We start from the raw sequence: 57671 nt of genomic DNA, 5'->3' as shown, positions 1-57671 counted from the left end.
GTCAGGTGACAAGCCATTTTCAAAGGCAGCCGCATAAACAATCGTTTTGAAGACCGATCCAGGCTGCCGCCGCGCAACCGTCGCCCGGTTGTAGACAGACTTGGCGTAAGACCGTCCGCCGACCATGGCACTCACGGCTCCATCCGGCGTCATGGCAACGAAAGCACCCTGATTTACGGCCATTTTCACGCCTTCGGCTTTTAGCCGAGTCTCGATCGCGCGTTCCGCATTGCCCTGCATGCCAAGGTCCAGCGTCGTGGTGATTATCAGGTCTTTGTCCGTCCTGCCGATATAGGCCTGCACCTCGCTGACCACCCAGTCCGCAAAATATCGTACATTGCGAAAATCCTGGCTGGCATTGACAAGAACCGCCGGTTTGGCACGAAGTTTTTTCGCCTCTGCAGGGGTGAGATAGTCTTCATCCACCATGCGGGCGAGAACAATGCTGGCCCGATCCTGCGCCCGTTCAAGGTTGCGGGTCGGGGCGTAATAGCTTGGCGCCTTTAAAAGACCCGCGAGCATTGCCGCCTCAGCCGTGGTCAGTTCCGTTGCCGGGTGGGAGAAATACTTTCGGGAGGCCGCATCGATGCCATAGGTACCGGACCCGAAATACATGCGGTTAAGATAGAGCGCGAGAATTTCATCTTTCGTATATTCTGCCTCAAGCCAGAAGGCGAGCAAGGTTTCGCGGATTTTCCGCCCTATTGTCCGCTCCGGTGTCAGAAACAGGTTTTTTGCGAGCTGCTGCGTTATCGTGCTGCCGCCTTGGACAACACGCCCAGCTTCATAATTGCGCCAGGCCGCGCGGATAAGGCTGATCGGGTTCAGGCCGAAATGATTGTAGAAATGGCTGTCCTCGGTCGCAAGGACGGCTTGCTTTATGTTTTCCGGGATTGCTCCGATGGGGAGCATATCGCCATAAAGATCGCCATAGGTCGAATAACGGATACCATCGCGGGTTTGCAGCACCATGGAGGGACGTTTCTCGATCTCGCCGATGCCAGAAATGTCGGGCAGGGTATAGGCAAAATAGCCGATAAAAATCCCGCCAATCAAAAGGCCCCAGAGAACAGCCGCCCCGCCCCAATTAACAATCGGGCCCCAGAGGCCGCTGGATTTCTGCGCACCTTTACGCGGGCGGCGTGCCGCCGACTTTTTTGGACTCCGCTTCGATGTCGCTTTTGCGCTTTTCTTGTTTCGCGCGGGCTTCGGGCGCTGCGGATAAGCTTTTGAGCCCGGCCCTGCGGCCGGCTTTCGTCTACCTGATCCTTTGGATGCCTTCTTCATAATCGAACTCAATCGTTACTTTGCATTATTCAAAATGCTGACCAAAGGGTGCTTTATCACTCACATATAAGGCAAAATTGCGATTTTAAACCGTATTTGTCGTCATCAGGTATCCAGAAAGCTGACTTTCAGGGCATTATCCTGGATAAAGTTGCGTCGTGGCTCCACCACATCACCCATCAGGGTGGAGAAGACTTCATCCGCCTCATCCCCGTGATTGATCCGTACCTGTAACAGGGTCCGCGCCTCGTGATCCAGGGTGGTTTCCCAAAGCTGTTCCGGGTTCATCTCGCCCAGTCCTTTATAGCGTTGGATAGCCAACCCGCGTTTGCCAAGATTGGTGACGGACTCCATTAATTCAAGCGGTGAATAGATCACCTGTCGCTTATCCTTGTGAATAAATACTGACGGCTGAGCGTATATTGTCTGAAGCTCATCCTTCATAAGGTCAAGTTGCCGTGCCTCGGCCGAATGGATGATATTGCTGTCCACAAGCTGGACTTCTGTCACGCCACGGACTTCCCGACTGAATTTAAGGCTGAAATCTGGCAAAACCTCGCCAATCCAGCCGCGCTCTGTCTCTGAAGAAATCCCATCCAGCCTTTCGGCGACGAATTTGGCCGCTTCCGGCCCACGGACAGGATCACTCAACACTTCGTCACTCAGTGCCCCGGCAATGGCAACCTGCTCAACTACAGCACGGTTCTGGAGTCTGGCAATGGCATCAATGAGGTTGCGGGCCTGACGGGCGCGGGCAACCAAAGCACTCAGGTCCTCCCCGCTGCGTTGTTCGCCGGAGGCAAGCTCCAGCACGACCTCTTCCATACCCTGATCAATCAGGTAATCATCCATCGCCTGCTGATCTTTGAGGTACACCGAGGATTTACCCTTGGAAACCTTGTAAAGCGGCGGCTGTGCGATATAGAGATAGCCTTTCTCGACCAGTTCCGGCATTTGCCGGTAAAAGAAGGTGAGCAGAAGTGTGCGGATATGAGATCCGTCCACGTCGGCGTCGGTCATGATGATAATCTTGTGATAACGCGCCTTCTCGATATTGAATTCTTCGGGCCCGATACCGGTGCCAAGCGCGGTAATCATGGTGCCGATTTCATTCGAGGAGAGCATGCGGTCAAACCGCGCCCGCTCGACATTGAGGATTTTACCGCGAAGTGGCAGTACGGCCTGATTATGGCGATCCCGCCCCTGTTTGGCAGATCCGCCAGCACTGTCACCCTCGACGAGGAAAAGTTCTGAAATCGCCGGGTCTTTCGACTGGCAATCGGCCAGTTTTCCGGGCAGGCTGGAAATATCCAGCGCGCCCTTGCGGCGGGTGAGCTCGCGCGCCTTACGGGCGGCCTCACGGGCGGCAGCGGCCTCGAAGACCTTGGTGATTACGACCTTGGCTTCGTTCGGATGCTCCTCGAACCATTGGCTGAGCGCCTCGAATACCGAGCTTTCCACGATCGGGCGCACTTCACTGGAAACCAGCTTGTCCTTGGTCTGGGAGGAGAATTTCGGGTCCGGAACCTTGACGGAGACGACACAGGTCAGCCCTTCGCGGGCGTCATCGCCGGTAACGACGATCTTTTCCTTCTTGGCAGTTCCGCTCGCGGTTGCATATTGGTTGATGCAGCGGGTTAGCGCCGCGCGGAAGCCGGCAAGATGGGTTCCACCGTCGCGCTGTGGGATATTGTTCGTGAAGCAGAGCACATTTTCATGATAGCTGTCGTTCCATTCGAGCGACGCCTCAACCGTCACGCCTTCCTTTTCAGCTGTAAGATCAATGGTTTCCGTGATCAGAGGGCTTTTTGACCGGTCAAGATATTTCACAAAAGCGGAAATTCCGCCTTCATAATGCAGGTCCACCGTGACCGGCTCGGCAGAGCGCAGATCATTAATCTGGATATATACGCCAGAATTGAGAAAGGCGAGCTCGCGCAGACGGTGTTCCAGCGTCGCAAAATCAAACTTGATATTGGTGAAGGTTTCGGGCGACGGGGTGAACGTGATTTCTGTCCCGCTCTTGCCCACGGCATCCCCGATGATTTCAAGGGCGCCAACGGGTTCACCATGCTCAAAACTGAGGCGATGCTCCTTGTCATTGCGCCAAATCGTCATATCAAGCCGGGTGGACAGAGCGTTCACAACGGAAACGCCAACGCCATGCAGGCCGCCGGAAACCTTGTAGGAATTCTGGTCAAACTTACCGCCGGCATGAAGCTGGGTCATGATCACCTCGGCGGCGGAGACTCCTTCCTCATGCATGTCAACGGGAATACCACGCCCGTTGTCGCGCACCGTAACCGACCCCTCAGGGTTGAGCGAAACATAAATCAGGTCGCAATGACCGGCCAGCGACTCATCGATGGCGTTGTCCACAACCTCATAGACCATGTGATGCAGACCCGAGCCATCATCAGTATCGCCGATATACATGCCCGGACGCTTGCGCACCGCATCAAGACCCTTCAGGACCTTGATCGACTCCGCGCCATATTCCTCAGCTTCCATGGGACCTTCTGTCTTACTCATTACGTCGTCTTTCCTTCTAGCTAACAGCCGTCCGGCAAATGGTGCCATTGTCGACTGTTAAAAACTGCGCCCGGTTTCCAAGTTCGGAAAACAGGGCGTAATCGGTGCCTGTCATCCAGGCCTGGGTCTTCATCTCCTCAATCTCGTCAAACAGCGCTGCGCGCCGTTTCTGGTCGAGATGCGCCGTTATCTCATCAAGCAGCAGGACCGGTGCCTGACCCTGCATTCCGGCTTGAAGGCGCGCATCCCCAAGGATGATCGAAATCAGCAGCGCCTTCTGCTCTCCTGTTGAGCACTGGCCCGCAGGCATGCCCTTGTCCTTGTGCAGCACGCCCAGATCGCTCCGGTGCGGGCCGAGGCTGGTACTACCCGCCATGGCATCCTGGCGCCGTGACGCCTCCAACTTGCTGCGGTATTTATCTTCAACCGCCAGCGCACTCATTTCCTCGAGCCAACCTTCCAACAGGCCCTCGACACTCACCTCGGCCTTTGGAAAGGCACCGGCACCGGTGCCTTGCGCTGCCGTTGCCATGGAGCTGTTCAACCGCGCCGCCGTTTCCCGTCGCGCCGCTGCGATGGCTGTACCGGTTTCCGCCAGAGATCGCTCCAGTGATGCCAGCCAATGTCTGTCATAACGACCTTCCTTCAGGAGCCGATTGCGATCCCGCATGACCTTCTCGAAGGCTGTCATCCGCTTGCCGTGGGCCGGGTCGAAGCCAAATGTGAGTCGGTCGAGAAACCGCCGTCTGCCGCTGGCCCCTTCCTGAAACAGGCGGTCCATCTGCGGGGTCAGCCAACTGACTTTTACATAGTCTGAGAGGGCCGTCGATCCGCTCATATTCTGTCCGTCTATTTTAACCGATCGACGCTCCGCCGTCTCTTTATTTTCGGCCTCCCCTACGGGAGAGATTACGCCGGTGCCGAGGGTGCTCGTTCCCACATTCGACGCCACATCTGCGGCCACCGCCCAGCCACCTCTGCCGCCTATATTCGCGGCCTCTGTCAGTTTCGCCCGGCGCAGTCCCCGCCCCGGCGTGAGGAAGGAGATTGCCTCCAGAAGATTGGTTTTTCCGCTGCCATTGGCACCCGTCAGAACGACGGGGCGACTATCTGCTTCAACCTTCAAATACGTATAATTGCGAAAATCTGTCAAAATCAGGCGCGTAATTGCATAGGCGGACACAAATGGCTCCTCTATGGCGACACCCATTGTCCAAACCTGGTGAGCCACGGCACTGTAACGATGGCCAAGTTATACCCGCATCGGCATCAGGACATAGAGCGCCCCTTCGTCGGCGCTGTCCCGAACGATTGTCGGCGATCCCGCGTCGGCAAACAGGAAGCGGGCATTCTCGCCGTCAATCTGGCCGGTGATATCCAGCAGATATTTCGAGTTGAAGCCGATTTCCATTTCATCCGACCCGTAGGAAGCCGCGACTTCTTCTGTCGCACTGCCCGCATCTGCGCCGGTTGCGGAGAGGGTGATCAAATCATTACTCAAAGAGAGCTTGATAGCGCGGGTTTTCTCGGTCGCGACCGTGGAGACGCGATCAACGGCCTGCGCGAAGGACTTGCCATCCAGCTCAAGCACTTTGTCGTTGCCTTCCGGGATTACCCGCTCATAGTCCGGGAAAGTCCCGTCGATCAGTTTTGACGTCAGGATCGTATCACCGAAGGAAAAGCAGATTTTCGTATCCGAAAGGGAAATCGAGACCGGTTCGTCCCGCTCGTCAATCAGGCGGAGAACCTCGCTCACGGCTTTGCGCGGAACAATCACACCCGGCATACTTTCCGCATCGGAAGGGATCGGGGTTTCGACGCGGGCGAGCCGATGACCGTCTGTCGCCACCGCGCGCAGCATAGGCACGCCATCCGTCTCCGCTGCATGCAGATAGATACCGTTCAGGTAATAGCGGGTCTCTTCTGTTGAGATCGCGAAGCGCGTCTTGTCGATCAGCCGTTTCAGGATATTCGCGGCCAGCACAAAATTATGCGGAAGCTGATTGGTTTCCATGACCGGGAAGTCATCCTGCGGCAGGCAGGCCAGCGCGAATTTCGACTGGCCACAGCGCACATAGATCCGTTCTTCCGCCGCGTTGTGGTCAAGCTCTACCTGACTGCCTTCGGGCAGCTTGCGGATGATGTCATAGAGAAGGTGGGCTGGTACGGTTGTTGCCCCATCTGTTCCGATATTGGCAGCGACTTTTTCATTGATTGCAATATCAAGATCGGTTGCCGTCAGGCCAAGAAATCCGTCCCGCGCATCTATCAGTATATTAGCGAGGATCGGGATTGTGTTGCGGCGCTCGACGACGCTTTGCACATGGCTCAAGGACGTCAGCAAAGCGGTACGTTCTATTGTCAGTTTCATTGGCTCAATCAGGCTTCAAATAGGTTACTCAAAAAGGGCTGTCATTATGCCCGATAAAGGCCGGTTACATCAATATAATTCTCCCCGGGACCAGCAATTCCGTTCGACCTTAAGAATTTGATTCATAACCTTGAATCGAATTTCAAGCCGATATGGGAGAACAGCCGCCACTATAGCAGAGAGAGCCCTGGAAACCTAGGCTTTTCGCCCCATCCGCCGGAGCGAAAAGCAGTTCGAAATTACCTGTAATATCAGGAGGTTGCATGGTTCCGCCGCCGCCGGGTGAACTGATAGGTTGCCACAAGGCCAATTGCTGCCGCGGGGAGGCTGGCCAGCGGGAGCAACCAGGCAACCACAATCATGACGGAACTGTCCGCCTGTTCCGTCAGGCCTGCGGCGTTGGCAAGAATACCGGCATAGGCCGCCCCGAGGGCGAAACCCAGTCTCTGAAGCGTCGGAATGGCGCTGGCAACCCGTTCATGTTCGTCCGTCGGCGCGACGCGGATGGCACGGCGGAGGATAAACGTCCATGCCATCCCGAACCCTCCGCCCTGCATTGCCGCGAAGACAGCAATCAGCCAGACCGGGCCATAGGGCAGGCTATAGGCATAGCCCGGAAGGCTGGCGGTAATGATCAGCATACCGATGACGATCAGCCGGGTATCGTATTTCTCTGCAAACCCCGACGCCAGGAAGGCGACAACCGACCAGCCAATGGACATACAGGCCATGACATAACCGCCGACGATGGGAGGCTCATGATGAAGCTCGGTGATTAGATAGGGGCCATAGACGGTTATGGCAATCGTCGTCGTGGAGAAGGACAGGACGAGGATCAGTGCGGCCCCAAGCGGCGTAAATAGATTAAGCGGCTTGTAAGGCATCAAGCGATTGGACGCTTTCTTGCCATCGAGAAAAAGGAAGATCATTAGCGCAATGACACCGAGGGCGACGAAGAGGCTGGTCTGAAGCACGGAAACCTCGATCCCGCCATAGGCAATCAGGAACACACCGAGAGACAGCCAGAAAAGCCGCCAAAGGGGAAAGCGGATAATGGTTTCCTCTGTTGCGGGCTTTTTGTTCTTGCGCAGCGTAAATTGTATCCACACCGCCATGAGAAGGGCCTGCACGGCAAAAAACCAGAAACCGCCCTGCCAGGTGCCATATTCGACAAAGAGCCCGCCTACAAGCGGCCCGATAAAGGCGGAGACGCCCCATAATGTGCTGATCGCGCCGAGGGCGCGGGCCGTCAATCGGCGGGGAAACAATATGCTGACAGCAACAAAGGCCATGGCCATAAGCCCGCCACCGCCCAAGCCTTGAAACAAACGACCGACCAAGACCACCCACATTTGAGGCGCGAGTGCACTTATGGCGCAACCAAGCGCGAAAAGAAGCGCCGCCAGCGTCATCGGCCCGCGCAAACCGTATTGCAGGGCCATCAGGCCACTGGCTGCCCCGGCAACGATGGAACCGATGCCATACAGTGCAACCGTCCAGGAGATCAACTCCGCCCCGCCAATCTCGGCGACGATCTGTGGCACCATGGTGGCGACCAACAGGCTGTCGGCAGCATGAAGCCAAATGCCAAGGCTTACGAGGGCCAGTGCAAGGCCATATTGACGGTTCAGGACTTCTCGCCAGCGAACTGTGTCTGTATTTTCCGCCTGGGTCATGTCGAGCAGCTCACGTTGTTCATTTTTCTATTTTATTAAGTAAAAACTTTATATATTATTCTGGCAATGAAAAAAACACCTCAAGATCAAATTTTATATCTTTTGAAGAGCCGCGGGGATCTGACCGCCGGCGATATCGGCGTAATTCTTGACATAACGAAGCCGGGCGCGCAGCAGAATCTCGCCAAGGCGGCGCGAGAGGGTTTAATCTCCTTCGACGATAGGGCCAAAGGGCGCGGTCGTCCCCGCCGCTATTGGCATCTGACAGAAAAAGGTCATGCCCGTTTTCCCGACCGTCATTCCGATCTGTCGGTGGAGCTGTTGAAATCGACGGAGACACTCTTCGGTACGGCGGGCCTTGAAAAGCTGATCCAGCATCGGGAAGCGGAAACGCTCACAAAATATTGCCAAAAACTGGATAAAGAGGCGAGCCTTGAAGGAAAGGTTGCCGCCCTTGCGGCGCTTCGAAATGGAGAAGGCTATATGGCGGACTGGCAAGGGATAGATGATGGGGAATACATACTTATAGAAAATCACTGCCCGATCTGCGCGGCGGCAGCCCTCTGCCAAGGGCTTTGCCGCTCGGAGCTTGAGATTTTCCAAAAAGCCTTTGGTGGAGACGCAACAGTCGAGAGAACAGATCATATTCTCTCGGGGGCACGGCGCTGCGCCTATCGCATTAAAGCGAGATAAGTGCTCTCACCCGCTTTTATTCAAGCATTCGCATTAACAGATCGATATCTTCCGACAGGGCGATATCCTCCTGTCGCAACTCGTCGATTTTCTTCAGAGCATGCATTACGGTCGTATGATCACGGCCGCCGAATTTCCGGCCGATTTCCGGTAAGGAACGAGAGGTCAGATGCTTGGCAAGATACATCGCCACCTGACGCGGTCGGGCGACGGCGCGGGCGCGGCGGGCGGAATGCATATCCGACATGCGGATGTTGAAATGTTCCGCCACTTTCTTCTGGATTTCCTCGATCGTGATCCGCCGATCGTTGGCGCGCAGGAGATCACGTAGCACTTCCTGTGTGCTTTCCAGTGTCACAGCGCGCCCAACAAGGTCGGAATAGGCGAGCACGCGATTGAGCGCGCCTTCCAGCTCCCGCACATTCGATGTGATGCGGTGGGCGAGGAATTCCAGGATACGCGGATCGATATCAATTTTCCCCTGCTCGACCTTCGATTGCAGAATGCCAAGGCGGAGCTCATAATCAGTTGGATGAATATCAGCCACCAGTCCCCAGCCGAGTCGGGAACGCATCCGTTCCTCCATTTCCTCAAGGTCAGTGGGTGATCGGTCGCCGGAAATGATAATTTGATGGTTCTGATCGACCAGCGCGTTGAAAGTATGGAAAAACTCTTCCTGCGTGCTGTCTTTCCCGGAGATGAACTGCACATCGTCAATCATCAGCACATCAACGGAGCGGAATTGATCCTTGAAGTTCATCGTGTCCTTGAAACGCAGCGCCCGGATAAAGCGATACATGAATTTTTCCGCAGAAAGATAGAGAACTTTCTTCTCCGGGCTGTTCGCGGCAATGCCGTGACCGATGGCGTGCATTAAATGGGTTTTACCAAGTCCGACCCCGCCATAGAGATAGAGCGGATTGAACGGCACAGAATCTTTTGCCTCCGCCACACGGCGGGCGGCGGCGTGGGCCAACTCGTTTGATTTGCCGACAACGAAATTCTCAAAAGTGAAGCGCGGATCCAAAGGCGCCATCAGGGATGGGTCCGGGCTGGTCGTCTCCGCATAAAGCGGCTTTTTCCCTTTGAACGGCTCGCTCATATCGGCAAGACCAAAGGTTGGCTTGTGGGAGGAGGTGTTTTTCTTGTCTAGCGGTTTGACCCGGATATCGACGGTGGTGATTGAATTATCTTCCGTGTTCCATAGTTGGCGGATCCGGTTGGCATAGTTGTTAAGGACCCAGTCGCGTAAAAAGCGCGTTGGCAGCGTCATCGACGCCTTGCTGCCGTCAATTTTTTCCAATTCGATATTCTTCAGCCATGAGTTAAAGGTCGCTTCGCCATATTCGCTGCGAAGCTTTCCTCTAATCTGTTCCCACTGCGTATTTCTTGTCATTCCAGAAGCCTCAAATTCCGTCTGCGCTGTCATCAGCTCTGTTTCCAGTCGAGTCCGGCAACCTTCCAGCCGCCAACAGTCCCCCGATGGCCGCTTTGGTCCGGTCCCCCTTCGAATCCCTCCAAGACGTTATACGCCTGAGTATACCCGGCATGTGTCGCGGCTTCAGCGGCCGCGATAGAGCGAACGCCCGAACGGCAGAGAAAAATCATGGGGGCGTCCTTGTTCGGCTGAATCGCAGAAATCTCGTCAATGAAGTTCATGTTCTTCGCCATATCGGGAAACATAACCCAGGAGACAGGCTGAACCGTTTTGCCAACGGATGAAAGATCAGGTAACCCTACATAGGCCCATTCTGCCGTTGTTCTGACATCTATCAGGACCGCATTCGGGTCGCTTGCCAGTATTTCCCACGTTTCCTGAACTGTCTTGTCACCGGCATAAGTTGCGTTGGTGCCGGGTGTTCCCCCATTAGTCATCCACAAATTTCCTTCGTTCCATTGTGCTGAAGACTGCCCGAAGATGTCCGGACATCAGCTAAAAAGACTTCCCGGCGGTTCCCCCTAAGGAGCCGCTTTCAAACTGGTACGCAACGCAGAACTTTACAACTAACACGCAACTAGATACAGCACTTCCCAAGTGGCATTTAGCCCCTTTCTCACTTCGACAATCTATGTGATTTAAGGATTGGGAGTGCTCTTATAAGATCGGCAAGACTAAACTTATCCACACCCCCTACGCAAGGGATGGCTGGCATGAAATTCGATATTTATTTTGCAAATTGACTGAACAAATTCTTGACCTACAAGATGTTGTTAACGGTTCCACAGCAGCGAGGTTAACTGGTAAAAACCCGCGCGAAATCGTAATCAGTGGCACGCCTATAAAGCGCAATGACGCATAAAAAAAGCCGCGATCCATTTCCGGACCGCGGCTTGATTCTTGGATGATTCTCGTCTTAAGCGGAGAGCGCTTTTACTTTCGCGTTCAGACGTGAAATCTTGCGGGAGGCTGTGTTCTTTTTATACACACCCTTAACGACACCGCGAGTAAGTTCAGACTGGGCGGCGCGCAGCGCCTCGTTGGCTTTCGCCTGATCCCCTTCCGTAACAGCCAGCTCGACCTTTTTCACATAGGTGCGGATGCGGCTGCGGCGGGCCCGGTTACGTTCGGTCCGGACGTCTGTCTGTCGGATGCGTTTCAATGCAGATTTATGATGCGCCATGACAATCCTGTCTTTTAGCTTCGAAATTCGGAAGCCGGGTTATAACCAGCGGGAAATACGGCGTCAACAGAAGAATGGGGATAATGGGCGGGAATTCGTAAAATTCCGCTCATATTGAGGTTGTCGCCGTGAAATCCGGGAGAAAAGCACCTTGATTTAGCGGTTCTTGAACTCAGGGGTGCGTTTTTCGGCGAAGGCAGACATTCCCTCTTTCTGGTCTTCTGTTGAAAATGTTGAATGGAAGAGCCGCCGTTCGAACATGATTCCTTCGCGCAGTGTCGTCTCATAGGCCTTGTTGACGCTTTCCTTGCACATCATGACGATGGGCTGCGAGAGATCAGCGATTTCACCGGCGACCTTGATCGCCTCATCCATCAGATCGTTGAGCGGAACAATGCGGCTGACCAGCCCAGAGCTTTCTGCTTCTTCCGCGCCCATCATCCGGCCGGTCAGACACATTTCCATGGCCTTCGCCTTGCCGACGGCACGGGTCAAACGCTGGGTGCCGCCAAGACCGGGAATGGTTCCGAGCTTGATTTCGGGTTGGCCGAATTGCGCATTGTCGGCGGCGAGGATAAAATCGCACATCATCGCCAGTTCACATCCGCCGCCAAGAGCGTAGCCTGCCACCGCTGCGATCACGGGTTTGCGGAAGGTGGACAGGCGCTCGGAATTCTGGCTCAGGAAGTCGCTCTTATAGACATCCATATAAGTTTTGGGCTGCATTTCGAGAATATCCGCACCTGCGGCGAACGCCTTATCCGAACCGGTGAGGACGACGGCGCCGATATTCTCATCGGCCTCGAACTTATCAAGGGCGTCGGCCAGTTCTTCGAACAGCTCGGCGCAAAGGGCGTTGAGCGCTTTCGGCCGGTCAAGGCGGATGATGCCGACGGCGCCTTTTGTATCGGTGACAATATTATTGTAGGCCATGGGAATTTCCTGTTTTTGTTGCGTTGCGTAATTGGCGCCCATTATCTTCATGGAAAATTCTTTGTCCAGCCTAGCGCTGACATTTCGGGCAATAGAATGTGGAGCGGCCGGATTGCGTGATTCTGTTGATGGTGCCAATGCATTCCTCGGTCGGGCAGGGAGTGCCTTCCTTGTCATAGGCGAGGAATCGATGCTGGAAATAGCCAAGCTCCCCGTCCGTATGGCTGTAATTGCGTAAAGTCGATCCGCCGGATTGAATCGCTTCCTCCAGCACGGCGCGAATGGCGGCGGCAAGTTTGTCCGCGCGCTGGCCTTTGACGTTCATGGCTTGGCGCGTGGGCGATATCCCGCTCCGGTGGAGCGCTTCGCAGGCATATATATTGCCGACCCCGGCCACGACCCTTTGGTCAAGCAGCGCAATCTTTATCGGTGTCTTGCGTCCCTTAAGCCGTTCGGCCAGCACCGGACCGCTGAATTCATTGCCAAGCGGTTCCGGCCCGATGCCGGCGAGTTGCGGATGTGTGTCCAGCATGTCCGTTTTTGTTAGCAGCATAAAGCCGAACCGGCGCGGATCGTGATAGCGCACGCGAAGCCCTCGCTCGGTTTCGAAAATCACATGATCATGCTTGTCGAAGGGGCTGGCAGGGTCAGGTTCTAGCTCAATACGAAAGCTGCCCGACATGCCAAGGTGTCCGATCATCACCTCCCCGCCCTCCAGTGTCATCAGGATATATTTGGCGCGGCGACGGATCGCTTCGATCTTCCGGCCCGTAAGCGTCTTTGCAAAGCCGTCGGCAAAGGGGAAGCGCAGGTTTGCACGCCGCAGCGTGACGGAGGTGAACTGATCGCCAATCAGGGCCTGCTCCAGGCCGCGGCAGACGGTTTCGACTTCGGGTAATTCGGGCATGGCGGGACAGTAGCCTTATTTTATGCCTTGCGCTATGCTCTTATTTCGACCAAACAAGGCGATCAACTCATCCAGCAAACGGAAAGTGCGATGGCAGTTTCGGACAATTCATCGGACAGCACCCATTTCGGGTTTCGTGAGGTCCCGGCGGACGACAAGGCCGGGCTTGTGCGCGGCGTTTTTGACAGCGTTGCCGGGAATTACGACCTGATGAATGACCTGATGAGCGGCGGGGTTCATCGCTTATGGAAATCGGCGATGATTGACTGGCTGATGCCGCGGAAAGGGCAGCATCTTCTGGACGTGGCGGGCGGCACTGGCGATATCGCCTTTCGCTTTCTTGACGCGGTGGAGGGTGATGGTCGGGTCACGGTGCTGGACATCAATCACGCGATGCTGAGCGTTGGGCAGGACCGTGCCATCGATCAGGGGCGTCTCAAGGGGCTCGACTGGACGAATGGTGATGCGCAGTCCCTCCCCCTTCCTGATAAATCGGTCGATGCCTATACGATTGCCTTCGGTATTCGCAATGTAACGGATATCCCGAAAGCACTCCGGGAGGCGTATCGCGTGCTGAAACCGGGCGGGCGGTTTCTCTGTCTGGAGTTCAGCAAGGTGGAGGCACCGGTCCTGAAGGAATTTTACGATTTCTATTCTTTCAAGTTGTTGCCAGAGATCGGCGGCATTGTGGCGAAGGACAAACCGTCATACCAATATCTGGTAGAAAGTATCCGACAGTTTCCGGATGCTGATCGTTTCGCCGATATGCTGAGGGAAGCGGGCTTCGGTCAGGTCAAATATCGCCGCCTTTCCGGTGGTATCGCGGCATTGCACTCTGGCTGGCGGCTTTAGGAGCGACATTCAGTGATCCGGATTATCAATAATTCCCTGCGGTTACTCTTCGTTGCCCGGACGCTGGCGCGCCATGACGCCCTCTTTTTCCTCGATAATTTTGAACGTCTGCCGATTTATCTTGTGTTGCTCCGCAAGATCATGCCGCTGTTTGCCGTCGGTGCAAAGCGCAACAAGGGTCTGCGGGATGGGGAGCGCCTCGCGGGTGCGTTGCAGGAGCTCGGTCCAAGCTTTATCAAGCTGGGTCAGGCTCTGTCCGTGCGGGCGGACCTTATCGGCGAAGACATGGTTATGGATCTCGCTAATCTGCGGGATCGTTTGCCGCCCTTCTCATTCGAGAAAGCGCGTGAAACCATAGAATACGAACTTCAGACGCCGCTTGACGAATTATTCGCGGAGTTTAACCCTGAGCCTGTCGCCGCCGCTTCCATCGCGCAGGTGCATTTCGCAAAGGTGCGCGAGACGGTCCCTGCCCCGACGGAAGAAGACTCCACGGCGACCGAAGAGGTTCTTCGTGATGTGGCAGTTAAGATCCTGCGCCCCAATATCGAGGATGCGTTCGAGCGGGATTTACGTCTTTTTTATGGGTTGGCTGAGTTGGTGGAGCGGTATCAGCCGAATATGCGCCGCCTACGATTGACCAAGATCGTTGACATTATGGCCGATTCCGTCGAACTGGAGATGGATTTACGGCTGGAAGCGGCGGCGGCCTCCGAAATGGCGGAGAATTTCGCCGAAGACCCTGAATTCGATGTGCCCGAGATTGACTGGCAGCGTACCGCCCAGCGGGTGATGACCCAGAGCCGTATTGTCGGGATCAGTATTTCAAAAAAAGACGAACTGATCGCTGCCGGGCATGACCTTAATGCGCTTGCAGATAATGTCATTCGTGTTTTCCTGCATCAGGTGCTTCGCGATGGTTTTTTCCATGCAGATATGCATCATGGTAACCTGTTCGTGACAGATGACGGGCGGTTGGTCGCTGTTGATTTCGGCATTATGGGCAGGATGAGCCGTGAGACCCGGCTGTTTATGGCGGAAATGCTGCATGCCTTCCTGACACGCAACTATCTGCGGGCGGCGGAAATCCATTTCGAGGCGGGCTATGTGCCAAAGCACAAGTCGCTGGCCAATTTCGCCCAGGCCTGCCGGTCTATCGGGGAGCCCATTCTCGGCCGGCCGGTCAATGAAATCTCCATTGCGCGGCTGCTGGTGCAGCTTTTCCAGATCACAGAAACCTTCGAGATGGAAACCCAGCCGCAGCTTCTATTGCTGCAGAAGACAATGGTCACTGCCGAGGGTGTGGCCCAGAGCCTGAATACAGAAATTAATTTCTGGGAATCCGCCTCCCCTACTGTTGAGCATTGGATGCGGGAAAATATGGGCGTAGAGGCGCAGGCCGCCAATGTGGTGAAGGACGGCATCGCGCTCCTTCGTAAAATTCCGGCAATCGTTACCAAGGCCGATGATTTGCTCATTGAGATGGAGGCGCGCGAAAGGGCGTTGCAGCAGGAAACCGAAGCCGATAATGCGGTAACTGAGCGCCGTTATCGCGCTGGTTATCTCGTGGGCGGTGTATTTCTTGGTGCCCTTGCAGTCTATCTCCTGACGTTTGCGATCTGATCTACCGGCAATTCCCGTCTAATTCCTGGCACCCGCAAGAAATGACTTGCGAGACGCCGGGGGAATATTTATATTTTACATAAAAGATCAGTAAAATATTGAACATGGGTGGATTCGGGCGCAATTTTGATGAATAAATCAGTTCTGCTAATCATTGGCGGCGGTATCGCCGCCTATAAATCGCTGGAGCTTATTCGGCTGCTCTCGAAGCAGGGCATTCGCACCCGTGCGATCCTGACCAAGGCGGCAAAAGAGTTTGTAACCCCTCTCTCCGTTGCCTCCCTTACGGGCGAGAAAGTCTATGATGAGCTCTTCTCCCTCACCGATGAAGCTGAGATGGGCCATATCCAGCTTTCGCGCAGTGCTGACCTGCTGGTTGTTGCCCCGGCAACGGCAGATTTGATGGCAAAAATGGCGACAGGTCAAGCGACCGACCTAGCGACAACTGCCCTGCTCGCAACGGATAAGCCGGTGTTGATTGCACCTGCGATGAATGTCCGCATGTGGGACCATCCGGCGACGAAACGTAATCTTGCCACCCTAAAAAATGACGGCATCATAACCATTGGTCCGGATGAAGGCGATATGGCCTGCGGTGAATATGGTCCGGGCCGAATGGCGGAACCTGAGGCAATATGCGGCGCGGTCACCGATTTTTTTCAAAATAGCGCCGAAAAGCCCCTCCGGGGGCGAAAAATGCTTGTGACGGCGGGCCCAACTCACGAGCCGATCGATCCGGTGCGTTATATCGCGAACCGTTCTTCCGGCAAGCAGGGTTACGCCATTGCCGGTGCGCTTGCCGATTTGGGGGCGGAAGTGACCCTTGTCTCCGGCCCGACCCGGTTGGACGCCCCACGCGGGGTGACGCGTAAATCTGTCGAATCCGCGAAAGACATGCTCACCGCCTGTGAGAGTGCCCTTCCCGTCGATGGCGCCATTTTTGCCGCCGCTGTCGCTGACTGGCGCGTCGAGACGGAGGCGAACCAGAAAATCAAGAAACGCACTGGCGTGCTGCCCAGTCTGTCGCTGGCCGAAAACCCGGATATTCTGGCGACTGTCAGCGCGCGTCAATCCGGTCGGCCCGCGCTGGTGGTTGGTTTCGCCGCAGAGACGGAAACAATTATCGAAAATGGCAAGGCGAAGCTCGCCAAAAAGGGCTGCGACTGGATTATTGCCAATGACGTTGGGACCGATACCGGTACCTTCGGCGGCGATGAAAACCAGGTGTTCTTGTTGACGAGCAGTTCGGTCGAGGACTGGCCAAAGCAAAGCAAGGAATCCGTGGCACGCACATTGGCGGCCAGAATTGCCAAATTTTTTCAAGAGGTTGATGCATGACCGACGTAACTATTTCTATCACTCGCCTGCCCCATGGCGAAAGCCTGCCGCTACCGTCCTATGAAACTGAGGATAGCGCGGGCATGGATGTTCGCGCGGCAGTGGAAACGGCAATGGAAATTCCTCCTGGCGGACGCGCTTTGGTACCGACGGGCTTTAAAATGGCCCTGCCGCGCGGGTATGAGGCACAAGTCCGCCCTCGCTCCGGTCTAGCGCTGAAGAAAGGGATCACCCTACCCAATAGCCCCGGCACCATTGACGCGGACTATCGCGGGGAAGTTGGCATTATCCTGATGAATGCGGGCAAGGAAACCTTTGTTATTGAGCGCGGCGACCGGATTGCACAGATGGTGATCGTACCGGTGATACAGGCCGGCTGGCGAGAGGTTGAAACACTTGATGAGACGGCACGCGGCGAAGGCGGGTTCGGCTCCACAGGCGTTGCCGAAGTCGAGGAGGTGGGTTAAGCGATGTTACATCTGCCAAAGAAAATGCTCTATGCGCTGGAAGCGGTGGTCGACATCGCGTTTAATGCGCGTCCCGATCCGGTGCAATCGAAGGAAATCACCAAGCGACAGGGCATTCCGCTTCGTTATCTGGAGCAGGTCATGCAACAGCTTGTCCATGGCGGCATCCTGAAAGGGGTGCGGGGCCCGCGTGGCGGCTATCGTCTTGCGCGAGAGCGGCGGCGGATCACGGCGGGTGATGTTATCCGGGTAATCAGTGCGGCCGAAGCGGAAGAGGATGCGCAGATTTTCACTTCCGAAATCGGGCAAAATGTGGTCGGGCCGCTTTGGAATGAGGCGCAGGCCTGCCTGCTGTCGGAGCTGGACAGCGTCACGCTTGAAGATCTCTGTCAGAGGGCCGTGGAGAAGGGCGAGGTTGAGGCACCGACCGCCGGATCGTATTTCGAAATATAGGATAAAAAATAATAGGTTGAAGAATGAAAAATGATGCACCGCGCGGTAAGGTCTATGAGTCTATAGTTGATACGATCGGATCGACCCCGCTCGTTCGGGCCCGACGGATTGCAAAAGATTGCCGCAACAAGGTCGATATCCTGCTCAAGCTTGAATTTTTTAATCCATTGGCGTCCGTCAAAGATCGCATTGCTGCTGCGATGATTGAATCTATGGAAGAGGCAGGCCTGATCCGTGAAAATACGGCGATTATCGAGCCGACATCGGGAAATACCGGCATCGGCCTTGCCTTCGTTTGCGCGGCGAAGGGATATCATCTGACACTGGTGATGCCGGAAAGCATGTCGATGGAGCGGCGCAAGATGCTGAAACTTCTCGGTGCCAATCTTGAGCTGACCGACGCGGCAAAGGGGATGAATGGCGCCATCGCCCGTGCGGAGGAAATGAAGGCGGAAATCGGGGATGCGGTCATCCCGCAGCAGTTCGAAAACCCGGCCAATCCTGTGGTTCACAAGGCAACTACGGCGAAGGAAATACTCGCGGATACAGGCGGCAAGGTCGATGTGGTGGTAATGGGTGTCGGCACTGGCGGCACCCTGACCGGCGTGGGCACTGTTTTGAAAGCGAAAAACCCTGATATCCGTATTGTCGCGGTGGAGCCCGAAGACAGCCCCGTTCTTTCCGGTGGCCAACCGGGTCCGCACAAGATTCAGGGCATCGGCGCGGGCTTTTCACCAAAAAACCTTGATGAGAGCCTGATTGACGAAGTGCTGACCATCGGCAATGAAACAGCGTTCGAGACGGCTCGTGAAGTGGCCCGGCTTGAGGGGATTCCTGTCGGTATTTCCTCCGGTGCGGCAGTGGCAGCGGCGCTGGAGATAGCGGATCGGCCCGACATGGACGGTAAAACAATCGTCGTTATCATTCCGTCCTTTGCCGAGAGATATCTCACAACCGCTCTGTTTGACGGTCTCTGACGTCATGGCGCTCAGCGACGACCAGCTTGACCGTTATGCTCGCCATATCATCCTGCGGGAAATTGGTGGCGCGGGCCAACAGAAACTGCTGCGCTCAAAAGTCCTGCTTGTCGGGGCAGGGGGGCTGGGCTCTCCCTTGGCTCTCTATCTTGCCGCAGCCGGGGTCGGCACCCTCGGTATTATCGATGATGATGCGGTGGATCTTTCCAATTTGCAGCGGCAAATCGCCCATGGTACCGCCGATATTGGCTCGGCGAAGGTGAAAAGTGCGGCTGAGGCGGTCGCGAAGATCAACCCGGATATTGACGTAATCCAATATCATGAGCGTCTGACCGTGGACAATATCGAGGAGATTATCACGGGCTATGATCTTGTGGCCGACGGCACTGATAATTTTGAGATTCGTTTTCTACTTAATGATGCTTGCTATTTAGCACAAAAACCCCTCGTTTCGGGAGCAATTTTGCAGTTTGATGGGCAAATCACCACCTTCAAACCCTATGAAGAAGGGTCGAATCCTTGCTATCGTTGCTTGTTTCCTGCGCCGCCACCGCCCGATGTGGCGCAGACCTGCGGCGAGGCAGGGGTCCTGGGCGCGCTTGCCGGTGTGGTCGGCACGCTCCAGGCGGTCGAAGTGGTAAAGGAACTGCTCGATATCGGGGAGGGACTCTCGGGCCGGTTGCTTCTCTACGATGCACTTGCGGCCGAATTTCGCAAAATTAAAGTTCCTCGCGATCCTGCTTGCCCTCTTTGCGGTGAAACTCCGACAATCACAGACTTATCCCGCCATCGTCACATGAAATAGGCGGCGGCGAGGGTAAGGGAGAGCGGCAGGGTGATCATGGAAATCATGGTCTGCACGGTGATAATCCCCGCCATCACCTCGGCGTCCGCCCCCAGGAGTTTGGCAAGCGCATAGCCGGAACTCGCCGTCGGGATGGTTCCGTAGATGATCAGGATCATGGCGGCAACACCCTCCAACCCTGTGGCGATAGCCGCCCCCGCGATCACAAGAGGGAAAAGAACCAGTTTCAACACTGTTGCGATCAGGACATAGGGCGCGCCGGTATGGATGGACTTAATTTTAAGACCAGCACCGACGCAAAGAAGTGCGAAGGGCAGGGCAGCCTTGGAGAGCAGCCCGGCGAAATTGTTAATGACGGGCAGGGGCCCGATCCCGGAAAAATTAAGGAAGGCACCGACGGCAATGGCCATAATCAAGGGGTTTCGGGCAATTTCCCCGATCAGCCGCCGCTTGAGCGATTGGGTGTTCGACCGCCCCTGATAGCCGACGAGAACAGAAACGCAAAATAAATTGGTGACAGGCACAAGGACAGCCGTGGCGACAGCAGCAAGAAGAAGCCCCTCCGCTCCGTAGAGATAGTCGGCAACTGCGAAGGCGATAAACGTGTTATGCCGCGCCGCACCCTGAAAGACGGACCCGCCGATGCGAGGGTCAATCTTAAGTATCCGGACAATCAGAAGGGACAACAGTCCCGTTACCGCAAGTCCGCCCAGAAGGGCAAGGGAATAGCTGCCGACGAGGTCGTTGCTGAAGGGCGCGGTTGTGGTGTTATAGAAAAGCAGGGCCGGGAACAGGACCCAATAGACGACCCGGTCTGCATTGTGCCAGAAATCACCGCCCGGAAAGCCGTTCCGTCTCAATAAATTTCCCAGCACCAACAACAAGAAGATCGGCAGCACGGAAAGCGATATCGCCCACATGTTCGATAATCCTTTTTATTGTTGGAACAGGTCCGGGGTCAGCCTGTTTTGTGGTCGATAGCGAGTCATTTGGCCAGCAGAAAGAATTCTGGTCGTATTGTTTTGTATACTTTGGTCTTACGAAGATAGTCTCGTCAGGATCAAAAGCTCGGGGTTGGGATAATATCCGGGGACGAAGGTCAATGCAACATTTGCCAGTTTGGTGACGGCAACAAAAAACCGGCCGGAACACTCTGATCCCGGCCGGTGATATTTATTCCAGTTAAGGCGGATCTTTACGCAATTTTTGGTGCGGATTGCAGCACATCATCCTCAACATAGTCTGTGAACTGTTCAAAATTATTGATAAACCGGGTCACCAGATCTTTCGCCTTCGCGTCATACGCATCCTTGTCCGCCCAGGTATTGCGCGGGTTCAGAATGTCCGATGGAACGCCGGCGCAGGAGGTTGGCATGGCGAGACCGAAGAACGGATCTTTTACAGTTTCGACATTTGCCAATGTGCCATCAAGTGCGGCATTGACGAGTGCGCGCGTATGGCCAATCGGCATGCGGTGGCCGGTGCCGTACTCACCGCCGGTCCAGCCGGTGTTGACCAGCCAGCAGTTGACGCCGTGCTTGGCGATTTTCTCACCGAGCAGCTTTGCATATACGGCCGGGTGGCGCGGCATGAAAGGCGCACCGAAGCAGGTGGAGAAGGTCGCCTGCGGTTCGTTGCCGAGGCCTTTTTCTGTACCAGCAAGCTTCGCGGTGTAACCGGAGAGGAAATGATACATCGCCTGTTCCGGGGTCATTTTGGAAATAGGAGGCAGAACACCAAAGGCATCTGCAGTCAACATCACTACGTTGGTCGGAAAGCCCGCAACGCCCGTTTCGGACGCATTCGGGATAAACTCGATCGGGTAGGAGGCCCGGGTGTTTTCGGTCAGGCTGTTATCATCGAGGTCAAGTTCCCCTGTGTCCGGGTCCATCACCACATTTTCGAGAACTGTGCCGAAGCGGCGAGTAGTCTCGTAAATTTCTGGCTCAGCCTCCTTGGAGAGGTTGATCACCTTGGCGTAGCAACCGCCTTCGAAGTTGAAAACGCCATCATCCGACCAACCATGCTCGTCATCACCGATCAGCATTTTACTGGCGTCAGCGGAAAGAGTGGTCTTGCCGGTGCCGGACAGCCCGAAGAAAACGCTGGGGTTACCTTCCTCGCTGACATTGACGGAGCAATGCATCGGCAGGATATTTTTTTCCGGCAGGAGATAGTTGAGAATGGAGAATACCGACTTCTTGATTTCACCGGCATAAGACGTACCGCCGATAATCACCAGTTTCTCGGCAAAATTGGGGAGAACGAATACTTCGGAGCGCGTACCGTCAACAGCAGGGTCAGCTTCGAAAGAAGGGACCTGCAATATGGTGAAGTCAGGTTCGAAATTATCAAGTTCATTCGGCGCAGGCTGGATAAACATGTTGCGGGCAAACAGATTGTGCCAGGCACATTCGGTAATAATCCGGACCCGCAGTCGATTATTGACGTCAGCACCGGCATAACAATCCTGCACGAACACTTCTTTGCCGGAAAGATAATCGCACATTTTTCCGTGCAGAGCGGAGAATTTGTCGGCCTCAATCGGCTTGTTGACGGCGCCCCACCAGATGTTTTTTTCGCTACCGGGCTCTTTCACGATGAATTTGTCATTGGCAGAACGACCTGTATGCTGGCCGGTCAGGGCGACAATCGGGCCACCAGCAGCAAGCGAGGCTTCTCCGCGCAGGAGGGATTCGCGGTACAAAGCCGGCGTTGATAAATTCCAATATGCCTTGCCCAGGTTGCCAAGGCCGTTCTTTTCCAGCCCATAACTACTCTTACGGGGTCCAATTTGCTCCACAATCTTTCTCCAGTGCTGTCTTTTCAGAGTTGCCCTGTTCCGGGCATTTCATTTCAGAATAGGGCGCATGTATAAGGCGCGCAATACAAGTATCACCAAAAAAGCAACTTAATGGTCATCAATTTTTGCGCCTGTTTCTTTTTTCCCTTGAATTTATTCCACTTAAAACAGAATCGCTGAATTTTCTGTTAATTTCTTGCGTTTTGTAAAAGCTTGATAATTCCCCTGCGGGCGTCCTCTGCGCTCACGACGGGCGACGGGAAAAGAATCCGTTCATATTGCCAGCCCTGACGTAGATCCATTCCCTCCACATCGATGCCGGATATTTCCCAGCCTTCGGCGGCAGTGCCTTTTGTGGCGGCCACCAGCTCCTGCACAGCGTCTGAATGATCCGTGTTCATATGGTCGATGATATCTGCTTCGGCATCGTCAGACGCGAGAAAGCCCGGATCGATCAGGAATTTCTCGCCGTCGAGCCAGTGAATATCGCCGAACCCGGCGACCAGATGGGCGCGGGAGACTTTCATTCGGTAAAGCTTGAAATCCGGAAAGTCAGCGAAATCGTGTGCAGAGGGGAAGCGGCGGAGATAGCGGGCCTTCAGTCCGTCGTCCTCAATGATGTCAAGAACACCCTCCATCGAGGCGCGGGACAAGGTAAGTGGATCACGATTACCCGCCTCTTCCGTAATCAGCAGAGATATGTGCGGGTTCTTGGCAATATTTTTACTATGTACCGCAAGATTAGAAAGCAGGAGAAGTGGTTGTCCCGCCGGATCGGTCGCCATGAGGACCAGAGAGGCATAAGGTTGATCATCAGACGCCATTGAGGTCGCGAGGGAAGCGGTAGACGCCCGGCGAAGGAGACGACGAACTGTCTTTGTGCGCGTATTGGTAGGGGATGAATCTGACATGAGCTTGTTTTGCGAAAAATTCGCAAAAAAGTAAAAGAAAAATTGAGAATCCTTCTTAAAAACTCAAATTTCGGCGCTTTTGGTGATCTTTCGGGCGGTAAATTCAGATTGGACATTCTGTTGCCTTATTTTGACTAAATGTAGATGGCAATTAGATGCGACAGATCATACAATAAGGTGATGACATGAATCTGGAGACTGACATGGCCACGAAAGTAGCCTTGGTCGATGACGATCAAAATATCCTGACCACCGTTTCGATCCTGCTGGAAAGTGAAGGATTTGAGGTGGATAAATATTCAGACGGGGAGGAGGCACTGAAAGGCTTTGCCGACAGCCCGCCCGATCTTGCGGTCCTGGATATCAAGATGCCGCGTATGGACGGTATGGAACTTTTGAACCGGTTGCGCCGCACCAGCAGCCTGCCGGTGATATTCCTGACCTCCAAGGATGACGAGATAGACGAATTCCTCGGCCTCAAGATGGGCGCCGATGATTATGTCCGCAAACCCTTTTCGCAACGTCTGCTGGTGGAGCGTATCCGCACCGTCCTCAGGCGCCATGGCTCCGTGAAGGAAAATGAGAGCGAAGGCGAAGAAGATATCATGATGCGGGGCAAGCTGAAACTCGACAGCATCCGCCATGCTTGTTTCTGGGATGGCCGGGAAGTGACCCTCACCGTGACTGAATTTATGCTTCTGCATGCGCTGGCACTGCGCCCGGGTCATGTAAAAAGCCGCGATCAGCTTATGGATGCGGCCTATGATGACAATATATATGTGGATGATCGCACAATCGACAGCCATATCAAGAGGCTGCGCAAGAAGATCAAGGCAACGGACCCCGACTTTTCCGCCATTGAAACCCTCTATGGCGTCGGATATCGGTTCAAGGAAAAATAGTACCGGAACGGTTCAGACGGAATGAATGTGGATCCCAAGCTCCATGGCGGAGACTCAGTTCTTGACGAGAAAAAACCGGAGAAACGGGAGAAAAAGGTAAGGCGCGGCCCCTTTTCCTCCCTTGGTCGCCGGATCATGGCGATCAATCTTTTCTCCGTTGTTTTTCTCGCAGGCGGTGTTCTGTATCTTGACCAGTTCCGTGATGGCCTGATCGAGGCACGGTTCCAGGCGCTGACCACGAATGGCCGGATGATCGCCGGCGCCCTCGGCGAGGCGGCGCTGCAGGAAGTCTCTCTTGACGGGCAGGTCCAGTATCTGACGCTTGATTCTCTCCCGATAAAGCGCGTTCTCCGGCGTCTTTCTATTGTGACTAATACACCGGGACTACTGTTTGACCGGGAAGGGGTGTTGATTGCCGACAGTCGCCGCCTGATCTCCGCCGGACGCAATATTGTGTCTGAGGAATTGCCTCCGCCAGAAGTAAAAAGCCCTGTCCGCCTTTTTTTTGAGGAACTCTATGATGGCTGGGAAAAGCTGTTCCCCGCGAAATACGACTATCCGCTCTTCCCAACCAACCCGATCCCGAGCGGGGCGGATTTTCAGGAAATAGGCACCGCCATCAATGGCGACAACGGGCGCATGACCCGCCAGACATATAATGGGGAGCTTGTCCTCTCCGTGTCCGTTCCGGTGCAGGGGTTCAAGCATATTCTGGGCGGGTTGTTGCTCACGGAAAGCGGCAACAGTATCGATGAATCTGTTCGCTCGGCGCAGGTCACGACGTTGATTGTCTTTGCCGTGACATTGGTGATCACGCTGCTCCTCTCTCTCTTCCTTGCGCGCACGATTGCGGCGCCGATACATATGCTGGCGGAAGCGGCGGACAAGGTGCGCCGCGGGATTGGCCGACGTATGGTCATCCCCGACTTCTCGGAAAGAAAAGACGAGATCGGCGATCTCTCCGTTTCCTTGCGGTCGATGACTACGGCGCTGTATGACCGGCTCGACGCGATTGAGGCCTTCGCCGCCGATGTATCTCATGAGCTGAAAAATCCGCTCACCTCCCTGGGCACGGCGGTGCAAGCGTTCGAGCGGGTGAAAGACGAGAAAATCCGCGAAAAACTTCGCGCCGTTATCGCCAGTGATGTAAAAAGGCTCGATCGCTTGATCACTGACATTTCAGCCGCCAGTCGGCTGGATGCGGAACTTTCTCGCGCGGAAGGTGAGCCCGTCGACCTGATCAAACTGGTCGAAGGGGTTCTTGATGGCTATCGTACGACGCAAATGTTTACAGCCATATCCTTTGACTTCAAGCGCACAAAGGATGCCGTCAAGGTTACGGGCTTGCCGGGCCGGCTGGGTCAAGTGCTTCGGAACCTGATTGATAATGCGGTTTCTTTCTCACCGGAAGATGGCCAGGTATTGGTCCGCCTGAAGGAGGACGAGAAATTTGTTATCCTCAGCGTCGAAGATGAAGGCCCGGGCATACCGGAGAACAAGCTCGACGCAATTTTCAGCCGCTTTTATACGGAGCGGCCGAAAGCGGAAGGGTTTGGCCGTCATTCCGGCCTTGGCCTGAGTATTTCCAGATTGGTTGTCGACGCCCATGGCGGGACGATCACCGCGCAGAACCGTACGGATGAGGCCGGCAATATACTGGGCGCTATGTTCCTAATAAAGTTGCCAAAATAGGAAAATCTGGCATAGGGTCGAAGCCATGATCAGCTGTCACGCCAGTTCTGTTGAGATTGAGGGGAAGGGCGTCCTGTTGCGGGGTAAGTCCGGGTCCGGTAAATCCGATCTTGCTCTTCGCCTTGTTGATGGCGGGGGCACTCTTATATCCGATGACTATACTGAGATTCATATTCGAAATGGCGCGATTTATTTGAAAGCACCTCCGGAAATTGGAGGCAAGATAGAAGTGCGGGGGTTGGGGTTGTTGCCCCTGCCTGTGGTCTGCGATATTCCGCTTGCGCTTGTCTTTGATCTGATGCCCTATAATCAGATTGAACGGGCACCAGCAGCTGACGTCACCGTTTTTGACGGAATAGAGATTCCGCGACGGGCGCTGGACCCATTTATGGCGTCGGCGCCTGCGATTGTTCGTCTCGCGCTCCGTCAAAATCCATTGCTCACAGGGTATGAATAAGATGGATCCGGAGGATCGACCTCGAAATCAGGTAGTTATCGTCTCCGGCCTGTCCGGCGCGGGCAAGAGCACGGCGCTACGTCAGTTTGAGGATATGGGGTGGGAAGTTGCGGACAATATTCCGCTCTCCCTTCTGACGGCGATGGTGGATGAGGCAGGCGACGGGGTGGGCGCCAATCTCGCAATCGGTATCGATTTTCGGACCCGCGGATTCTCAACGGATCTAGTGCTGGAAGTGATCGCTGCTCTGCGGGCAAAGGGACATGACCCAGTCCGGCTTTTATTCATGGATTGTGACGAGGCGGTGCTGCAACGGCGCTTCACCGAGACTCGTCGCCGCCATCCACTGGCCAAGGACCGGCCTGTGGGCGACGGGATTCGGCAGGAAAAAGACCGGCTGGGCGGGCTTAAAAGCGCGGCGGATCTCAGGATCGATAGCACAAGCCTGTCTCAGCCTGAACTTAAACGCATCCTGACAGGTCATTTCAGTTTGCAGCGCGCCTCGCGCCTGTCGATAACAGTGATGTCCTTTTCCTACGTCAATGGTATCCCGCGTGAAGCGGACCTGATGTTCGACGTTCGCTTCCTGCAGAACCCTTTTTATGATAACCATATGCGGCCGATGACGGGCCAGGATCAGGAAGTTGCGGACTTCATCGCGGACGACCCGGCCTATGCAGATTTTATGGATCAGGTGGCAAAGCTCCTTCTTCTGTTAATGCCGCGCTATATCGAGGAGGGGAAATCTTACCTCACCATCGCATTCGGCTGCACAGGCGGGCGTCACCGCTCTGTTTGTGTGGCGGAAAAAATTCATGACCTGATGGTAAATTCCGGTTATTTTGCTAATTTGGTGCATCGCGATCTGGCGAGTGCCGGGATAACAAGCAGATAGGACAAGACGTGCCATTTCAAAAAGGGATGAGAGCAATATGATCGGAATGGTATTGGTGACCCACGGACGCTTGGCGGAGGAATTCGTCAATGCGACGGAACATGTCGTGGGTCCACAAACCCAAGTGCGCGCCATATCGATTGGGCCGGATGATGATATGGAACAACGGCGTCAGGATATTCTTGCCGCCGTGGCCGAAGTAGAAAGCGGTGCCGGGGTGATTATCCTGACGGATATGTTCGGTGGGACGCCGTCCAATCTTGCCATTTCAGTCATGGAAAAGGCGAATGTCGAGGTTATTGCCGGCATCAACCTGCCGATGCTGATCAAGCTGGCGAGTGTGCGTGGGGAAGACAATATGGCCAATGCGGTCGCCGCCGCACAGGAATCTGGTCGGAAATATATCAATGTTGCCTCTCACTTGCTGGCCGACAAATCCTGATATGATTGAATTCCTGGATGCTGTTACGAAAGACGCGCGAGGATGAAGCGCGACCTGATGATCGGTAATGCCCGCGGTTTGCATGCGCGCGCAGCGGCGAAATTCGTGAAATGCGCGGAAAAATTTGATGCCGATATCAATGTCGTAAAAGGAGAGAACGAAGTCTCCGGCAGCTCGATCATGGGTCTGATGATGCTGGCGGCTTCAAATGGCACAACAATTTCTGTAGAAGTCACTGGCCCTGAAGCCGACGCTGCGATGGAGGCTCTGACGGAACTCGTTACAGACAAGTTCGGCGAGGAGTGAAAAACCGACAAGAATTGTCGTTATAACGATATAAATATTTCTTTATATGTGTTGATTTGGTGCGACGGGATTGCTATACAGACGGCAATCGAGGTCGGCTCCCGTCCATCTGCGGGTATGCCATATTGTAGAATTTTATGCGAAAGAGCAGGACATGACGAAATTTGAAGATTTCAAGGTCGCGGATTTGTCGCTGGCCGACTGGGGCCGCAAGGAAATAAACATTGCGGAAACGGAAATGCCGGGCCTGATGGCGCTGCGCGAAGAATTTGGTGACAAGAAGCCACTCAAAGGCGCGCGTATTGCCGGTTGCCTGCATATGACAATCCAGACAGCTGTCCTGATTGAAACACTGACGGCGCTGGGCGCGGAAGTTCGCTGGTCTTCCTGTAATATCTTCTCGACACAGGATCAGGCAGCTGCCGCAATGGCGGCGGCGGGAATTCCTGTCTTTGCCTGGAAGGGCGAAACCGAGGAAGAGGCGCTCTGGTGCATTGTCCAGACGATCGAAGGACCCGACGGCTGGCATCCGAACCTCATCCTTGATGATGGCGGCGATCTTACGCAGGTCATGCATGATGATTATCCGGAACTGATGAAAGACGTTCTGGGTCTGTCAGAGGAAACCACAACCGGCGTTCACCGTCTTTATGAAATGGCGAAAGTCGGAACGTTGAAAGTTCCGGCGATTAACGTCAATGACTCGGTGACGAAATCGAAATTCGACAATCTTTATGGCTGCCGCGAAAGCCTCGTTGATGGTATCAAGCGGGCAACCGACGTTATGGTGGCGGGCAAGGTTGCCGTCGTCTGTGGATATGGCGACGTTGGCAAGGGCTCTTCTGCCTCTCTTCGCAGTCAGGGCGCCCGCGTTCTGGTTACGGAAATCGATCCGATCTGCGCGCTGCAGGCGGCAATGGAAGGCTATGAAGTCGTTACCCTTGATGAAGCGGCAAAATTTGGCGATATTTTTGTCACCACCACCGGCAATATCGATGTTATTACCCTCGATCACATGCGGGACATGAAGGACCGCGCGATTGTCTGTAACATCGGCCATTTTGACAGTGAAATTCAGATAGGTGCGTTGCGTAACTACGCTTGGCACAATGTGAAGCCGCAGGTCGATGAGGTTGAATTCCCGGATGGCAAGCGTCTGATCGTGTTGGCCGAAGGCCGCCTGGTCAATCTCGGTTGCGCCACCGGTCATCCCAGCTTTGTGATGAGCGCATCCTTCACCAATCAGGTGTTGGCGCAGATCGAATTGTGGGAACGCCACGATACATATAAGAATGAAGTTTATGTACTGCCCAAGCATCTGGATGAAAAAGTTGCAAGACTGCATCTCGATAAGCTCGGGGTAAAACTGACTGAACTAAGCAAAGAGCAGGCGGACTATATCGCTGTGCCGCAGGCCGGTCCGTACAAGCCCGATCACTATCGGTATTAATTACCTTGGCAGATGACATATTGCCTGATTAAAGAGAAATGGCTGGCGGGACTATCCCTCCGGCCATTTTTTTTCTATTCTCTGGAAGATGTCGCCGAGCGTAGGGGGTGGCACCATGAGAAACGACACCATCATGGTGAGATAAATAGGCAAAAGCTTTGAACCGGCAAGGATGATAGAAGATTTTACCTCAACACAGTTGACGCTTGTCTGGTTGTTGACGCTCGCCGTTATCGGCTTGCTGATGGCGTTTTTTGTCATGCGCAAAAAGGCCCTGGCCCTTCTTGGTCAAATCGATCAGGAAAGTGAAAAGCAACAAGGCTATGAAGAGACAATCGATTCCCTGACATTGGAGCAGGAGCGGGCGCAGTCGGAGATTATATCGCTGAAATCCTCTCTCGCGACGGCGCGGCAGGAACGCGATGACTTTATTGAACTGTTGAATGCGGCACCTATCCCGATCTGGCGTCGCGACCAGAACTCCAAGATCATTTGGCGCAACCGGAAATATTCGGACATTGCCGGCATTGACGATGGCGAGGAAACGGCCGTGCCGGAACTGGCTTCAAGCCGCGATCCGGATCAGGCTCGCAAGCTGGCGACAAAGGCGCGGGTCACCGGCATGACACAGAGCGAGACCCGCCGTTATATAGTCGAGGGAGATCGGCTCAGTTTCAAGATTGTCGAAACGCCGCTGGAATATGATAACCAATTGGCGGGTTTTGCAATGGATACCACCGGAGAGACAGAACTTTCCGAGGAACTTAAACGTCATATCGAGGGCCATGCCGACGTTTTGGAAAACGTGGCTAGCGCCATCGCCATTTACGGCCCGGATCAACGGCTCGAATTTTTCAACCAGACCTATGCCAAGCTTTGGCGCATAAGCGATGATTTTCTCTATGGCAAGCCAACCATCAGCGAGGTACTGGATAAACAGCGGGAATTGCGCCGGTTGCCTGAACAAGCGGATTTCGCATCCTACAAGGATAAGCGCCGGGCGCTCTTTACCAATGTGATCGAGATGCGTGAGGAACTGGTCCAGCTTCCTGACGAAACAGTATTGCGCAACATTATCACGCCACATCCGTTCGGGGGACTTTTGTTCCTGTTTGAGGATGTGACCGACAAGGTCGTGTTAGAGCGGGCGCGCAATACCCAGATCGCGGTTCAGCGCGCGACGCTTGACAATCTTTATGAAGGGGTGGCTGTATTTGGATCAGATGCGCGTTTGAAACTCTATAACGCCGCTTACTGCGCAATTTGGGATGTTGAAGACGAGGATTTGCAGGAAGATTGCCATATCTCACAGATCATTGACTACCATATGGAAAGATCAGATCAGAAATGGCCGGACGATCTGAGGGAAAAATATATTGCCAATGTGACTCGCCGTGATGCCGCCAGCGGACGCATTGAGCGGGCGAATGGCACCATCATAGACTTTAACCGCGTGCCTCTGCCGGATGGAAATGTCCTTTTCACCTATGTTGATGTGACACATGAACTCCGCGCGCAGCGGGCGCTGCAGGAGCGTAATGAGGCATTGGAAGCGGCGGACAGGATGAAATCTGAGTTCGTGGCAAGCGTTAGCCATGAATTGCGCACCCCGCTCAATACCATCATCGGATTTGCCGAAATACTGGTGAAGGAATTCTTTGGTCCGCTCAATGAGAAGCAGGTGGAATACGGACAGGGTATTCTTGAAAGTTCCGACCATTTGTTGTTGCTCGTTAACGACATTCTCGACATGGCGAACATTCAGGCGGGCAAGATGGAACTTGAAAAGGCGCCTGTTGATTTTGCGGCAATGCTTCGGACAGTTGTTCCCATGGTACAGGATCGCGCAAAGAAACGGCACTTGGTGATCAAGACTGAGATCGAAGAGGATCTCGGTTTTGTCGATGTGGATGAACGGCGCATCAAACAAGTGATTTTTAACCTGTTCAGCAATGCCATCAAGTTCACCCCATCAATGGGCGAGATTGTCCTTGGCGCACATAGAACGAATGACGGGTATGTCATGACAGTTCGTGACAATGGAAAAGGGATCGCCGAGGATCAGATTGAGCATATTTTTGAGCGGTTCTCGAAGGGCGATACCACGAAGCAGAATGCGGGCGCCGGTCTCGGCCTCTCTTTGGTGAAAAGTTTTGTCGAGCTGCATGGCGGGTATGTTGCGCTCACTTCCAAGGAAAATATCGGCACGACTGTTTCCTGCTACCTCCCTGCGACTGTGGCCGCCGTGCCGACGCAGATGGTCGAAAATTCCTGACGGGCGCCATGACACAATCATTCCTTTTCGATAGGCGCGTTAATTCTCTCGCCGGAACGGCAACCCTCGCGGGCGAGATCGCCAGTCTGTTGAAGCCCGGCGATATTATTGCCCTTGGCGGTACGCTGGGTTCAGGAAAGACAGCTTTTGCCCGGGCGTTGGTGCGGCATCTTGCGGAGGAAGACATCGACGTACCGAGTCCGACATATAATCTTCTACTGACCTATGATTTCGATGATTTCTGTCTCTATCACTATGACCTTTATCGCCTTGAAAGCCCGGAAGAGGCATTTGAGCTGGATATTGACGAGGCATTTGATACAGGCGTTTCCCTAATCGAATGGCCAGACCGGCTCGGCAAGTATCTGCCTGAAGATCATCTGCTGATCGAGATAAAAGCTGAGGAAGGAGCCGACGAAGAAGCGCGGATTTTTGGCTTTTATGGCGGGGATGACTGGCGCCGTCGCCTCACAAAACTGGCGGAGGCGCATAATGCGTGAGACGGCGCTTTACGCCTTTTTGAAACGCAATGGCGTTGAGGACGCGCCGCGTCATCCGCTTGCCGGGGATGCGTCTTCCCGCCGTTATGAACGGATTGAGGTGGGCGAAAAGTCTCTGATCTTGATGGATGCACCGCCGCCCGAGGACGTTACCCGCTTCACCGAAATTTCTAAAACGCTGATCGGGCGCGGATACAGCGCGCCTGAAATTCAGGCGGAGGATACCGCTGAGGGATTTTTGCTTCTGGAGGATCTGGGGGATGATCTGTTCGCACGGCTTTTTGAAGCGGGTGAGGCGGAGAAGCCGCTTTACTGTCTTGCCGTCGATTTTCTGGTTGATCTCGCGAAAACTCCTCCGCCCGAGTTTCTACCGGTGTTTTCCGATGATTACCTGCGGGCGCAGAATGAGATGTTTCTTGATTTTTATGTGCCTGAAAAACTTGACGGACCGCTCTCCGATGAACCGCGCGAATTTTACCGAGAAATTTGGGAAAATATGCTCCCCAGAATGCGCATGGGGCCGAATGTGATGTTACTCCGGGATTTTCACTCAGAAAACCTGTTGTATTTAAAAGACCGGAAGGGGCTCAAAGCTCTGGGGCTTCTTGATTTTCAGGATGCGCTGAAAGGACCTGCGGCCTATGACCTTGTCTCCCTTTTGCAGGATGCCCGGCGGGATGTGGATGAGACATTGGCCGCGGAGATGATTTATCACTATCTCGATGAAACCGGCGTGGAGGAGGCGGCATTTCTTGAATCCTACGCCATTTTGGGCGCGCATCGGGCGCTTCGGATTATGGGCATTTTCTGCCGCCTTGCGAAGGTGGAGGGGAAAACGCGATATCTTGATATGATCCCCCGGATGCAGCAGCACCTTGCTGGGAATTTAGCGCATCCGGGCCTCGCGGCGCTTCGCAACTGGCTCCAATTGACTATCGGCGAGGGGAAATCGTGACGGATTTACCCAATCTTCCGGATATGCGCGTGATGATTCTGTCGGCCGGGCTCGGCACCCGCCTTCGCCCGATTACAGATGTTACGCCGAAACCGCTGGTAAAGGTCGCAGGGCAGGCACTGATCGATTATTGCTTTGACCTTTTGCGCTGCGCCGGCATTCGCTCCGTTGTGGTGAACAAGCATCATCTGGCCGGACAGATATCCGAATATGTTGGCGCGGTTACCGATTTGGAAATCGCTGTCTCCGATGAAACGGCCGTGCTGCTTGAGACGGGCGGCGGGGTCAAAAAAGCATTGCCGCTTCTGGGGGCCAGCCCGTTCTTCGTTCTAAATTCCGATGTTATTGTTCTAGATTCGGGCGCGAGCTCGCTGCTTAAAATGCATGATTTGTGGGACAGTGAAAAAATGGATGCATTATTGTTGTTGCATCCGGTGGAAACGGCCGTCGGATATGCGGGAAAAGGCGATTTTCATCTGGGTTCGGATGGTCGGCTGACCCGCCGCACGCAAGGGGAAGGCGCGCCCTATCTCTTTACAGGAGTTCAGATTTTGAACCCGGTGCTTTTCGACGATACGCCCGACGGGGCCTTTTCCCTTAACCTACTTTATGACAAGGCACTTGCGAACGGACGGCTTTATGGTCTCCTGCATGAAGGCCACTGGTTGCATGTGGGTACGCCCGATGCTGTTATCGAGGCGGGTGAAAAGATCGAAGCGCTACGATGACGGAGATTAGGAAATCTCCGCAGGTTCTCAATATTCCGCCGGAATATTCCTTTGTAGATGTTCTGGCGAGAGAATTATTGCGGCGTCACGGCGCCAATGGTCAATCCCTTAGTGAAATTACTATTCTGACGACCACGCGGCGCGCGGCGCGCGCATTGCAAAGCGCGTTCCTGCGGGAGACGGCGGGCAAACCCCTAATGCTTCCGCGCATGCGCCCCATCGGTGACGTGGAAGAAGATGAGTTGCTGCTTGAAAGCGATATCGGCATCGGCGGGGCAGGTGAAAAGCTGCTGTCCCTGCCTCCTGCGATTGACCCTTTACGGCGTCAGCTGCTCTTGAGTCGTCTGATCCAAGCGCGTGGCGATCATGCAGGCGGGATCGCGGAGGCGGCGGGCCTTGCCTCAGCGCTCGCCCGTTTTCTTGATCAGGTACAAACGGAAGGGTTGGATCTTGCGGATCTTAAGAAACTGGTCCCGGCTGAATATGCCACCCATTGGCAGGTCACGCTTGAATTCCTTGAAATCCTCAGCCTGAACTGGCCCGCGATCCTTGCCGCGGAAGGCGCAATCGATCCGGCACTGCGGCGGGACTTGCTGCTCCGGGCGCAGGTTGAACATTGGCAGGAAAACCCGCCTACAGCGCCGGTTTATGCAGTGGGCTCCACCGGTTCCATACCGGCGACGGCGCTTTTGCTCAAAACCGTGGCCGAGCTGCCAAATGGAACTGTTATCCTGCCCGGGCTGGATCGCCATCTGGATGCGGAAAGTTGGCAGGTTTTGCGCCGTGATCCGACCCATCCGCAGCACGGCCTCTCCCTGCTTTTGGATAAGTTTGGTATCTCGCGGGAGGAGGTTGAAGATCTCATCGATGCGGAATTCCTCTCCTCCCCCTCGGCGCGCTCGGCATTGCTCGCAGAAGCGCTGCGACCCGCCGCGACCAGTGATCAATGGCAGCAGGCAGCGACTCCCGAAGAGACCGCTCTTGATGGTATCCGGCAGCTCGACTGTCTGGACGCTCAAGGAGAGGCACAATCCATTGCCCTTCTGATGCGCGAAGCGCTGGAAACGGATGGCAAAACGGCCGTCTTAATCACCCCGGATCGCGATCTTTCCCGACGGGTGGGGGCGGAATTGCGCCGCTGGAACATTGATGTGGACGACAGCGCGGGTATCAGCCTCGATCAATCGCCGCCCGGCGTCTTTCTGCGCCTGCTTGCCCGACTGATCGAAAGCGAGGCGGAACCGGTCGCGTTGCTCGCTGCGCTCAAGCATCCGCTCGCGTCCGGGGGCATCGCGCCGGAAATATTTCGCCGCCATGTCCGCGCATTGGAACTGGCTACGTTGCGCGGACCGCGTCCGGCCTCCGGTTTTGAGGGTATCGCAAGAGCGCTTTCCATGAGCGAGGCAGAGGAAAGTGTCAAACACTGGTTTCAGGATCTGACAAATCTTGCTGCTCCGCTTGAGGAAATGATCAGATATGGCGAAGTTGATTTTGCAGAGTTCCTGAAGTTCTTTATTAAATTCGCGGAAAATCTCTCAACCCCGGCGGAGACGGAAAGCTCAGCGCTCTGGCGCGGTAATTTCGGGGATGCCGCGGCGTCTTTTCTGTCGGAACTCATGCGTGCCGCTGATGTGATCGATGCGTTTGATCCGACAAGTTGGCCCGAGCTTCTCGACAACTTGATGCGCGGGCGCATGGTCCGCCCGCAATATGGCCTGCACCCGCGCCTGCAGATTTGGGGTCCGATAGAAGGGCGGCTTGGGCGCGCCGATCTGGTAATTCTGGGCGGGCTGAATGAGGGAAGCTGGCCCCCTGACGCCGGAAATGATCCCTGGATGAGTCGGCCGATGCGGGAAAAATTCGGCCTCCCCCTGCCGGAACAGAAGATTGGACTTTCTGCTCATGACTTTCAGCAGGCCTTTGGTGCCGCCGAAGTGGTAATGACGCGCGCGGCGAAAATCGATGGCACGCCGACAGTTCCCTCCCGCTGGCTGCTTCGGCTGGAAACTTTTCTGAAGAAGTTTGATCTGACGCTGGATACAGACGGCGCACGATCAGTTTTTGATTGGCAACAACAGCTCGACCAACCTATGGAAGTACAACCGGTTCTCGCGCCCCGTCCCACACCGCCGGTTGATGCGCGTCCGCGCCGTCTCTCGGTGACACGGATCGAGAAATGGATCAAGGACCCTTACTCCATCTTCGCTGAACAGATCCTGAAGCTTTCTCCACTCGATGACATTTCAACTGATCCGTCAGCGGCCGATAAGGGCACGTTTATTCATGCCGCGCTGGAGGAGTTTATCAACTATTACCCGGTGCAGCTTCCCCCTGATGCCCGTGAAAAGCTTCTGGATTTTGGTCGGGCGGCTTTCGGTGATGTGCTGTCCTATCCAGCCGTCTGGGCGTTCTGGTGGCCACGGTTCGAGCGGGTTGCCGACTGGTTTGTTGATTTCGAGACGGCACGACGCAAGAAGTTTCGAACGTTGGAAACAGAGGTTAAGGGGCAGATAGATATCCCCGCGCCCCATGCGAAATTCGTTTTGAGCGGGACCGCTGACCGGATTGATATATTGGAGGCAGAGGGCACGCTCTCCATTCTTGACTATAAAACGGGTGCGCCGCCTTCGATCACCGAAGTGGAGACCGGCGTTGCGCCGCAGCTCGCGCTGGAGGCGGCGATGCTGGCCAGGGGTGGTTTCACAAAGATTACCCCCGCTCCGGTCGAGGAGCTTGCCTATGTCCGGTTAAGCGGTGGTGATCCGGCGGGTGAATTCCGTACCGCGGGGGGCAAGAAAACGCCACCGCCGGAAACGCTGGCGGAAGAGGCTTATGAAGGGCTGCTGCGCCTTATCGCGCAGTTCGACCGGCAGGCGACGCCATATTTAAGTTGTCCGCGCCCGGACCTGCCTTATCGCTTCAATGACTATGAGCATCTCGCCCGGGTCAAGGAATGGTCGAGCGGGGAGGATGCGGAATGAGCTTAACTGACCTTGTTGACAATGGCATAGCGCGGCAGAAACAGGCGGCCGATCCGGATAAGTCGGTTTGGGTTTCTGCATCCGCCGGGTCGGGCAAGACACGGGTGTTGGTGGAGCGGAGCTTGCGGCTGATGCTGGCGGGTACGCCCCCCGAAAAAATACTCTGTATTACCTTCACCAAGGCAGCGGCGGCGGAAATGGCAAACCGGCTGAATGCCACGCTCGGCAGTTGGTCGGTGATGGACGATGCCCGCCTTGCCGAAAGCCTCTATGATCTAATGGGCCGGCCTGCAACAGACGGCGAGGCAATCTGGGCACGGCGACTGTTTGCAAGCGTGTTGGATGCGCCGGGCGGTTTGAAAATACAGACCATCCATTCTTTCTGCGAATCCGTCCTTGGTCGGTTTCCGCTGGAGGCGCGGTTGTCACCCAATTTCGAAGTGATGGATGAGCGAAGCGCCGGGGAAATCATGCAGATTGCCCGCGATGAGACATTGCTCGAATGCCAGCAACCAGAAAATGCCGCTCTCGGTGCGGCTTTGCGGCTGTTGAGTGAAAAGGTCAATGAAGAGGGGTTTTCCAAGCTTCTAAAAGATCTCGGGGGTAAGCGCAGTCAACTACTGCGCCTGCGCGCGGAGTATGGCGGGCCCAACGGGGTGATCAGGGCGCTGGCGGGCAGGATCGGTATCGATCCGGAGTTGACGGAAGAGCATATCATCGCCCGCGCTTGCCGGGAGACAACCTTTGACGGTCCTGCGCTTCGACGCGCGGTGGACCGCCTGCTGATGGGCACTGTTTCAGATGTTAAGAAAGCAGAAAAGATGGCGCCATGGCTCCTCCAGCCTGATCGACGTACTGCGCTTTTTGACGAATACGTCTCTGCATTTTTTACGAATGATGGGAAAATCTTTTCTAAGCTTGCGACCAAAGCTGTCGTTGACGCCATGCCCGAAATCCTTGATGTCATGCTCGAAGAGGCAGAGCGGCTTCAAAAGGTGCTGGAGACGGTCCGGAAGGCGCGGGTTCTGACCTCAACATCTGCCCTGATCCGGCTGGGCCTCGCGCTGATTGACCGATATGAAGCGGAAAAAACCCATCGTGGGCGGCTCGATTATGATGACCTCATTTTAAAAACCCGCGATTTACTGACCGGTGACGGCGTCGCGCCCTGGGTTATGTATAAGCTGGACGGCGGCATAGAGCATATCCTCGTCGATGAGGCGCAGGATACGAGTGCGGCGCAATGGCAGGTCATCGCCGCGCTGGCGGAGGAGTTTTTCTCCGGCGATGGCGCGGTCCCCACCGAACGAACGCTCTTCGTTGTGGGCGATGAAAAACAGTCGATTTATTCGTTTCAGGGGGCGGACCCCGCTACATTTGATGTGATGCGCCGCCAGTTCGAAGAACGTGCTCGCGCGGCGAAGAAAGACTGGCGGAATGTCCCGCTCGATCTTTCCTTCCGCTCAACGGAGAGTGTTCTCGATCTAGTGGATCGGGTATTTGAGGCGGAAGAAGCACGCAAAGGACTGACCGCGTCGGGCGATATGGTCAAGCATCTGGTTCGCCGTGCAGGCGCGGCGGGGCTTGTGGAAATCTGGCCAACAGTAAAGCCACCGGAAATCGATGCGGCCGATCCCTGGGAAATGCCGATGGCGCAGAACCTCGACCAGAATCCTGCGGCGGAACTTGCCAAGAATATTGCTTTGCAGATTAAAGCCTGGCTCGACACCGGAGAAATATTGAGCGCGACCGGACGCGCAATCGCGCCTAAGGATATAATGATCCTCGTTCAGAGCCGGAATGTCTTCTTTGGACATGTGGTGCGGGCGCTTAAAACGGCGGAAATTCCTGTTGCGGGTACTGACCGGATGGTGCTGACAGAACAGCTTGCGGTGATGGACCTGCTGGCGCTCGCGCGTTTTGTGCTGCTTCCCGAAGATGACCTCAATCTCGCTGTGATCCTGAAAAGCCCCTTCGTGGGTTGTGATGACAACCAGCTTTTCGAGCTTGCCTATGGCCGCAAAGGCAGTCTGTGGCGCGCTCTTCGCGATAACAAAACGGGCTTGCCCTTGTTTGATCAGGCACGGACATTCCTCAGTGAGTTGCTGGCACGCGCGGATTTTGTGCCCGTTTATGAATTCTTCGCCGATATTCTCGGCCGCCTTGGCGGACGAAAGAAACTGCTTGGCCGTCTCGGTCAGGAGGCAGCAGACCCGATTGAGGAGTTTCTCTCCCTCGCGCTTAATTTCCAACGGACGGAGGCGAGTTCCCTACAGAGCTTTCTGCATTGGATCGACGCGGGCGCGTCAGAGGTTAAACGCGATATGGAGCAGGGCCGCAATGAGGTGCGTGTGCTGACTGTGCATGGATCAAAGGGATTGCAGGCACCGATTGTCTTTCTACCCGATACTTGCCAAGGCACACGCGCACAGCCCGCAATCTTCTGGACGGAGGAGGAGGCGCCTTTTCCGCTTTGGCCGGTGAAGACGGACAATGACGATGCGTTGACCGCGCGCATGCGGGAACTTTCGAAAGAGCGGCAGCTCGAAGAGAAAAAGCGGCTCCTCTATGTTGCGCTCACCCGGGCCGAGGATCGTCTCTATATCTGCGGTTGGGAAGGTAAGAAAAAAAGACCCGCCGATTGCTGGTATGAGTTGATCGATCCGGCTTTCGGCGAAGGGGTTGAAGAAGTAAAACTGCCTTGGGGCGAGGTGGCGCGCCGCTGGTCGAGCGGGACAGTAACGGAAAGAGCGGAAACGACTGAGGTGGTACCGATTCCACTGGCGCCACTCCCAGAATGGATTTCGCGACCTGCGCCAGACGAACCAAGCCCACCCCGACCGCTCGTACCGTCGCGCGATGAGGATGAGACGATGGCGTCTTCCCCGCTCGGGCTGGATGACGGTCGGCGGTTCCATCGGGGTCTTCTTGTGCATAGGCTACTGGAAACTTTGCCGTCAATTGATCTGGCCGCGCGGGAGCGGGCGGCGAAAGCCTGGCTTTCACGCCCGATCCACGGATTGGATGAGGATCGTCAGGCGGAAATCCTGCAAGAAACCCTCGCTGTGATCAATGATCCTGATTTTTCCGCAATATTTGGACCGGGTAGTCAGGCGGAAGTCCCCATCAGCGGCGTGATCGAGGGGCGGGTTCTCTCTGGGCAGATTGACCGGCTGTTGATCGGCGATGAGGAAATTCTTGTCATCGATTACAAGACAAATCGCCCGTCACCTCAGGAAATCAGCGCGGTTCCTGCCTTATATATAAGGCAGATGTCCCTCTATCGCCGCGCACTTAGCGGGATGTATCCCGGAAAAGCGGTGAAATGTGCGCTTCTCTGGACGGAGGGACCGCACCTCATGGAACTGCCGGATGCGCTTTTGTGATCAAGGTTACTTGACGTTGCAATAGGCGATACGTAATTATAGAGACAAGAAGTTTCCGCCGGGGTGCCGGAGAGCTTTTAATTTTTTGCCTGAAATGAGGATACTATGACCACTACGAAAGTCACCGACGCTTCTTTTAAAGAAGATGTCCTAGATAGTTCCGGCCTGGTGTTGGTCGATTTCTGGGCCGAATGGTGCGGTCCTTGTAAACAGATTGCCCCGGCCCTTGACGAAATCTCCCAGGAAATGGGCGGCGATTTGAAGATTGCCAAAGTCAATATCGATGAAAACCCGAATACACCGACAAAATATGGTGTGCGCGGTATTCCGACTCTGATGCTGTTCAAGGACGGCCAGATCGCCGCGACGAAAGTCGGCGCCTCTCCAAAAAGCGCCATTGAAGACTGGATCAAGTCAGCAGGCTGATTGGAAAAATCAGAACTAAAAAAGGCGGGCTTTCGGGCCCGCTTTTTTCTTGAAATAGAAGGAAAGCCGGATGGCCAAGCTGATCAGTAATAATCTCTCTCTAGAATATGAAACCTTTGGGGTGCCATCCGATCCGACGGTAATTTTGATTGCCGGGCTTGGGTTTCAGCTGATTGACTGGCCGAACGCCTTTTGCAAGGCGATTGCTGCAGAAAACTTCCAGGTCATCCGTTTTGATAACCGGGATATCGGCCTCTCCCAGAAACTTGATGAAAAGGGCCTGCCCGATATGGCGGGTATCATGCAGCAGCTCCAGGCAGGGAACGCGCCCACGGTTCCTTATCATCTGAGCGATATGGCGGCCGATCTTGCCGGAATGATGGACGGCCTCGGGATTGACAATGCACATATTGTTGGCATGTCGATGGGGGGTATGATCGCGCAGTTGATGGCAATTTTTTACCCTGAAAGACTTCGCTCTCTCACCTCCATCATGTCATCGAGCGGAAACCGCCACCTGCCACCGTCCACACCGGCGGCGACCTCCGTTCTGATGTCTGCCCCGGCAAGCCAGAGTGTGGAGGATGTGGTGGCGTTCGGGCTTGAGGTCAATGATGTGATTGGCAGTCCGGGTTATCGTTGGGATCGAGAAGAGTTAAAGAGGCATATCCGCGCCTGTGTCACACGCAGCTATGCTCCTGCCGGGTATTTGCGGCAATATGCGGCGGTCTTGGCCTCTAACCCGCGGGTGTCGGAACTCCCTGGCGTCACGGCGCCAACCTTGGTTATTCATGGAAAAGACGATCCGCTCATCCCTTACGCTGCCGGGGAAGATACGGCGCGGTTGATCCCGGGTGCGAAGCTGGAGCTGGTCGATGGCATGGGGCATGACCTGTCGCCCGCGCTCTGTAAACATTTGGCCGGGCTTCTCATCCCGCACCTGACCGCTAACCGTTAGTCCCTAACGGAAAGCGGGTTCATCAAAGCTGCGCAGTTTGCGTGAATGGAGACTTTCCACGCCCTGCCGTCGAAGCTGTTGCAGGGTATCGATGCCGATATGCAGATGCTTCGATGTGCGCCCTTCGTAGAATTTGTTGGCCATGCCTGGCAGCTTGATCTCTCCATGGATCGGCTTGTCCGACACGCAGAGGAGCGTCCCGTAGGGCACACGGAAGCGGAAACCGTTGGCGGCGATTGTTGCGCTTTCCATGTCTACCGCGATGGCACGTGTCTGATTGAAGCGGATGGCAAGTTCCTTGTGCCGCAGCTCCCAATCCCGGTCGTCGGTGGTGTAGACGGTCCCAGTCCTGAAATGCTCTTTGATATCCGCGGCACCGGTAGTAACATCAGCGGCGCGTGCGACCGCTTCGGTTAGCGCGACCTGAATCTCGGCGATGGCGGGCAGCGGAACGGAGGGGTGTATATCCTCATCCAGCACGTGATCTTCGCGCACATAGGCATGGGCGAGCACGAAATCGCCAAGCCGCTGCGTATGGCGCAGGCCACCGCAATGCCCTACCATTAGCCAGCAATGTGGTCGAAGCACTGCAATATGATCGGTAATCGTTTTTGCATTGGACGGCCCGACACCGATATTGACCAGCGTGATCCCCATATGCTTCTCCCCCAGCAGATGATAGGCGGGCATCTGCGGCAGATGGTTTGGCGCGGTGCCTGTCGGGGAGGCATCCGTCAGATTTGGGTTTGGCGTCACGACATTACCCGGCTCCACAAAGGCACGGTATTCCTCCCCTTCAAGGATCTGTTTCTTGCCATATTCGACGAACTCATCGACATAACGCTGGTAGTTGGTGAACAGCACAAATCGTTGAAAATGCTCCGGTATCGTACCGGTATAATGGGCAAGCCGCGCAAGCGAATAATCCACTCGCTCTGCTGTGAATAGTGCGAGGGGGCGGGGCTGCCCGTCCAAGGGGACATAGGTTCCGTTGGCGATACTGTCATTAATATTGGCGAGGTCAGGCATAGTGAAAATCGACTGCAGCGCAGGCATGTCATTGGCCGAGACATTAGACGACGCCGCCTCGATCACAAAAGGAAGCGGCATAGGCCGGTCACTGAGGCCGACGTAGACCGGTCGCTGATGATTTTTCAGGATGAGCCGGATCTGCTCCTTGTAATAACTTTCGAAAAGCTCTGGCTGTGTTATCGTTGTGCCAAAGGTACCCGCCGCGTCAATCTTGCCATATGAGCGTTTGCCGCTGCGATTGATATCGGAGGATTCAACACTCAGGCCGAGATAGGGATAATAGGCGGGGTCTGCGGGACTGGATTTATCCCCGGCCTCAAACGCGCTGAAGCGGGTTTTCACCTTAGTGATGTTTTCTTCATATAGCGCGGTGATCCGCTCAAAAGCTGCATTTTCGTCGGTGAATTCCTGAAGCTCTGTTATGTTCCCATGCGACGAACCCGCGCCCATCAGTAATTCACTCATATAACTCTTCCTTTTGCGATGAACGGCCCCTATGACAGTTCCTTAATTTATATCTTTGTCTTCGTTGTTATTTTACCATTAAAATATGACGAGGAAAATAGAGGATAACGGACTTTGGCTACGGTAACGCTGGCCCCGATGGAAGGGGTCGTTGATGTCTATATGCGCGATATACTAACGCGGATCGGCGGGTTCGATCTGTGCGTGTCGGAATTTGTGCGCGTGAGCCAGCATCTTTATCCCGCTTCCGTCTTTTATACGCTCTGCCCAGAGTTGAAGCAGGGCGGTAAAACCGTGGCGGGGGTTCCGGTTCATGTACAGATAATGGGCGGGGAAGCTCATGTCATGGCGGAGAACGCGGCCTTTGCAGCCGAGCTTGGCGCACCGGGAGTTGATATCAATTTTGGCTGTCCCGCCAAAACCGTGAACCGCCATGATGCCGGGGCGACGCTTCTGCAATGGCCGGAACGGCTTCATGAGATTGTCTCTGCCGTGCGCCGCGCAGTGCCGGAAAACATACCGGTCAGCGCCAAGATGCGCCTTGGCTTTTCTGAAAAAACCCTCGCTATGGAGAATGCTGTTGCCATCGCGGAGGCCGGTGCTTGCAAGCTAACTATTCATGCGCGCACGAAGATGGAAGGATACCGCCCGCCCGCTCATTGGGAATATCTGCGCCCGATTGCAGAGCGGCTTGATATTCCTGTTGTCGCCAATGGGGAAGTTTGGACGCCGGAGGACTATGCTCTCTGCCGGGAGGCAAGCGGCTGCGCTGATGTGATGATCGGTCGCGGTGTGATTGCCCGCCCGAGCCTTGGACGTGAGATTGCGGCTTCGCGCAGTTCTTCTGTTATGGGGAATGCCTTTAACTGGTCACAAATCCTGGGCATACTTGCTGAATATCACGATCTTATCGAGGGGATGGCCAATCCACCGCGGCAGGCGGGACGGCTAAAACAATGGATAAAGCTGCTGGCGCGCAGCTATGGGGAGGCCGGGGTGCTGTTTACGCGCATTCGCCGGCTTGAGGATCCGCAGGATATTCTGGCGGAAGTCATTGCAACGAAGGAACGCGCGCTGGACGCTGCGTGAAGGAAAAAATGCTTGAGGGGGATATGAAGGATGCGGAGCGCCGCATCTGCGCGCGCGGGATACGGGGTTTTGCCGTTGTTATGGCGGCGATGTTGTTGATTACCAGCTGTGTCATACCGCCGCCGCCCATTCCGTCGCTTCATGAGGCGCTGCTTCAGGATACCGGCTTCCAACTTGGCGATAAGGATATTAAGGGCGGCATTGAACACGCGGAATGCGCAGCAGAAAGCCGCTATGACGGTCCGACAGGACCGGTTCTCGTGCTGGTGTGCGTTGCGTCTCATGGCAGCAATGGAGACCGTATTCGTTACCGTGTTAGCTATACACCGCCGGAAGCCGGACACCGTGTGTGGAAAATCGATGCTTCCCTCCCTGGTGCGACTTATCAGCAGCTTGGTATTCCAAAAGCACTTAATGAAAAATACGGCCCGGGCCGCAAGGTGAAGACAACTGGTACATGGCGCTGGAATCTCGACGCGGCACATCTTGAACTGCGCGAAGATCAATATGGAGTACATTTCATGCTATGGGACCGCAGCCTGAGGCAAAGTTAGAGGTTTACGCAGCGGCGGCGATAGCGAAAAATCAATGCCACAAAGGCAATACCGGCAAGGACACCGGATAAATTTGCAACAATGTCCAAAAGTTCGAAGTCACGGCCTGTAAGGGGTTGCAGAAACTCAACAAGAACGCTTACGATAAAGGTGCAAGTACTGAGTATCAGTCGTTGTCGCCAGCCGCGTCCCGCATAGCAAGCAGCCAGTGCGAGGAGCGCATAAGCAGTGAAGTGCCGTATCTTGTCATTTACGAGATTTGAAAAGGATGGTTCATTGCCGGGCGGCAAAAGGGAGAGAATTACCAGGGTCAGCAGGCCCGCTCCCCAAAGGAACAAGGCAATTCGATAACTGTTTTGATTATGAATATTCGTTGTGGTCATCGGTAATATTGCGGACCTTTGATTTATGAAAAATTAACGATAAGCCATGTAAATTACTACCAAGCGATGTATGATTTGTAATATTTTCAGCGGGCGCAGTCGAGACTAGCTTTACCAACCAACTTTTACCATCGGTTTTGAAGCAGGATTTACGGGCGCCTGTTGTCGGAGAAATTTCGTTGAATAAGATTCCGGATAACGGTCTGAACAGCAAAAAAATTGCTACCGAGCATGACTCTGCATATAGTGGCGGATACCCTCTATCTTCGGGCGTCTTGTCCCCGATTTTCTCCGTACTTGATCTTTTGTGGCTATTTTTGGCCGGATTTCTCAGCCATTATTTCGTGATTGGCGGCAGTTTGTTTGCCCATGAATACTATCTGTATGCGGTTATCCTGGCGATAATCATCTTTTTCTTCCTTGGACATTATGCGCGGATCTACTCCTTTTCGACACTGCTTGCGCCGCTTACCAACCTGCCGAACCTTGCCATTGTTTGCCTCACAACCTTCATGCTGCTGCTGGCGGTGGCTTTCTCACTCAAGGTATCTGAGGAATATTCGCGGATCTGGATGTATAGTTTCGCCTTAACTTCCTTCGTTGTCATTCTGTCGTATCGGCTGATCGCTTTTATTATCATCAATTATCTGGCCAATCGGGGAGTTTGCACACGTAAAGTCGTTGTTCTTGGCGGCGGAAAGCAGACAGAACAGCTATTGCGCCAGCTCGAAAATGAAAAGCCAACGGTTAATAAGGTTGTCGGTATCTTCGACGATCGCATTGGCCGCGTCGGCCCTACGGTTGCCGGACATTCCCTCCTCGGGAATATTGAGGCACTGATAAAATTCGTCCGCGAAAACCGTGTTGACGATATCATTGTCGCACTACCGTGGAACGCGGATGAGCGTCAGATGGAAATTGTCCGTCGGCTGCGTGAACTTCCGGCTCATGTCCATTTGGTGTCTGATCTTGTCGGCTTTCGTTTTCCGCATCGGCCATCCCCTAACCATTTTGGCGGCTTGCCAATGATTGAAGTGGTGGATTCGCCGCTTTCCGGATTCAAGATTGTCGTGAAGGCACTGGAAGATCGTATTCTGGGTTCATTGGCACTCCTTCTGTTTTCCCCACTCTTGCTGGCAGTTGTTATCGCGATCAAGCTGGAGAGCAAGGGGCCGGTGTTGTTTAAGCAAAAACGCTATGGCTATAACAACAAGGTATTCGAGATCTATAAATTCCGCTCCATGTATCATGATGGCGCGGTAGGCAAAAAGACTGTCCAGGCCTCAAAAGATGATCCGCGCATAACCCGGGTTGGAAAATTTATCCGCCGGACCAGCTTGGATGAGTTGCCGCAGCTTTTCAATGTCGTCAACGGAACGATGTCGCTTGTTGGTCCGCGCCCCCATGCCGTAGATCACAACGAGGAATATTCTGAACTGATCGAAGGCTATTTCGCCCGCCATAAGGTGAAGCCGGGGATTACCGGCTGGGCGCAGGTAAAGGGATATCGCGGGGAGACGGATACGCTGGAGAAAATGGAAGCCAGGGTGAATTACGATACATATTATGTCGAGAACTGGTCGTTGTTCTTTGATCTTCAAATATTGGTCATGACGGTCTTTGTCGGTTTCGTTAATAAAAACGCCTATTGACCGTATCAATCCTTGACATTTGCCCCTTTGACGCTGAGAAAGAGGGCATGAACTGTTGGTTGTTTCCCGTATAGTTTCTCAGGCGGGAGTTTTGTCCGGGCATATTTTTTGCTGCGAAAAACGTTAAGATTTAGCGCAATGTTGCCAATTTATATCAGTTACCAACCATTCCTTAACTCTTTGAGCCTAAAAAGGCATGTGGCATTTGTTGATCGGCTCGAATGGTTGTAAAATTTTAACCATAAGGGCGACTTACAAGACGTCGACCAGAAATTAATTTGAACGATTGAATTGAAAAAATTCCGAGCAATAGAATGAGCCAAGATTTTACACTCCCCGAAGAAGAAGCTTCGCCGATCAATTTTGAGCGGATCGTTTCTGCTGCCAAGAGGCGGTTTCTGTTCTTTCTGATTCCGTTCGTTCTGGTTTTGGCCGGCGCCGTCGCGGTGATCCTGATTTTGCCGCCGCATTATAGCTCCTACGGCACTATTCTTGTCGAAACGCAGCAAATCTCACCCGATCTTATTGAATCGACCGTTAGTACCGATCCAGACCAACGTATCCGGATGATTGAACAACGGGTGATGACCCGGGAGAATCTGCTGAAAATTATCGACAAATTCAACGTCTATGGAGATGACAGAAAATTTCTGACGGTATCCGAGCTTGTCTTCAAGATGCAGGATAACATTGCGATTGATGTGATCACCTCATCTTTTTCCGGAAACAGGCGGAGGGAGACGACGATCGCTTTCTATGTCGGGTTTAGCCATGAAAATCCGCAGATTGCGACCGATGTAGCCAATGAACTGGTCACATTGTTCCTGAGTGAAAATGTGCGCACGCGGACCGAGCGGGCAACTGAAGCAACGGCTTTTCTCACCGATGAGGCTGATAAAGTTCGCCGTCAATTGACCCAGGTTGAAAGTGAAATTGTCGCCTATAAACAGAAATATAAGGACGCTCTGCCAGAGCACCTCGGCCTGCGTCAGAGCATGCTGGATAGATCGGAAGATCAAATTCGCGATCTGCGCCGTGATTTGCGCGCACTTCAAGAAGACAAACGCTATCTGGAAATTGAACTTACTTCTGCCCGGTCGGGCCTTACTGCTAGTGGCGGCGAACAGTCTGAGCTAGCGCAAAACCTCTCTACCTTGAAAGACAGCCTGTTGGATGCTTCCACACGGCTGACGGATTCACATCCAGATATTATGGCACTGAAAAAGCGTATCGCGGCCCTGGAACAGCAAGTTGAGCAGGAAGCAGCCGCTGCGCGTGCAGCGACGGCCCAGGACCAATCAGTAGCGAGCAGTGTGTATAATCCTGTCGTTGAAAAACTTCAGATTCGCATCGCGGCGACAGATGATAAAATTGCGGAAACGCGTCGTCAAATCTCGGCAGCCACTACAAAGATGAAGGAGCTTGAAGGGGTCATCCTCGAAATTCCGCAGGTTGAACGCGGCTTGACCGTTCTGGATCGGACTTATACAGATTTGCTGGATAAGTTGAACTCTCTCGAATCGAAGCAGGCACAAGCGCAACTCTCACAGAATCTTGAAGAAGAAAAGAAGGCGGAACGTTTTGTTCTGCTCGAACCGCCAGTCGTACCGACAGAGCCGGTTTCCCCGGACAGAAAGAAGATTTTGGGTATTGGTGGGTTTCTCGCGCTTGTTGTCGGAGTCGCTTGCGTCTTCCTGATCGAATTGATCGACCGGAGAATCCACAGCGCATCTGAGCTGGAAGCGGTGCTTAAGCATCCGCCTATCGTATCCATACCGTATATTCACACACGTAAAGAGAATGTGCAGAACCGGATGAAGATTTTTATGTATCTTCTTATCCCGGTTGCTCTGGTTGCCCTGTTACTCGCGGCGGTACATTATTTTTACCAGCCGTTGGACGATCTATTTTACTCGGCCTGGGTGGCTATCGATAGACTATTGGTCGCATTTTAAGAGGGGACTGACGTGGAACGTATTAAGGAAGCCATTGCCAAGGCCAAAGAAAAGCAGGTGGGCGGTCTTTCGGAGCGTACAGGCGCCACGAAGAGGGCGACACGCAACGCGGAGATTGTCGAAGGCCCGATCGTTTACAACCAGACACGTGTTGTCGATCTCAATATGGCACATCTGGAAGAAAACAGAATCATTACCTTGGACAGCGAAGATCCCAACTCAATCAGCTTTGATATTTTGAGGACGCAGGTTCTGGCGAAGATGGAGGCGAATAACTGGCGGACGCTCGCCATAACGTCGCCAACGCAGGCATGCGGTAAAACGGTTGTCTCGATCAATCTGGCTCTCAGTATTGCCAAGCAAACGGACTATACTGCACTTCTTGTCGATTTTGATTTGCGCCGGCCGCAAGTGGCTGCCTATCTGGGGTTGCCAAAAGAGAATAGCTTTGCCGATTATCTCGATGGCAAGATCGAGTTTAATGATGCCTTGGTGAACCCGGGCATTCCCCGGTTTGTGGTTCTGCCAAACCGCCGGCCGGTTAAGAATTCAACTGAAATTCTGACATCACGCAAGGTAAAATCCATGGTGGCGGACCTTCGGGATCGCTATGAGAAGCGTATCTGTATTTTTGATTTGCCGCCGCTTAACGCGACGGACGATGCCATTGCCTTTATTCCGCAGGTTGATTGCGTGTTAATGGTAGTGGCCAGCGGGGAAACTAAGCCCAGCGAAGTCAAGGATTGCCGTCGTCAGCTTCAATCGAGTAACCTCTTGGGCGTCGTTCTGAATAAATCAGAGGAAATCGCTAAAACTTACTATTACTAGAGCTCAGTTATGGCCACGGCAGCGGCAATGTAGCCTGTCGTATTTCTATCGCGATAATTGAGTAAAGGAAGAATAGCGAGAGGATGAATGGAACTGGCCCTACAACGGATTGACCGAACACGACTGTTGTTGCCAGTTCTTCTGTGCTTGGTTTTCCTGATCTATATACCCGACGGCCTGCTGCTGTGGGATGACTGGATGAATGTTGAAGAATTCAGTCACGGCCCCCTGATGTTGGCAGTTGCGCTTTATCTTCTTTGGGCGCGGCGAGACCTTCTCTCTTCACATGACACGCGCGGGAACTGGATTGGGCTTGTTTTCTGCCTGATCTCGATGGCGGTATATGCTCTGGCGGTTAAGGCGGGGATTGAGAATGTCCGCCATCTCAGCCTGTTTCTGACGATTCTCGGGCTTTTCGTTGTGTTTGGCGGCGTAACCTATGGCCGTTATGTGCTGCCGTCACTTATCCTGCTACCCTTTGTGGTGCCACCGCCCGCCTTTCTGAATGCCAACCTGACATATGGATTGCAGCTTCTTTCTACGGATATGAGCGTTGCTCTTTTGCGACTTGCCGGTATCTCCGTCTATCAGGATGGAAATATCATTGATATGGGTACCATCAAACTGGCGGTTGTAGAGGCGTGTGCAGGCTTGCGATATCTTTATCCGATGATTGGGCTGGGTGTCCTTCTGGCAATGCTGTTCGACATACCGCTTTGGAAGCGGGCCCTGTTTGTAGTCATTGCGGGCATTGTTTCCATTGTTATGAACAGCATCCGGATATTCCTGACCGGGGCCTTTGCGGAATGGACAGATACGGCAGTCTCGGACGGGTTTTTCCATCTCTTTGAAGGCTGGGTTTTCTTCCTGTTCTCCTTCGCCGTTATGATGGTAATCTGCTATCTGACGCTCAACAAGCACGAAAAAGCAACGCTTGGCGGCGGTGTCCTGAAGGCATCTGTTCCTGCGGCGGAACAAACGGAAAAATCAGTGCGCGTCGGGCCGATTGTCGGTGCGTTGCTGCTCTGTGCTGCTTTTGCTCCTGCAATCGTCATGATCCGGGGAATAGAGCCGGAAATCCCGGACCGAAAAATGTTTAACAGCTTTCCGCTCAGGATCAATGATATGATCGCCGAGGAAGACGTGCTCCCCAAGGTGGAGCAGACCATCCTCAATATGAGCGATTATTTCCTCGGTCATTACCGTGGGGGCGAAGTGCTGCCGATAACCCTGTTTATAGGGTACTATGATCGGCAATCTGCCGGAAGCACACCGCATTCGCCGCGCGTTTGCATTCCCTCCGGCGGTTGGAAAATAGAGAATCTGTCGGAAATCACGCTGAAAAATGGCGCGAATGAGGTGCCGGTCAACCGGGTGCTTGTTACTCATGGCGAGGACAGGCTGCTGGTATATTACTGGTTCAAGCAGCGTGGTAAGTATATCGCGAATGAATATAAGGCGAAGTTCAATCTGTTGTTGGGCGGGCTTTCCTCTGCCCGGACGGACGGTTCGCTCATCCGGTTATTGATGCCGATAAAGGCAAATATGACGGAGGCACAGGCGGATGCAGAATTAACGGCCTTTTCAAAAGAGTTGTTTAAGGTTCTTCCGGTATATGTACCGGACTAGATGGTTATGTGAACAAAAATTGGTAAGTATAAAGTAATGTCCGATAGTAAATCTGGAATAAAAATCGGGTTATTCGGGGCGGCGCCGGATACGTCGAATATGGGTGTCTCCGCTCTTTTCGCGTCGACCGTCGAAGGAATAACGGAACGGGTGCCCAATGCCCACTTTGCCGTCTTTGATAATAAACTCGGCAAGCGTTCCGAGATCCATCATTTTTCCGATGGTCATAAGTTTGAGGTAGAGCATATCGGTATTCGCGCCGGGCATCGCTACTACCTGCCGGAAAATATTGTCGCAATTTCTGCGCTCTCGCATTTGGGCGTATTGGGCGGGATGATGAATTCCGTCGTTCGGGATATCGACAATTTTGACGTGGTCCTTGATATCTCCGGTGGCGACAGTTTTAGTGACATCTATGGCGAGAAGCGTTTTATGAGCGTTGTTCGCCCAAAGCTGATTTCCCTGAAAAGGCACGTTCCGCTTATACTATTGCCGCAAACCTACGGCCCTTACTATGATCCGAAGTTCAACCGGATTGCCATTAAAGCGGTCAAGGGTGCGGATATGGCTTGGGCGCGCGATCCGAACAGCTATGAGATACTTAAAAATATGCTAGGCGAACAGTTTGATCCTGCGCGTCATAGAAGCGGCGTGGATTTCGCTTTCGCATTAGGGATCCGAAGCGCCGAGGAAATGATTGATCCACCCCTTCGTCAGGTGATTCAGGAAAAACGGCCAGGAAAACCGCTTGTCGGTTTGAATGTAAGCGGCCTTATATATAACGACCCCAATGCAGCCGTGTCCCAATATGGATTTAAGGCGAATTATAACGAGATTATTCATGAGTTTTGCGATTGGCTGCTTGCGGAAACTGATGCGAACCTTGTTCTTATCCCTCATGTCATGAGTGACCGCCAATATATTGAATCCGACTATGCAGCCTGCGAAAAAGTGGCGATGAGGGTTGGGGACAAATTTAAAGACAGGGTATTTGTCTCGCCTGATACGCTCGATCAGAATCAGGTGAAATGGCTGATCTCGAATATGGACTGGTTCTGCGGAACCCGAATGCATTCGACAATCGCGGCGCTTTCACGGGGTGTTCCTACCACCTCCATTGCTTATAGTGACAAGACTAAAGGCGTATTTGAAACATGCGGTCAGGGCGATGAGGTTTTTGATCCTCGAACGTTGAATACCCAGGATGTGATAGAGAGCTTGAAAGGCTCGCTTTTGCGGCGTGGCGACCTCCACGCATCTCTGGAAAATTCACTTCCCGAAGTAAAGCGGCGTGTTGATGAACAGATGTCGATCATTTCCAATTACATTCTGGATATTGTCGCTAGCAAGAACAATTAACTTGAAAGGCCGCGGGAAGTGATACTTAAGGGCCATCTAAGAAGCGGACTGTTTCTCTCATTCGGAGGAGCCGTCGGCGCTTTGAGCACTTTCGCGCGCAATATCATCATCGCGCGGCTGATTAGTGTGGAAGATTTCGGTATCGCAGCGACCTTTGGCATTACCATGGCACTGGTGCAAATGTCCACGGGCCTAGGTGTTGACCGGCTGATTGTTCAGGCGGCTGACGGGAACGAGCCAAAACTCCAGGGAACGGTGCAGGCGTTTAATATTCTGCGCGGGGTTGTGCTGGCCATAATCATGTATGCGGTAGCAAGCCCGATTGCTCATCTTTTTGACCTGCCTGAGCTTATCTGGGCGTTTCAATGGTTGGCCGTATTGCCGTTAATTACAGGTTTTGTGCATATGGACGCCTCGCGCTTCCAGCGTCAAATGAGTTTTGGTCCGTCGGTTCTTGTAGAGAGTGTGCCGCAGATTATTGCGGTTGCGCTGGCCGCTCCGCTCGCCCTGTATTTCAAGGACTACCGGGTGATGTTGTGGATCATCACGGTGCAGGCAGTCTTCACTGTGGTTCTTTCCTTCCTTGTTGCAAAGCGGCGATATTCCGCCAAGCTCAACCGGAAGTATCTTAACAGGATTTTTTCATTCGGCTGGCCGTTAATGCTGAATGGGCTCCTGTTGTTCGGTATTTTTCAGGCGGACCGTGGTATCGTTGGTATTGCCTACAGCATGGAAGATCTCGGCTGGTTCAGCGCGGCCTTCACTCTCACCTTATTTCCCTCGATGGTTTTCGCCAATGCGGCACAGTCGTTTTTCATGCCGATGCTCTCCAAGGTGCAGGATGATCCAGAAAAGCTGCGACTGGGCGCTGTCGCCACCACGCAGGCCTGTCTGTTGATTGGTATCGTCATCAGCGTTGGGCTGGCGCTTGCAGGCCCGGCATTTTTACTTCTATTGTTCGGAAACGACTATGTCGGCGGCGTCGAGATCATTGCCTGGCTTGCCCTGATGCAGGGTATTCGTATGGCAAAAGCGGGTCCGACCATTATTGCCATTTCCTGCGGGAAAACGAAACTTCCCCTCTATGCGAATATCGTGCGGAGTTTTGCGCTGATTTTCGCTCTCGTTGCGGTATGGCAGGGTTGGGGGGTTCTTGGTATTGTCATCGGCGGTATTATCGGGGAAACCTTGGCAGTTATATTCTTCCTGTTCTTGCTCACGCGAAAATTTGGCATTGATTTATCTTTGCTTTACAAATCTATCGTAGTTTCAATTTCACTTGTCGTCTTGGCCATTTTTCTATCGGCCAATTTTGCAACGGGTCTGGACCCGATTTTCGAAATTGGAGGATCGATTTTGCTGACACTGGTCGCGATGGGCCTGTTTATGCTTTCTGCACTGGATCTTGTGAGATGGCTCAAGCAATCCGGTCACACACAGACCGAAGCACAGGTTTAGGAAGATGAGACTGTTTATCAAGATGGATTGGGATACATGAAGGACAGATTTTCAGCCGAAAAGATCAGATGGGCGGAACTTCAACACGACCAGTCCCTCAGCCCGTGGTCAAATCTGATCCTGCGTGCCTATAAGTCTCGCGTTTTACGTCGGATTTGTTTCTTCCTCTGTGACCGCTTTGAAGGTAATTTATTCTATTCCCAGACGCGCCGAAAAATCATGAAACAGTATTACGGTGTTAAGGTTGGGCGTTACAGCTATGGTCCGTGTCTTGATCCGGGTGTTTTCCCTTCCGGTTCGGTGATCGGTGCTTATTGCTCTTTCGGGAGTGAGTTGATGGTTTTCCGGCGCAATCATCCGGCAGAAACCCTTACACAGCATCCGTTCTTTTATAATCGCCATCTCAATATTGTGGATCAGGACACGATCCCGCTCGATCAGGACAACCCTCTCACCATTGGGAATGACGTTTGGATTGGTAGTCGCACGACTATTCTGCCGGGCTGTAAGCGGATCGGCGATGGGGCGATTATCGGTGCCAATTCAGTGGTAACGAAAGACGTTGATGATTTTTCAATTGTTGCCGGTAATCCGGCGAAGGAGTTCCGCCGCCGTTTTACGCCCGAGGTGGCCGAGCTGGTAAAAAAATCTGAATGGTGGAACCTCAGCCTTCCCGACCTTATGAAGGCCAATGATCTCCTCTTCGATCCTGTGACGGAGCAGGGGATATCTCAGTTTATCCAGAATATGGATGGCGTGGATAAGAATGCGGCACCGGAAGTGGTGTTGCAAAAGGCGGAAAGCGGAAACGCAGGGGTTTGAGTAGTGAGTAAGAGTATCTGTAACATTACTGACGTTACCAGCCGTCAACTCTGCACGGGTTGCGGCGTTTGCGCCTTTGTGGAGCCGGAAAGGTTCCAGATGGGCGATGCGCTGGAACTTGGACGTCGGCCTTTCGTGCGCGAAGATGCGGCGCCTGAAACGGGAAAGGCGCTTCAATCCTGCCCCGGAGCCAATCTGACACATGACTTCAATAAGAATGCGTCGGGCATTGAGAAGGAACTCTTGGATGGATGGGGTCCGGTCCTTGATGTTTGGGAAGGTTTTTCTGCGGATGACGGGATTCGAAAAGGCGGCTCCAGTGGTGGGGCGGCAACGACCCTCGCCGTTTTCGGGATTGAGCAAAAAGGATTTTCTGGCGCGCTGCATACGAAGGCAAGGTCGGATGTCCCTTACCTGAACGAGACAACCTTGAGCCACAGTCGAACTGAGTTAGCGGCCTCTACCGGATCACGCTATGCCCCGGCGAGTCCATGCGACGGACTGGACCTTGTAGTAAAGGAAGAGGCGCCATCTGTATTCATCGGCAAACCTTGTGATGTTGCTGCTGTTCAGAAAGCCCGCAAACTGGACCTTGAGCTTGATAAAAAAATCGGCATAACAATCGCTTTTTTCTGCGCCGGAACGCCATCGACCAAAGGAACGTTGGAACTGTTGAAGAGAGAAGGCATCCCAGATCCGACAAAGGTCAAAAGCCTGCGTTTTCGCGGCAATGGCTGGCCTGGCATGTGGAAAGTCGTTTATGAAGATGACGCAGGCGCTGAAAAAACTGTCGAGATGACATACGCAGAATCCTGGGGGTTCTTGCAGAAATACCGGCAATGGCGATGTTACATCTGTCCCGATCATACGGGTGAGTTTGCGGATATTGCCGTGGGCGACCCATGGTACCGACCGATCGAGGAGGGGGAGCCCGGTAAATCCCTGATCGTTGCGCGAACTGAAAAAGGACGGCAATATATTCTAGATGCGGCAGCGGCGGGTTATATCACGCTCGAAAACCACGATCTGTCGCTTTTTCCGCGATCTCAGCCGAATTTGCTTGGGTCAAGAGGAAGTGTTTGGGCAAGATTGCTTATGTTACGTCTTTTCGGCGCCGCGGTTCCCAAATATATTGGGTTCAAGATGGCACGCTTCTGGTGGAGTGATTTAAGCCTGAACGAAAAGAGACAATCGATTACTGGGACAGTCCTCAGGATATTCAGAAAACGCCTGAACAAGCGGATTGATGTGGAAAGCTGGACTCCTCCAGCAAAGGATAAGGGATAATGGTCGGTGTAACCGCCTTTGTTGCAGTCGCTCTGGGCCTGCTTGCACTTTCGGTGCGACCGGGCGCGGCGATTGGCGTTCTTATCATTTCCATGATGATATGGCCGGAATATCTCCGTGTGCCAATTGGTCCGGCGGATATGTCTGCCCCTCGGTTGATTGCCCTCGCGCTGCTGGTCCGGTTCATTATTCAGGGCCGAAACGCAAAAATAAATGTCTGCTCGGTCGATTATTTGGTCTTTTTCCTCTGGGCATGGACGGTTCTTGCAACAATGATGGCCGGGGCGGAATCTGACAAAACGATCGAGATGATTGGCTACGGATTTGATACCGTCCTGATGTATTTTGTCGCCCGGCTCGGCATTCGCTCTATTCAGGATGCGGGCGGCCTTGCGCTGCCGCTCTTTGGGATCGCCGCCTTCATGTGCGTAATGGGCTGGCAGGAATCCTATACGACTACATCACCCTACGTTGGTCTGGATTCTTACCGGACCTGGGTCTGGATTGCGAAAGAGCCGGAATTCCGTCTTGGTATGATGCGTGCGAAGGTAAGTACCTCCGTTCATATTTATTATGGCATGGCGATGATGCTAATCGCCGGGATCGCTTGGGCAATACGCGCCAATCCGCGGGTTCGAAAAATGAGCACCTTTACCGCCCTTTTTGCGGCGGTTGGTGGGTTGGCCTCCATGTCTAGCGGCCCTTGGCTTGCCATTGTCACGCTGATATTCTGCAATTTGTATATTCTCCGCCCGAGCCTGATTAAGCCGACACTCTATGTGATGCTGGCTTTTGCCATATTTTTGGAGCTTGCGTCGAACCGGCATTTTTACAATCTCATCGACTATCTTGCGCTTAACTCCACAACGGCGTGGTACCGTACTCGCCTGCTGGAGGTCGCGGTGGAACAGTGGCGCGACTATTGGATTTTTGGTTCCAGCGGGATAGACATTAATTACTGGGGTGGCCTGCTCGACGGGCGGCGTCATATCGACTTGGTCAATCATTTCGTGATTGTGGCGGTCAATGGCGGTATTCCGGCCTTCCTGATGTATGTGTTCTCGCATGTCAATGCGGTGCGCTATGGCGCGAAAACCAGAAAGACGTCGAAGGACCCGTATCGCCGGAAACTGATTTTCTTCCTGATTTCCGCCCTCATCGCGCTGGATGTGTCCAGTATGTCGGTCGGCCTGTTCGAACAGCCATTGATCCTGACAAATATTCTGCTAGGCATGCTGGTTAGTGCCGGTGTTGCCTGGAATGAGGTTCCGGCGCGGACCGGCCGGCCGGCGGCTGCGCCACCTGAAATGCCGCAAGGGACCATCCAAACTGCGCAACAATCTTCCGATATGCCTAAGCCGTTATAACTGAATGAAAATCAGACCCATAACTGGCGCGCTTTTTAATAAAAATTAACTCGAGATGATTTAAGTTTGCTTTGAAGGGGATTTAGATCGCAATGGAAGAACTCGAGCTAAGCATCGTTATACCGCATTATAATGATCCGGCTGGCCTGGCAGAATGTCTGGCGACGCTGGAAGCGCAGACCTATGACA

At 54.0% G+C, this 57671-nt stretch carries 50 protein-coding genes (2 of these 50 cut by a window edge); 35 read left to right on the top strand and 15 right to left on the bottom strand.

Going from position 1 to position 57671, the window contains the following annotated elements; genetic code table 11:
• From LKE13_RS03840 to LKE13_RS03820, 5 genes are all read right to left on the bottom strand, one after another.
• Positions 1-1287 carry the 5' portion of a transglycosylase domain-containing protein gene (locus tag LKE13_RS03840; RefSeq protein WP_227948370.1) on the bottom strand. 828 nt of this gene lie to the left of the window's left edge, so only the first 1287 of its 2115 coding nucleotides appear in the window; the start codon lies at positions 1285-1287; the stop codon falls past the left edge of the window.
• A 105-nt stretch (positions 1288-1392) separates the two neighbouring features.
• Positions 1393-3819: a DNA topoisomerase (ATP-hydrolyzing) subunit B gene (gene gyrB / locus LKE13_RS03835; protein WP_321576130.1), complete on the bottom strand. Its 2427-nt coding sequence runs from the start codon at positions 3817-3819 to the stop codon at positions 1393-1395.
• A 16-nt stretch (positions 3820-3835) separates the two neighbouring features.
• Positions 3836-5029 (bottom strand): DNA replication/repair protein RecF, encoded by a 1194-nt coding sequence (recF, locus tag LKE13_RS03830; RefSeq protein WP_227948369.1) that lies wholly within the window; start codon positions 5027-5029, stop codon positions 3836-3838.
• A gap of 42 nt (positions 5030-5071) precedes the next feature.
• On the bottom strand, positions 5072-6190 hold the full coding sequence (gene dnaN / locus LKE13_RS03825) for a DNA polymerase III subunit beta (RefSeq protein ID WP_227948368.1): 1119 nt from the start codon (positions 6188-6190) through the stop codon (positions 5072-5074).
• A 251-nt stretch (positions 6191-6441) separates the two neighbouring features.
• The gene (locus LKE13_RS03820; protein WP_227948367.1) at positions 6442-7866 is read right to left on the bottom strand and encodes an MFS transporter; all 1425 of its coding nucleotides are present in this window, start codon (positions 7864-7866) and stop codon (positions 6442-6444) included.
• Between the two features lie 66 nt (positions 7867-7932).
• Between LKE13_RS03820 and LKE13_RS03815 the strand changes: the two genes are divergently transcribed.
• On the top strand, positions 7933-8559 hold the full coding sequence (locus tag LKE13_RS03815) for a helix-turn-helix transcriptional regulator (RefSeq protein WP_227948366.1): 627 nt from the start codon (positions 7933-7935) through the stop codon (positions 8557-8559).
• Positions 8560-8575: 16 nt separating this feature from the next.
• On the opposite strand, the gene dnaA is transcribed toward LKE13_RS03815, so the two are convergent.
• From dnaA to mutM, 5 genes are all read right to left on the bottom strand, one after another.
• The gene (gene dnaA / locus LKE13_RS03810; protein ID WP_227948365.1) at positions 8576-9988 is read right to left on the bottom strand and encodes a chromosomal replication initiator protein DnaA; all 1413 of its coding nucleotides are present in this window, start codon (positions 9986-9988) and stop codon (positions 8576-8578) included.
• Positions 9988-10434 carry a rhodanese-like domain-containing protein gene (locus LKE13_RS03805; protein WP_227948364.1) on the bottom strand — a complete coding sequence of 149 codons (447 nt, stop codon included), beginning with the start codon at positions 10432-10434 and terminating at the stop codon, positions 9988-9990. The genes dnaA and LKE13_RS03805 overlap by 1 nt, the downstream gene beginning before the upstream one ends.
• 479 nt (positions 10435-10913) lie before the next feature.
• Positions 10914-11180 (bottom strand): 30S ribosomal protein S20, encoded by a 267-nt coding sequence (gene rpsT / locus LKE13_RS03800; protein WP_207042404.1) that lies wholly within the window; start codon positions 11178-11180, stop codon positions 10914-10916.
• A gap of 156 nt (positions 11181-11336) precedes the next feature.
• A complete protein-coding gene (locus LKE13_RS03795) occupies positions 11337-12113 on the bottom strand; it encodes an enoyl-CoA hydratase (RefSeq protein ID WP_227948363.1) in 777 nt (258 codons plus the stop codon).
• Between the two features lie 70 nt (positions 12114-12183).
• Entirely contained in the window at positions 12184-13020 is an 837-nt protein-coding gene (gene mutM / locus LKE13_RS03790) for a bifunctional DNA-formamidopyrimidine glycosylase/DNA-(apurinic or apyrimidinic site) lyase (protein WP_227948362.1), read from the bottom strand.
• 90 nt (positions 13021-13110) lie between these two features.
• Here mutM and ubiE point away from each other — a divergent pair, with 90 nt between their 5' ends.
• The 7 genes from ubiE (at position 13111) to LKE13_RS03755 (ending at position 19535) form a co-directional block, all read left to right on the top strand.
• Complete coding sequence (ubiE, locus tag LKE13_RS03785) at positions 13111-13872, top strand: bifunctional demethylmenaquinone methyltransferase/2-methoxy-6-polyprenyl-1,4-benzoquinol methylase UbiE (RefSeq protein ID WP_227948361.1); 762 nt, start codon at positions 13111-13113, stop codon at positions 13870-13872.
• 12 nt (positions 13873-13884) lie between these two features.
• The gene (gene ubiB, locus LKE13_RS03780; protein ID WP_227948360.1) at positions 13885-15495 is read left to right on the top strand and encodes a 2-polyprenylphenol 6-hydroxylase; all 1611 of its coding nucleotides are present in this window, start codon (positions 13885-13887) and stop codon (positions 15493-15495) included.
• Between the two features lie 123 nt (positions 15496-15618).
• Entirely contained in the window at positions 15619-16833 is a 1215-nt protein-coding gene (gene coaBC, locus LKE13_RS03775; RefSeq protein ID WP_415776495.1) for a bifunctional phosphopantothenoylcysteine decarboxylase/phosphopantothenate--cysteine ligase CoaBC, read from the top strand.
• On the top strand, positions 16830-17300 hold the full coding sequence (dut, locus tag LKE13_RS03770; protein WP_227948358.1) for a dUTP diphosphatase: 471 nt from the start codon (positions 16830-16832) through the stop codon (positions 17298-17300). The genes coaBC and dut overlap by 4 nt, the downstream gene beginning before the upstream one ends.
• Positions 17301-17303: 3 nt before the next feature.
• A complete protein-coding gene (locus LKE13_RS03765; RefSeq protein ID WP_227948357.1) occupies positions 17304-17753 on the top strand; it encodes an RrF2 family transcriptional regulator in 450 nt (149 codons plus the stop codon).
• Positions 17754-17776: 23 nt separating this feature from the next.
• Complete coding sequence (gene cysK / locus LKE13_RS03760) at positions 17777-18730, top strand: cysteine synthase A (RefSeq protein ID WP_227948356.1); 954 nt, start codon at positions 17777-17779, stop codon at positions 18728-18730.
• A 4-nt stretch (positions 18731-18734) separates the two neighbouring features.
• Positions 18735-19535, top strand: coding sequence for a HesA/MoeB/ThiF family protein (locus LKE13_RS03755; protein ID WP_227948355.1), 801 nt, complete (start codon positions 18735-18737; stop codon positions 19533-19535).
• Here the strand turns inward: LKE13_RS03755 and LKE13_RS03750 are convergent.
• From LKE13_RS03750 to LKE13_RS03740, 3 genes are all read right to left on the bottom strand, one after another.
• The gene (locus tag LKE13_RS03750; RefSeq protein ID WP_227948354.1) at positions 19523-20455 is read right to left on the bottom strand and encodes an AEC family transporter; all 933 of its coding nucleotides are present in this window, start codon (positions 20453-20455) and stop codon (positions 19523-19525) included. The genes LKE13_RS03755 and LKE13_RS03750 overlap by 13 nt on opposite strands.
• Before the next feature lie 275 nt (positions 20456-20730).
• Positions 20731-22338: a phosphoenolpyruvate carboxykinase gene (locus LKE13_RS03745; protein ID WP_227948353.1), complete on the bottom strand. Its 1608-nt coding sequence runs from the start codon at positions 22336-22338 to the stop codon at positions 20731-20733.
• Between the two features lie 188 nt (positions 22339-22526).
• Positions 22527-23249 carry a HugZ family protein gene (locus LKE13_RS03740; RefSeq protein ID WP_227948352.1) on the bottom strand — a complete coding sequence of 241 codons (723 nt, stop codon included), beginning with the start codon at positions 23247-23249 and terminating at the stop codon, positions 22527-22529.
• Between the two features lie 203 nt (positions 23250-23452).
• Here LKE13_RS03740 and LKE13_RS03735 point away from each other — a divergent pair, with 203 nt between their 5' ends.
• From LKE13_RS03735 to LKE13_RS03665, 15 genes are all read left to right on the top strand, one after another.
• Complete coding sequence (locus tag LKE13_RS03735) at positions 23453-24151, top strand: response regulator transcription factor (RefSeq protein ID WP_227948863.1); 699 nt, start codon at positions 23453-23455, stop codon at positions 24149-24151.
• A gap of 21 nt (positions 24152-24172) precedes the next feature.
• The gene (locus LKE13_RS03730) at positions 24173-25843 is read left to right on the top strand and encodes a stimulus-sensing domain-containing protein (protein WP_227948351.1); all 1671 of its coding nucleotides are present in this window, start codon (positions 24173-24175) and stop codon (positions 25841-25843) included.
• Positions 25844-25868: 25 nt separating this feature from the next.
• Entirely contained in the window at positions 25869-26300 is a 432-nt protein-coding gene (locus tag LKE13_RS03725; RefSeq protein WP_227948350.1) for an HPr kinase/phosphorylase, read from the top strand.
• Between the two features lies 1 nt (position 26301).
• Positions 26302-27195 (top strand): RNase adapter RapZ, encoded by an 894-nt coding sequence (gene rapZ, locus LKE13_RS03720; RefSeq protein WP_227948349.1) that lies wholly within the window; start codon positions 26302-26304, stop codon positions 27193-27195.
• 37 nt (positions 27196-27232) lie between these two features.
• On the top strand, positions 27233-27637 hold the full coding sequence (locus LKE13_RS03715; RefSeq protein ID WP_207042374.1) for a PTS sugar transporter subunit IIA: 405 nt from the start codon (positions 27233-27235) through the stop codon (positions 27635-27637).
• Between the two features lie 42 nt (positions 27638-27679).
• On the top strand, positions 27680-27943 hold the full coding sequence (locus LKE13_RS03710) for an HPr family phosphocarrier protein (protein ID WP_227948348.1): 264 nt from the start codon (positions 27680-27682) through the stop codon (positions 27941-27943).
• Positions 27944-28097: 154 nt separating this feature from the next.
• Positions 28098-29393: an adenosylhomocysteinase gene (ahcY, locus tag LKE13_RS03705; RefSeq protein ID WP_227948347.1), complete on the top strand. Its 1296-nt coding sequence runs from the start codon at positions 28098-28100 to the stop codon at positions 29391-29393.
• A 172-nt stretch (positions 29394-29565) separates the two neighbouring features.
• Positions 29566-31668 (top strand): sensor histidine kinase, encoded by a 2103-nt coding sequence (locus tag LKE13_RS03700; protein WP_227948346.1) that lies wholly within the window; start codon positions 29566-29568, stop codon positions 31666-31668.
• Between the two features lie 8 nt (positions 31669-31676).
• Positions 31677-32168 carry a tRNA (adenosine(37)-N6)-threonylcarbamoyltransferase complex ATPase subunit type 1 TsaE gene (gene tsaE / locus LKE13_RS03695; RefSeq protein WP_227948345.1) on the top strand — a complete coding sequence of 164 codons (492 nt, stop codon included), beginning with the start codon at positions 31677-31679 and terminating at the stop codon, positions 32166-32168.
• Positions 32161-33123, top strand: coding sequence for an aminoglycoside phosphotransferase family protein (locus LKE13_RS03690; RefSeq protein ID WP_227948344.1), 963 nt, complete (start codon positions 32161-32163; stop codon positions 33121-33123). Before tsaE ends, LKE13_RS03690 begins: the two co-directional genes overlap by 8 nt.
• Positions 33120-33851, top strand: coding sequence for a nucleotidyltransferase family protein (locus tag LKE13_RS03685; protein ID WP_227948343.1), 732 nt, complete (start codon positions 33120-33122; stop codon positions 33849-33851). The genes LKE13_RS03690 and LKE13_RS03685 overlap by 4 nt, the downstream gene beginning before the upstream one ends.
• A complete protein-coding gene (addB, locus tag LKE13_RS03680; RefSeq protein WP_227948342.1) occupies positions 33848-36832 on the top strand; it encodes a double-strand break repair protein AddB in 2985 nt (994 codons plus the stop codon). Before LKE13_RS03685 ends, addB begins: the two co-directional genes overlap by 4 nt.
• The gene (gene addA / locus LKE13_RS03675; protein ID WP_227948341.1) at positions 36829-40218 is read left to right on the top strand and encodes a double-strand break repair helicase AddA; all 3390 of its coding nucleotides are present in this window, start codon (positions 36829-36831) and stop codon (positions 40216-40218) included. The genes addB and addA overlap by 4 nt, the downstream gene beginning before the upstream one ends.
• 105 nt (positions 40219-40323) lie before the next feature.
• Positions 40324-40644, top strand: a complete 321-nt coding sequence (gene trxA / locus LKE13_RS03670) for a thioredoxin TrxA (protein ID WP_227948340.1) — start codon at positions 40324-40326, stop codon at positions 40642-40644.
• Positions 40645-40714: 70 nt separating this feature from the next.
• Positions 40715-41602, top strand: a complete 888-nt coding sequence (locus LKE13_RS03665) for an alpha/beta fold hydrolase (RefSeq protein ID WP_227948339.1) — start codon at positions 40715-40717, stop codon at positions 41600-41602.
• A 3-nt stretch (positions 41603-41605) separates the two neighbouring features.
• Here the strand turns inward: LKE13_RS03665 and LKE13_RS03660 are convergent, their stop codons facing one another.
• On the bottom strand, positions 41606-43099 hold the full coding sequence (locus tag LKE13_RS03660) for an AMP nucleosidase (RefSeq protein WP_227948338.1): 1494 nt from the start codon (positions 43097-43099) through the stop codon (positions 41606-41608).
• A 138-nt stretch (positions 43100-43237) separates the two neighbouring features.
• Here LKE13_RS03660 and LKE13_RS03655 point away from each other — a divergent pair, with 138 nt between their 5' ends.
• Together LKE13_RS03655 and LKE13_RS03650 are read left to right on the top strand one after the other, a co-directional pair.
• Complete coding sequence (locus LKE13_RS03655; RefSeq protein ID WP_415776494.1) at positions 43238-44188, top strand: tRNA dihydrouridine synthase; 951 nt, start codon at positions 43238-43240, stop codon at positions 44186-44188.
• Positions 44185-44742: a hypothetical protein gene (locus LKE13_RS03650; protein ID WP_227948336.1), complete on the top strand. Its 558-nt coding sequence runs from the start codon at positions 44185-44187 to the stop codon at positions 44740-44742. The genes LKE13_RS03655 and LKE13_RS03650 overlap by 4 nt, the downstream gene beginning before the upstream one ends.
• Here LKE13_RS03650 and LKE13_RS03645 read toward each other — a convergent pair.
• The gene (locus tag LKE13_RS03645) at positions 44739-45125 is read right to left on the bottom strand and encodes a VanZ family protein (RefSeq protein ID WP_227948335.1); all 387 of its coding nucleotides are present in this window, start codon (positions 45123-45125) and stop codon (positions 44739-44741) included. The genes LKE13_RS03650 and LKE13_RS03645 overlap by 4 nt on opposite strands.
• Positions 45126-45304: 179 nt before the next feature.
• Here LKE13_RS03645 and LKE13_RS03640 point away from each other — a divergent pair, with 179 nt between their 5' ends.
• From LKE13_RS03640 to LKE13_RS03595, 10 genes are all read left to right on the top strand, one after another.
• Complete coding sequence (locus LKE13_RS03640; protein WP_227948334.1) at positions 45305-46777, top strand: undecaprenyl-phosphate glucose phosphotransferase; 1473 nt, start codon at positions 45305-45307, stop codon at positions 46775-46777.
• 314 nt (positions 46778-47091) lie between these two features.
• A complete protein-coding gene (locus tag LKE13_RS03635) occupies positions 47092-48732 on the top strand; it encodes a GumC family protein (RefSeq protein WP_227948333.1) in 1641 nt (546 codons plus the stop codon).
• 12 nt (positions 48733-48744) lie between these two features.
• Positions 48745-49560, top strand: a complete 816-nt coding sequence (locus LKE13_RS03630) for a CpsD/CapB family tyrosine-protein kinase (RefSeq protein WP_227948332.1) — start codon at positions 48745-48747, stop codon at positions 49558-49560.
• Between the two features lie 87 nt (positions 49561-49647).
• Complete coding sequence (xrtD, locus tag LKE13_RS03625) at positions 49648-51189, top strand: VPLPA-CTERM-specific exosortase XrtD (protein WP_227948331.1); 1542 nt, start codon at positions 49648-49650, stop codon at positions 51187-51189.
• A gap of 36 nt (positions 51190-51225) precedes the next feature.
• Entirely contained in the window at positions 51226-52548 is a 1323-nt protein-coding gene (locus LKE13_RS03620) for a polysaccharide pyruvyl transferase family protein (protein ID WP_227948330.1), read from the top strand.
• Positions 52549-52566: 18 nt separating this feature from the next.
• Positions 52567-54006: an oligosaccharide flippase family protein gene (locus tag LKE13_RS03615; protein ID WP_227948329.1), complete on the top strand. Its 1440-nt coding sequence runs from the start codon at positions 52567-52569 to the stop codon at positions 54004-54006.
• 36 nt (positions 54007-54042) lie between these two features.
• Positions 54043-54828, top strand: a complete 786-nt coding sequence (locus LKE13_RS18855; protein WP_227948328.1) for a CatB-related O-acetyltransferase — start codon at positions 54043-54045, stop codon at positions 54826-54828.
• Positions 54829-54831: 3 nt separating this feature from the next.
• Complete coding sequence (locus LKE13_RS03605) at positions 54832-56115, top strand: Coenzyme F420 hydrogenase/dehydrogenase, beta subunit C-terminal domain (protein WP_227948327.1); 1284 nt, start codon at positions 54832-54834, stop codon at positions 56113-56115.
• Positions 56115-57482, top strand: coding sequence for a hypothetical protein (locus tag LKE13_RS03600; protein ID WP_227948326.1), 1368 nt, complete (start codon positions 56115-56117; stop codon positions 57480-57482). Before LKE13_RS03605 ends, LKE13_RS03600 begins: the two co-directional genes overlap by 1 nt.
• Before the next feature lie 92 nt (positions 57483-57574).
• Positions 57575-57671, top strand: the 5' portion of a protein-coding gene (locus LKE13_RS03595; protein WP_227948325.1) for a glycosyltransferase. Its footprint extends 812 nt past the window's final position; the window shows 97 of its 909 coding nt (coding positions 1-97); its start codon is at positions 57575-57577; its stop codon lies off the right edge, out of view.

Origin of the sequence: Sneathiella sp. HT1-7 (assembly GCF_020731145.1) — a bacterium.
In the GTDB taxonomy this organism is placed as follows: Bacteria; Pseudomonadota; Alphaproteobacteria; order Sneathiellales; family Sneathiellaceae; genus Sneathiella.
This window is presented reverse-complemented; position numbering and strand designations above follow the sequence as displayed.

Bases quoted from the DNA above. Each gene is read 5' to 3' on its own strand.
- gyrB (WP_321576130.1), bottom strand. From the start codon at position 3,819: ATGAGTAAGACAGAAGGTCCCATGGAAGCTGAGGAATATGGCGCGGAG.
- recF (WP_227948369.1), bottom strand. From the start codon at position 5,029: ATGGGTGTCGCCATAGAGGAGCCATTTGTGTCCGCCTATGCAATTACG.
- dnaN (WP_227948368.1), bottom strand. From the start codon at position 6,190: ATGAAACTGACAATAGAACGTACCGCTTTGCTGACGTCCTTGAGCCAT.
- LKE13_RS03820 (WP_227948367.1), bottom strand. From the start codon at position 7,866: ATGACCCAGGCGGAAAATACAGACACAGTTCGCTGGCGAGAAGTCCTG.
- LKE13_RS03815 (WP_227948366.1), top strand. From the start codon at position 7,933: ATGAAAAAAACACCTCAAGATCAAATTTTATATCTTTTGAAGAGCCGC.
- dnaA (WP_227948365.1), bottom strand. From the start codon at position 9,988: ATGACAGCGCAGACGGAATTTGAGGCTTCTGGAATGACAAGAAATACG.
- LKE13_RS03805 (WP_227948364.1), bottom strand. From the start codon at position 10,434: ATGACTAATGGGGGAACACCCGGCACCAACGCAACTTATGCCGGTGAC.
- rpsT (WP_207042404.1), bottom strand. From the start codon at position 11,180: ATGGCGCATCATAAATCTGCATTGAAACGCATCCGACAGACAGACGTC.
- LKE13_RS03795 (WP_227948363.1), bottom strand. From the start codon at position 12,113: ATGGCCTACAATAATATTGTCACCGATACAAAAGGCGCCGTCGGCATC.
- mutM (WP_227948362.1), bottom strand. From the start codon at position 13,020: ATGCCCGAATTACCCGAAGTCGAAACCGTCTGCCGCGGCCTGGAGCAG.
- ubiE (WP_227948361.1), top strand. From the start codon at position 13,111: ATGGCAGTTTCGGACAATTCATCGGACAGCACCCATTTCGGGTTTCGT.
- dut (WP_227948358.1), top strand. From the start codon at position 16,830: ATGACCGACGTAACTATTTCTATCACTCGCCTGCCCCATGGCGAAAGC.
- LKE13_RS03765 (WP_227948357.1), top strand. From the start codon at position 17,304: ATGTTACATCTGCCAAAGAAAATGCTCTATGCGCTGGAAGCGGTGGTC.
- cysK (WP_227948356.1), top strand. From the start codon at position 17,777: ATGAAAAATGATGCACCGCGCGGTAAGGTCTATGAGTCTATAGTTGAT.
- LKE13_RS03755 (WP_227948355.1), top strand. From the start codon at position 18,735: ATGGCGCTCAGCGACGACCAGCTTGACCGTTATGCTCGCCATATCATC.
- LKE13_RS03750 (WP_227948354.1), bottom strand. From the start codon at position 20,455: ATGTGGGCGATATCGCTTTCCGTGCTGCCGATCTTCTTGTTGTTGGTG.
- LKE13_RS03740 (WP_227948352.1), bottom strand. From the start codon at position 23,249: ATGTCAGATTCATCCCCTACCAATACGCGCACAAAGACAGTTCGTCGT.
- LKE13_RS03735 (WP_227948863.1), top strand. From the start codon at position 23,453: ATGGCCACGAAAGTAGCCTTGGTCGATGACGATCAAAATATCCTGACC.
- LKE13_RS03730 (WP_227948351.1), top strand. From the start codon at position 24,173: ATGAATGTGGATCCCAAGCTCCATGGCGGAGACTCAGTTCTTGACGAG.
- LKE13_RS03725 (WP_227948350.1), top strand. From the start codon at position 25,869: ATGATCAGCTGTCACGCCAGTTCTGTTGAGATTGAGGGGAAGGGCGTC.
- rapZ (WP_227948349.1), top strand. From the start codon at position 26,302: ATGGATCCGGAGGATCGACCTCGAAATCAGGTAGTTATCGTCTCCGGC.
- LKE13_RS03715 (WP_207042374.1), top strand. From the start codon at position 27,233: ATGATCGGAATGGTATTGGTGACCCACGGACGCTTGGCGGAGGAATTC.
- LKE13_RS03710 (WP_227948348.1), top strand. From the start codon at position 27,680: ATGAAGCGCGACCTGATGATCGGTAATGCCCGCGGTTTGCATGCGCGC.
- ahcY (WP_227948347.1), top strand. From the start codon at position 28,098: ATGACGAAATTTGAAGATTTCAAGGTCGCGGATTTGTCGCTGGCCGAC.
- LKE13_RS03700 (WP_227948346.1), top strand. From the start codon at position 29,566: ATGATAGAAGATTTTACCTCAACACAGTTGACGCTTGTCTGGTTGTTG.
- tsaE (WP_227948345.1), top strand. From the start codon at position 31,677: ATGACACAATCATTCCTTTTCGATAGGCGCGTTAATTCTCTCGCCGGA.
- LKE13_RS03690 (WP_227948344.1), top strand. From the start codon at position 32,161: ATGCGTGAGACGGCGCTTTACGCCTTTTTGAAACGCAATGGCGTTGAG.
- addB (WP_227948342.1), top strand. From the start codon at position 33,848: ATGACGGAGATTAGGAAATCTCCGCAGGTTCTCAATATTCCGCCGGAA.
- addA (WP_227948341.1), top strand. From the start codon at position 36,829: ATGAGCTTAACTGACCTTGTTGACAATGGCATAGCGCGGCAGAAACAG.
- trxA (WP_227948340.1), top strand. From the start codon at position 40,324: ATGACCACTACGAAAGTCACCGACGCTTCTTTTAAAGAAGATGTCCTA.
- LKE13_RS03665 (WP_227948339.1), top strand. From the start codon at position 40,715: ATGGCCAAGCTGATCAGTAATAATCTCTCTCTAGAATATGAAACCTTT.
- LKE13_RS03660 (WP_227948338.1), bottom strand. From the start codon at position 43,099: ATGAGTGAATTACTGATGGGCGCGGGTTCGTCGCATGGGAACATAACA.
- LKE13_RS03655 (WP_415776494.1), top strand. From the start codon at position 43,238: ATGGAAGGGGTCGTTGATGTCTATATGCGCGATATACTAACGCGGATC.
- LKE13_RS03645 (WP_227948335.1), bottom strand. From the start codon at position 45,125: ATGACCACAACGAATATTCATAATCAAAACAGTTATCGAATTGCCTTG.
- LKE13_RS03635 (WP_227948333.1), top strand. From the start codon at position 47,092: ATGAGCCAAGATTTTACACTCCCCGAAGAAGAAGCTTCGCCGATCAAT.
- xrtD (WP_227948331.1), top strand. From the start codon at position 49,648: ATGGAACTGGCCCTACAACGGATTGACCGAACACGACTGTTGTTGCCA.
- LKE13_RS03620 (WP_227948330.1), top strand. From the start codon at position 51,226: ATGTCCGATAGTAAATCTGGAATAAAAATCGGGTTATTCGGGGCGGCG.
- LKE13_RS18855 (WP_227948328.1), top strand. From the start codon at position 54,043: ATGAAGGACAGATTTTCAGCCGAAAAGATCAGATGGGCGGAACTTCAA.
- LKE13_RS03600 (WP_227948326.1), top strand. From the start codon at position 56,115: ATGGTCGGTGTAACCGCCTTTGTTGCAGTCGCTCTGGGCCTGCTTGCA.